The following is a 41624-nucleotide window of genomic DNA, read 5'->3' as shown; positions in this document are numbered from 1 at the left end:
ACGCCATTTGGGATGACGCCACCATAAATGAAAGAAGCTCCTCCACAATTGTGAAAGAGCTTCAATTAATTACAAAGGTTGTGCGCCATACGGGAACTTATCTGCCAGTCAAGCGCTCTCCCAACTGAGCTAAGGCCCCTCTAAACATTTCAAAATCCCTTTACCACTTCCACCAACCACCGGGCAAAGAGATCATCAATATAATCGGCTTATAAGGGCTGTCAAATCATTTTGATGAGGAAACTATGGCCAGATATTTTTTAAAAATTAAATGAATTTGAAATAAGCAAAAATCGACCTTTGACTCGGACAATTATTTTCTATTTTAACAGCGTGATAACGGCTCGAAATCCATTACCACCCCCTTCAATTTCCCAAAGAAAATCCGTGTCTCCAATATTTCGCAGGATAGGTCGAATTGCTTTTTCTGGGTAAGGAAATTCCGACCCCCCTCACCCTCGCATCTGGCATACTAGGTATCTCTTTCTCTTCGCTTCAACGGGTTCTCCGTGATGGCGCAGGCATGGTCACCACAAAATCTTTAAGTATTGAACCTCGTATTGGACATGAAGGTCCTGTTATCGCTGAATTTAATGGCGGTCTGATTAATTCAGTGGGACTAACCAATCCGGGGATTGTCGAGGGACTAGAAGAAGTAGAAAAATTTCATCGGAGCATTGAAGGGGTTGTTATTGTCAGTGTTTTTGGGGCGAATGCTGGCGAGTTCGTGACGCTTTCGAAAGCAGTGAACGATTCAAGTGCAGATATTCTGGAGCTCAATCTCTCCTGTCCCAATGTAGAAGATGAATTCAAACGTCCCTTTGCTCTCATGCCTGAAAAAATTACAGAGATTGTTACCGCAGTGAAAGCCGTAAGCAACATTCCGGTTCTGGCAAAACTATCTCCAAACGCCAATGATATTTCCGCCATTGCCAAATTGACTGAGGATGCTGGTGCCGATGGACTAACGATGATCAACACTCTGGGTCATGGCATGGTCATCGATGCAGTGGCCAGGCGTCCTGTTCTGAGAAACAATTTCGGGGGGATATCTGGTCCATGCATCAAACCCCTGGCTATTAAACTAATTCATGATGCCTATAAGGTTGTTGATATACCAATTCTTGGAACTGGCGGTGTGAGTACAGGTCTGGATGCCATTGAGATGATGATGGCCGGGGCATCTGCCATTGGCGTTGGCTCAGCTGTGTATGACCATGGTCTGGATGTCTTTAAATCTATTCGCGAAGAAATGGAAGCTTTCATGGAGGTCCACGGATATGCCGACTTTTCTGACCTCATAGGAATTCTAGAGGAAAATTGACTTGAAGTGTGATCGTCAAACCTTACCCATAGCCGCGATCCGCGAAGAAAACCCCTCCCTGCGCACCTTCACTTTTAAAGGCTCGCTCAATGCTGAGCCTGGCCAGTTTATCATGCTTACCATTTTTAGTCAGGGCGAAAAACCGTTTTCCATTTTGGATGTGGATGAAAATTCATTTTCCATGACCATTAAGAATATAGGTCCATTTACAGAGCGACTCTTTAAGATGGATGTAGGTGACCTGGTTTCTGTCCGTGGTCCATACGGACAATCTTTCAAGCGCCAATCTGGAAACATCCTCATGGTTGGGGGAGGATTTGCCACACCACCCCTCCGGTTCCTGGCAAAAAAGCTTAGAGAGGATGGCGTCAAGCGGCTGGTCAATATTAATGGTGCCCGCTCAGCTGACGATTTACTCTATGTTGAGGACTTTGAGATTCTCTGCCATCAATCTCATTTAGCTACTGATGATGGTTCCAAGGGACACGAGGGGACGAGTGTTGATGTGATGGAAAAAGTCCTACAGAACGAAACCTTCGATCAGATTTACATCTCTGGACCCGAAAAGATGATGAGTGCAGCAGCGGCGGTTGCAAAAAAGCATCACTTGCCATACGAAGTGAATCTTGAACGTTATATGAAATGTGGTGTAGGCATTTGTGGTTCCTGCGTCATGGATCCTACTGGATTAATCCTGTGTATGGAAGGCCCCATTGTTGACCATGAGACATTGGATGGCTTGGATGACTTTGGTGTGTCCCATCGTGGAAAAACCGGGAGGATACAACCCTTATGATGAATCTGAATTTTAACCGCAAAGGTCGCGAAGCGCGCAGAGATAATCTATTGGAAACCCAATTAACACTCTTTGCGTTTTCTGCTATCTCCGCGGTTATTCATAAAGAACTAATCGATCGAATGGAGAGCATATAGTGGAAACTGGCAAGAAACAATTAATCCTGGATCTGCACAAGATAGGCGCTTTAAAGTTTGGTGAATTCAAGTTAAAATCAGGTGCCACCTCACCCTTTTACATAGATTTAAGAAGCATCATCTCTTATCCCGCTATTATTAAAAATATTGTGTCTTTGCTAAAAGCAGAATTGGCAGATAAAAAATTTGATGTCATCACCGGAATTCCATATACAGCCCTGCCCTTGGCTGCACAGGTATCAGTTGAAATGGATACCCCCCTGGTCTATCAACGTAAAGAAGTAAAGACTTACGGTACTGGGAAGTTGATTGAAGGTCATTTTGAAGCGGGGCAAACCTGCCTCATCATCGATGATCTCATCACAACAGGTGAAAGTAAATTTGAGGCTGCCGAAGGTATGGAGCATGCCGGCCTTAAGGTGAAGGATTTCGTTTGTCTCATTGATCGTAGTTTTAATGGTGAAGAGATTCTGGCCACTAAAGGATACAAACTCAGCTCCATTATTACTGTGGAAGATATGATCTCAGTGTTAGGTGCTGAAGGAAAGCTCAATACGGCGCTGGCTCAAAAAGTTCGAGAATTTGTTTCCACTCCTGTTGATAAGCCGCTTCTGAAATTTGCCGATCGAGTGAATGCAACTACTGCACCCTTGACCAGAAAACTCATGGATGCCATGTTGAGAAAAAAATCAAACCTGATTCTATCACTGGATGTTGAGGACGTAGCAACTTTCTTTGATATTCTGGAAGCTGCAGGACCTGAAATCTTCATGGTCAAAACCCACGTTGATATCATGAAGGATTTCAACGGTAGCTTTGTCCCACGATTAAAGGCTCTTGCTGAAAGACATGACTTTCTAATTTTTGAAGACCGGAAATTTGCCGATATCGGCAGCACAGTTCGCAAGCAATTTCGTTCTGGAGTTTACAAAATTGCAGAATGGGCTGAATATGTGACCGTTCACATGATCGCTGGTGAAGCCATCCTGGATGGACTGTTTGGTGATCTGGATATCCCCAGATCTGGGTTTTTACTCGCTCGCATGAGCGCCAAAGGAAATCTCATCTCCGAAACATATACGAGGCAAGTCCTTGAAATCGGCAAACGTCGCAAGGAGTGTGTGAGTGGATATATCGGTCATGGGGCCAATGTTGAAGATATCAAGCGCTTTAGAAATAAAATTCCTCAGGATCAATTACTCCTCATGCCTGGTGTTAATCTGGATACCAAAGGAGATGGATTAGGACAACAATATCTCACCGTAGAAAATGCAATTGAGGGTGGCGCAGATGCCATTATTGTTGGCAGAGGGATTGTTGCCAGTGCCGATCCCGGTGCAGAAGCAAAACGTTATCGAGAGGCTGCCTGGACTGCCTTTCAATCCAAGAATAAATAAAGGGGACTAAATGAAACACCTAATCTCCATGCGTGATCTCAGCGCAGACAAAACCCTACAACTGTTAAAGCTGGCCACAAGTCTTGAAAAAGACCCCAGTCAGATTGATTTATCTCGACGTGTCATGGCAGCGGTGTTTTACGAGGCTTCAACCAGAACCAGAATGTCCTTTGAATCAGCCATGAAACGGTTGGGTGGGGAAGTCATCGGAATGGTCGGTACCAGTGGTACATCAGTTGAAAAAGGTGAGACCCTGGCAGATACGGCAAAAATCATAGCTCGCTATTCAGATATCATTGTCATGCGCCATCCTCTGGAAGGGGCAGCTCGCTATGTCTCTGAGCAAGTCAACATTCCTGTAGTCAATGCCGGGGATGGAGCCAATCAGCATCCAACTCAGTCACTTCTGGATCTTTATACCATTCTCAAATCACAGGGATCTCTGGAAGGTTTAAAACTTGCTTTGGTTGGGGATCTAAAATACGGTAGAACCGTTCACTCCCTGGCTTATGCCCTGGCGCCATTCAAACCTGAATTTCATTTTGTGTCACCAAAATCTCTGGGGATGCCATCTCATATCCTGAATGACCTCAGGAAGAGGGAAATCCAATTCAAGGAAACCACCAAACTTGACAAGATTGTCAATGATATTGATATCATGTATGTCACCCGCATCCAGAGAGAACGTTTCCCAGATCGTGAAGAATATGAAAAGGTGAAAAATGCATATATCATTACTGCAGATTTACTCAAAAATGCAAAAGACAATATGAAAGTCATGCATCCATTGCCCAGGGTGAATGAAATCACTACAGATGTGGATACGACGAAATATGCCTACTATTTTGACCAGGCAGAAAATGGAGTCTACATGCGACAGGCCATTCTAGCCACTCTTTTAGGGGAGGCTAAATAATGAAGGAATTAAAAGTAGATCCCATCAAAAATGGTACGGTTATCGATCATATCCCTGCAGGACGGGTCCAACGTGTGTTGGCTATTCTAAAACCCAGGGCAACAGATGTTGTCATGATGGGTATGAATTTTTCCAGCAAGGTCATGAAAAAGAAGGATATCATCAAAATTGAAGGGCGTGAACTGACTCAGAATGAAGTCAACAGTATTGCCCTTGTCGCTCCTGCTGCTAAAGTTAGTATTATCAGAGACTTTAAGGTGGCACAGAAATCAAGAGTTGAGATTCCGGAGCGCATAGAGGGATTGGTGTCCTGTCCAAATCCCAAATGCATAACCAATGCTGAACCCATGACGACTATCTTTAATCTGAAGGACAGCGCAAGTCGAGATCTTGCTTGTCAGTATTGTGAACGTGTTTTCACCGCCGACGAGATGATTCATATATAATAAAGTAGGAGAACAATAAATTGGCTAAAAAAATCGCAATTATTCTGGGAAGTGATAGTGATCTCCCAGTACTGGATAAAGGATTCAAAATTATTGAGAAACTGGGTTTGGAATTTGAGCTAAGGATTTTATCCGCTCACAGAACCCACGAAGCCGTGGAAGCCTATATCAAGAGTTTCGACAAGCTGGGTATAGAGCTGGTCATAGCAGGAGCCGGGAAGGCAGCCCATCTTCCAGGTGTAATAGCTGCTCAGACCATAAAACCTGTCATCGGCTTGCCTATCAGGGCCAGTCTGGACGGTGTAGACGCTTTGTACTCAATTGTTCAGATGCCTGGTGGCATTCCAGTGGCTACGGTGGGTATCAATGCCAGTGACAATGCAGTATTATTAGCTGCCCAGATTCTAGCCGTCAAGTATCCAGAAATTGGTCGCAAGCTGGAAGCACACAGAATCGAAATGCGAGATGCTGTGTTGGAAAAAGACCTTAAGATTCAGGAAAAGTATAATAAGTAATCGTTTTCACATGGCGAATCGTGAAATACTGATAAAGGGAATGAGATATGTCTGATAATAATCGCAACATAAAGTTCGATCGTGCTAATCCATATTACAATGGTTCAGTCCAGAAACTGTATTCAGTAATTGATGACCCGGGGTCATTGGTCAGTGAAACAAGTATGGGTGGTTCAGTATTTGATGTGGGGACGATTTTTGAGATAAAAGGCAGCGATACAGTGAGAGCGGGCTTTCGCCATTTGGTATACAAGTCGCTAATGGACGTGAATGAGTGGGACGATATTGAGTCCTACATCAAAGCCCATTGGGGTGAGGATTATTTCAAGAACGAGGCAATCATTCAGAAAACACTTGAGAAAGTTAAGGCTACAGGTCTCAGAACCCACCATCAGGGGATGATTGGTCCCCATGACGAAAAACTGTATGCAAGTTCCTTTCCTCAGGAGCTCAGTAATCTGACATTGATCAAGAAGTACAACATTTATAAGCCAGAACCCGTTACCTTCATGAAATCCCATCTTTATGATTATGAAAAGTATTACGGAAATGATCAATTCGTCATTCCCCTTGAACAAATCGTTCGATTCGGTGTGACAAGCGGATCCTCCATCTTGAGAAAGTATAATGCCCAAAGTGATTCCGGTAAAAAAGCCTATTTACGAGAATTAGGTGTGGATAATGAGCTTGTCCCGTGGCAGACATTTGAATCCCCGCTGATTGACTTAACTACAAAGTATGAACCAGAGGACAGGAATATCTCCAGACAGGAAGCCCTATTGGTCTCAGGTATTGGTGGTGATTTGTTCTCAGAATCGCTGGTCCGCGCCATTTTAGCATCATTCATGGTGCATAGAATATTTGACCGGATGGGTTTAAATCTCTGGGATTTGAAATGGGAAATTGCCAGGGATGGGCAGGATCTTGTTTTTGTTGATACGCTGGATACAGACTCAGTCCGGGCAACCTTGACCTGCAAGGTTGAGGGGCATAACTATATCGTGAATTTCAATAAGCAGGCCATGAGGGACTACTATATCATTGTGCATGACGCCTGGTATGAAGCAGTCAACAAGACCAAGAAAGAAGCTGCTCAAACTGGGGAAAATTTTACAGATATACTCAAACGGGGCCAGGAACAGGGTTTATACCCGGAGACCCCTGTTGTTGATGAAGCCTTCATGAAAATTCAGGAAGAAAAATATCTCGTAATCAAAAAATTTATCACTTCAAAGGGAAGTGGAGCGGGATACAAACAAGAAGTTGCAGATATCGCCAGACGTGAGGTTGACTACTTCCTGAATACAAAAAACAAAGCCTTGTACAAAAAACTAAATGCAATTGACTAATAGCTGGTTTAGATGCCACACGAATTTCAGAGTTATGAACCTAGTTCAATCTGGATGTTAACCATGAAGGGTGAAAAATAGATATGTTAAAAGCAATCGTAACTGTCATGTTGAAAAAAGGAATCTTTGATCCACAGGGAAGAGCCGTTCAGAACGGGCTGGGTTCCATAGGTTTTGATCAGGTCAAAAAAGTTCGTGTTGGCAAACAACTTGAAATTGATCTGGAGATGACTGACATGGCATCTGCTGAAGCTTCTGTCCACGATATGTGTGATAAGATGTTGGCCAATCCTGTGGTAGAATCTTACAGCTTTGAGATCAAGGAGGTCTGATGAATTGGGGAGTTCTTTTATTTCCTGGTTCTAATTGCGCTGAAGATTGCTTTCATGCCGTAGATAAGATTCTGGAAAAACCCGTCAAGTACTTGTGGCACAAGGATACAGATTTGGGTGATGTGGACGCCATTATTATCCCTGGTGGCTTCTCATATGGAGATCACTTACGCCCTGGAGCCATCGCACATCTTTCTCCGGCTATGACAGCCGTGAAGGAGTTTGCCGCCTCCGGTGGTCTGGTTATCGGTATCTGTAATGGCTTTCAGATATTGACTGAATCCAGAATGTTACCAGGCAGCTTACTCCAAAATCGTGAACTCAAATTCCTGTGTCAAGATCAGAGCTTAAAGGTGGATAACGCTGATACCCCTTTCACAAGTGAATATGCCTCAGGGAATGTGGTCGTTTTTCCCATCGCACATAATGAAGGCAATTATTATGCGGCTCCTGATACCATTGCTGAGATGGAAGCCAATGGACAAATTCTCTTTCGCTATTGCAGTCCAGAGGGCGAAGTCAGTGATAAAACCAATCCAAATGGTTCCATAAACAGCATCGCAGGAATTATTAATCGGACAGGCAATGTGGTGGGGATGATGCCCCATCCGGAGCGCAGTGCTGATAGTGTACTGGGTTTAAGCGATGGTAAAGGGGTTTTTGTCTCAATGTTAAAACACCTCGAAGCAAAACACGGTTAGAACGGATCTTATGAGCGAAAAGAAGGCTGGCATGGAAGAAAAGATTTGGATCAAAGCAGGTCTAACTGACTCTGAATATGAATTATTAACCAAACATATGGGACGTGAACCCAATACTGTGGAATTAGCATTGTATGCTCAGATGTGGTCTGAACATTGTGGCTATACACATACACGGCCCCTGTTTAAACATTTTCTAACGACAGGTCCACGTATTGTCCAGGGACCTGGTGAAAATGCAGGTATTGTGGATATCGATGACGATGAAGTCATTACTTTTAAACTTGAAAGTCATAACCACCCCTCAGCTATTGCACCCTTTCAAGGGGCTGCTACTGGAGTAGGTGGCATTATTCGGGATATTCTCGCCATGGGCGCTTATCCCATTGCTTCTTTGAATTCCCTCCATTTTGGACATCCAGGAGAAAAGGGCCACACCCGTTGGCTCATTTCCGAAGTCATTCATGGAATTGGGGAATATGGAAATTGTGTGGGCGTGCCCACAGTTGGTGGTGAGGTCAGATTTTCCAATGCATACAAGGGCAACCCTCTGGTAAATGCCATGTGTGTTGGTTTTATGAAAAAATCTGAAATCAAAAAAGCCATCGCAACAGGTATTGGCAACAGTTTGATGATTGTGGGTAACCTCACCGGTCGGGATGGGATGGGTGGCGCCAGTTTCGCATCCAAGGACCTGGAAGAGGAAAATGATGAAGATCGCGGTGCCATCCAGGTCGGCGATCCTTTTATGGAAAAACTTCTCATCGAAGCCTGTCTTGAGGTATTTGATAAAGATTACGTTGTTGGTGTCCAGGATATGGGCGCAGCAGGTATCCTTTCGTCATCTGTTGAAACAGCAAGTAAGGCTGGCAATGGCGTCGAAATAGATGTTGCCCTGGTTCCCAAGCGCGAAGAAGCCATGCGTCCTGAAGAAGTCATGATTTCTGAATCTCAAGAACGCATGCTCCTGATTGTCAAAAAGGGAACTGAAGATAAGGTCAATAAAATTTTTCATAAATGGGATTTACATGCAGTTGTGATTGGACAGGTCACTGATGATGGCATGTACCGGGTTCTTGAAAATGGCATTACTGTTGGTGAAGTACCTGTGTGGTCGCTCATGGATGCCCCGACATATATTCTTGATGCCGTAGAGCCACCTCATCTAAAAGAAACCAGGGCATTCAAGAACGAGCAGGTCGCTCAACCTTCTGATTTGAATCAGGTCTTGGTGAGGTTGCTGAGTGCTCCAGATATTTGTTCTAAAGAATGGGTTTATAGACAATACGATCATAGAGTTCAGATGAATACGGTGGTGAAGCCTGGTTCTGATGCAGCTATTCTGCGTATCAAAGGTCGTGATAAGGGGATTGGTCTCACCATGGATTCCAATGGACGCTATTGCTATCTGAATCCCAGACGGGGAGCCCAGAGTATTGTGGCTGAATCAGCCAGAAATCAGGTGGTTTCGGGTGCCGAGCCGATTGCCATAACCGATGGTCTCAACTTTGGAAATCCTGAAAAACCTGAAGTCTACTACCAACTGGAACAATCTATCATTGGGATCAGCGAGGCCTGTAGAGCCCTTGACACCCCAGTTATTGGTGGTAATGCCAGTCTATACAATCAAACACCTGAGTTTGGTTCCATCTATCCGACTCCAATTATCGGTATGACTGGATTGGTTAAATCGTTGGCCCATGTGACAACCATGGAATTTAAAAATGCTGGTGATTTTGTCATTCTCATTGGAGAAACCAAGGAAGAACTCGGTGCTTCTGAATACCTGGATGTCATCCACAATCTGGTTACAGGTGATGTACCCGAACTGGACCTTGAGCTTGAACGCAAAGCGCAAGATTATATTCTGGATATCATTCGTAAGGGTCTGGTGAAAAGTGCCCATGATCTGGGTGATGGGGGTTTGGCGGTTGCTCTGGCTGAATCCTGTATCGCCGGCGAACTGGGTGCCAGCGTCTCACTGGATCTTGATATGAGAGCGGACGCCCTATTATTTGGTGAAAGTCAGACACGCTTTATGCTTTCGGCTGATGAAACATCAACTGACAAGATTGTAGAATTGGCAGCAAATCAAGGTCTTGAAGCAGCTGTCATTGGACGTGTAACTAAAGCAAAGGACATCATCATTCACAATATGGATGAGAAAATCATAGATATTTCTGTTGATGAATCTGGAACAGCTTTTTCAACAGGATTTGATAAATTAATGAAAACCGATAGTTGATCTATGCACGATAAACTGAATGAAGAATGTGGTGTCTTTGGTATTTATAATACCAGACCTGAAGATACGTCAAAGCTGGTCTATTATGGCCTTTTTGCCCTGCAGCATAGAGGGCAGGAGAGTGCTGGTATTGCTGTCAGTGATGGAGAGCAGATCAACTACTATAAAGATGAAGGTCTGGTTCAGGAAGTATTCGATCCCAAACTACTTAATTTTCTCAGCGGTGCCCATGGAATAGGTCATGTCCGCTATAGCACAACAGGCGGAACAACTTACGAAAATGCACAACCCGTAGTCATTGTTAGCTCTCAAGGCCAAATGGCCTTGGCTCATAACGGTAACCTTGTGAATACCAAGGAGTTAATGAGTGACCTGGAAGCTCAGGGAGCTACTTTTCAATCCAGTACAGATTCAGAAACTATCCTGAAACTGGTGGCGAAAAATGCCATTGAAACTGGGGATATGACTGAGGCAATCAAGAAAACCATGTCAATGATCAGGGGTGGTTATTCCATACTATTGCTGACCCGAGATAAATTGTATGCCTTTCGCGATCCCATGGGGCTTAGACCCCTCATAATGGGACGCATGAATGGTTCTTTCGTATTTGCTTCAGAGAGCTGTGCAATCGATTCTGTTAAAGGTGATATTATTCGGGACGTTAAACCGGGTGAGATCATATGTGTGGATGCCCATGGGATACACTCAGAGCAAACTGAGGTGACTACAACCCATATCTGCTCTTTCGAGTATGTCTACTTCGCCAGAACCGATTCTGTAATTGATGGTCTTAATGTGTATGAGGCCAGAATCAATATGGGCAAGCGACTTTTTAAGGAAACGGGTCGCAAGGCAGATATTGTCATCGATATTCCAGATTCTGGAACCTCAGCCGCCCTGGGATACTCGCAAGCCTCTGGTGTTCCATTTGATAAAGGCTTTTATCGCAATGCCTATATTGGACGAACTTTTATCAGTCCGAAGCAGGATATGCGTGAGATCGGCGTGAATTTCAAACTTTCACCAATTCGGAGGAATGTTGAAGGCAAGAGCGTCATCATGATTGATGATTCCATTGTCCGGGGCACCACTATCACCAGGATTGTCAAATCTCTAAGAAGGGCTGGAGCCACTGAAGTTCATGTGATGATCACAAGTCCACCGGTTAAGTATAGTTGTTTTTATGGGATTGATACGCCAGACAGATCCAAACTCATCGCTGCCAAAAAACCGATTGAGGATATCGGCATTGAGATTGGTGCAGATAGTTTATCCTATCTATCCCACGAAGGGCTTGCTGATTGCCTGAAGAAATCTGGTCTTGGGACCTGCATGGCTTGTTTTGATGGCAATTATCCCGTGCCGGTTGGGGAAGCCCAATGAGTATCGATTACAAAGATGCCGGTGTAAATATCGAGAAAGGCTATGAGGCGGTTCAACGCATCAAAAAAGATGTTGAATCCACCCACGGACCCGAGGTTATTGGTGGCATTGGCGGATTTGGAGGGATGTTCGCGCCTGATGTCTCAGGGATGACGCAACCTATTCTCGTGTCTGGTACAGATGGAGTGGGTACAAAACTCAAGCTCGCATTCGCTTTAGATAAACACGACAGCATCGGTATTGATTGTGTTGCCATGTGCGTGAATGATATCATCTGTGTTGGTGCAAAACCGCTGTTCTTCCTGGACTATATCGCCACTGGAAAGCTTGAACCTCAACAGATTGAAGGCATTGTTGCTGGAATCACTGAGGGTTGTCGGCAGAGTGGTGCCGCCCTGGTTGGGGGTGAAACCGCTGAGATGCCTGGTTTTTACGCCAGAGGTGAATACGATGTTGCCGGATTCACAGTAGGAATGGTTGATCGGCCCAAAATGATCGATGGGAAGTCAGTTGAAGCAGGGGATGTTATTATCGGGTTATCATCTTCCGGGGTTCACTCAAATGGTTTTTCCCTGGTAAGAAAACTCTTTCCCGAGAATCGTTGGAATGACAATTTTGATAATTCGACATTAGGTGCAACCCTGCTTACACCCACAAAAATTTATGTCAAATCAGTTCTCTCTATCATTGAAAATCATTCTATTCACGCGATTGCACATATAACGGGTGGTGGGTTTATCGAAAATATTCCCCGTGCCTATCCTGATCAATATCAGGCAGTTATTAAGAAGGGGACATGGCCCCTCCACAACATATTCAAGCTGATTCAAGAGACCTCCCAACTTGATGATGATGCCATGTACAACACCTTTAATATGGGTATTGGTATGGTATTGATAGTCGGTTCTGAGGATGCTGATCCAATTCTAACTCAATTGAAAGAAATGGGTGAACAGGCCTTACTGATCGGCTATATAAAGAAGAGAGACAACGGAGACTCACCTATATGCTTCGAATAGGAGTCCTGGTTTCCGGGGGCGGTACAAATTTACAAGCCATTATGGATGGTATTGAATCTGGTTACATCCCTGATGCCCGTGTAGAGTTGGTCATCTCCAACAGGAAAAACGCCTATGCACTCACCCGTGCAGCTGAGGCAAATATTGAGACCTCCATCATTGGGAGAAAGCAGTTTGAAACTCCAGAGGCCTTCGATGGGGCTTTGGCTCTTCGACTAAAAGCCGCTAAGATTGATCTGGTCCTGCTTGCAGGATTTATGGCTATACTCGGTCCGGGATTCTTTACAGATTTTAAAAATAAGGTGATGAATGTGCATCCTGCACTCATTCCAGCCTTTTCAGGACCAGGTTTTTACGGCTTAAAAGTCCATGAATCGGTTCTGGCTACTGGCTGCAAGGTTACCGGTGCCAGTGTTCATTTTGTGACACCGGAGGTGGACGCAGGTCCACTCATCCTACAGCAGGCGGTGGAAGTTCAACAGGGAGATGACCCTCAAAAGCTTCAGCGTCGGGTTATGGAAGAAGCTGAATGGAAAATTTATCCAGAAGCAGTTCGATTATTTGCCCTGGGACTCCTTGAAGTCCGTGGGCAGCATGTATACATAAACAATTGAAACTAAGAATAAGATTTAGGGAGTAGGGAATGAAACGTGCGTTGATCAGTGTCTCTGATAAAAGCGGGGTGTTGGAGTTAGCTCAGATACTCAACGGAAGTGGTGTTGAAATTATCTCCACCGGTGGTACGGCAAAGCTGCTGACAGACAATGATATACCAGTAATTGGTATCAGCGATATTACTGGATTCCCTGAGTGTCTTGGGGGGCGAGTTAAAACCCTTCAGCCAAAAATTCATGGTGGCATTCTGGCCAATCGCAACATTGAAGCTCATCTAACGGAAGCTGATGAATTGGGTATTCCCATGATTGATCTTGTGGTTGTGAATCTGTATCCATTTAAGGCAACCATTCTCAAATCAGGTGTCACCATGGCTGATGCCATTGAAAATATTGACATCGGTGGTGTGACCCTCATCAGGGCGGCAGGAAAGAATTCTGATTCAGTTACCCTGCTCACTGATCCTGAAGACTATCCTGGTTTTATTGAAGGATTCAAGGCCAATACACTCGATGATGCATTCAGGAAAAAAATGGCGCTCAAGGGCTTTAGACATACCGCTTCTTATGATACCATAATTAGTCAATATCTGGCTAAGGAGCTGGGTGATAACGAGTTACCTGATCAACTGTCCATGACTTACGAAAAGCAGCAGAGTCTCCGTTATGGAGAAAATCCGCATCAATCTGCAGCATTTTATCGCGAAGTCTCTCTGCTTGACGGCCGTTTAAGTGGTGCTGTCCAACTTCATGGAAAAGAGCTTTCCTATAACAATATTGGTGATGCTTCTGCAGCCATCGAAATGATTCGGGAATTTACCGATCCAACGGTGGTTGCTTTAAAACATGCCAATCCCTGTGGCGTAGGTACATCAGATACCCTGTTTGGAGCCTATGAGCGAGCCTATAAAGCCGATCCTGTTTCCATCTTTGGCGGAATTGTTGTCCTCAATGGGGAAGTGGATGAAGCTACTGCTGTGGAGATGAACAAGATATTCCTTGAGATTATTATTGCCCCAGCCTATTCCGAAAACGCTTTATCCATCCTCAGGAAAAAGAAAAATCTACGACTTCTTCAATTGGCTGACATCATGAACCCCGTGACACCTGAGCCGTACTTCTACAAAAAGGTCGATGGGGGATTGTTAATTCAGGAAGCAGATCATCATGTGTTGGATGATGAGAATTATAAAGTTGTCACTGAGAAGCAACCCACCGAGCAAGAATGGGCAGATCTTAAACTGGCCTGGAAGGTTGTCAAACATGCCAAATCCAATGCTATTGTTGTCGTGAAAGATGGCGCTACCCAGGGTGTTGGTGCAGGTCAGACCAGTCGCATCTGGGCTGTAGATAATGCTTTGGACCGCAGTAAAAGTTCCACTGAGGGCTCCTCACTGGCCTCAGATGCATTTTTCCCATTCTCTGATTCTGTTGAAAAAGCGCATACGGCTGGTGTCACTGCAATCATTCAACCAGGTGGCTCGGTGAGGGACGAAGATTCCATTGCTGCCTGTGATAAGTATGGGATAGCAATGGTTCTGACTGGAATGAGGCATTTCAAGCATTGATTTCTGCAGTAGTGTAAGATGGCTGACACTTACGGTTTGAATTGTATTTGACACAGAGCAAAGAATACTAATATTGTAATGAATAGTAAATAGAGCGATTAACGCTCACTATCTAATGAGGGAGTTTTCTATGAAAAAAATAGCTCTACTAATGATAATTGTAAGTGTGCTTGTATGGAGTTGCGGCTCTAAGCACGAACACCCCGGTGGCATGGCCGAATCTTGTAACATTGCTACCTGTGATAATCCCGACCACAAACATACTGCCAAAGTAAGCGGTCAAGAGCATGGTGGAAAAGAACATGGTGGTCAGGAACATGGTGGCAAAGAGCATGGCGGAGAAGCTGCTCAGACGTTTAGTGCTGCTGAAATCAAAGGTGCTATGAATGCATACATCTCCATGCGCGAAGATCAAGGCATTTTCAAAATAACAGACGAGAAAACTGGTGAAGAATTACAACTTAAGTTTGTAAAAATTCACGATCCTGTTAGAAAGATTGAGGGCAAGGGATTTTTTGCCTGTACAGATTTCGAAGTCGTTGGACAATCTGGAGAATTGTATGATCTGGACTTCTGGCTCAACCCGGAAGGTGGCAAGTTGAAGGTCACTGAAGAAAAGATACACAAGCATCCTATTAAGACAGATGCTGGCTGGGAAAAGAAAGCCCGTTATACCTTCATAAACGATAACCCCGTAGAGATTGACTAGGAAAACTTCCATAAAATGAAACACTTCTTGACCAAATTACTGCTATTGAGCTTGGTACTGATGATGGGCCTGATGGTCTCCTGTGCCTGTCCCCTGGGGGACAAGCCTGTAAATGAAATCGAGGTCGCTCTGAAGCATGAAGGCGATCGACAATTCTCCTTTACCTATTCTGTGCAAATTCATCCCACATCTGAGGCACTGGATATATTTTTACCTGTTGCACAGAGTAATACCCAGCAAACTATCTTGGATATTGAGATTGAATCAGAAGTTGCTGGTAATTTTGGTCAAGAAGCGGTTTATGGAAATAAGTTCTGGTACGCACACCTTCCCGAAGGGACAGCAGATACTCTGGATATCCGTTTGATTTATGAGGTTTCGCGACCAACAAATTCAACGAAATATCGAGAAAGTCTGAATATTCCGGTGTTAACGGATGAGGAGAAAGAGCTCTTCCTCAATGCCAATTCACGCGTACCTGTTTCCGGGGAACTGGTTGATAGTATCAGGGTTGCCCTGCCGCCGGCAGCGCCAATGTCCCTTGAAAAAGCGCGGGCCATATACGACTATGTTGTCGGCAATATGGAATACAAAAAAGTTGGGACTGGCTGGGGCAATGGTGACACTTACTGGGCTTGCAGTGAGAAATATGGAAATTGTACCGACTTCCATGCTCTCTTCATTTCACTGGCTCGGGTCGAGCAGATTCCATCCCGCTTTGAGATTGGTTTCCCTATTCCTCTTGATCGGGAATCTGGTGTGGTTGGCGGATACCATTGTTGGGTGAACTTTTATTTGCCTGAATCAGGCTGGTTCCCAGTAGATGCATCAGAAGCGAAAAAGAATTTAAGCGAAAAGGATTTCCTCTTCGGAAATCAACCACCCGATCGCATCCAGTTCACCATTGGAAGAGATTTGGAGCTGGGTGAGGGACACAATAGTGGACCTTTAAACTATTTTATCTATCCCCATATTGAGCAACAGGGTAAAATCTATTCGGGTTTTACCCGCTCTTTTGAGTATAGGAAAGTTTAACCGCAACCAAAATCCCAGGACTTGGTGCATCTCAGCACCAAGACATCTCGCACAGTTTTTAAATAGACGCTGAAAGATACTGAGAACTTTGACTGGTTTATTTGTGATTAGCATTGTTTTTGCGTACTGAGAATTGATATTGTCAAGGATGCACGAAGCATCTAGATGACACTCTAAGAATTTAAGGGAGATAATTTGTGAAAAAGTTACTCGTAGTTCTCGTTGTTTCAATGTTCGTGCTCATGAGTTGCGCACACAAAGAAGCATGTAAATCAGAAAAAGAAGCAGGCTGTGAATCAAAAGCAGACCATGTCTGTACAGCGGCTTGTGACCATTCAGATCACAAAGCCTTGGCCAAAGATCATGTTTGCACAGAAGCTTGCGACCATTCAGATCATAAAGCAATGGCCAAAGACCATGTCTGCACAGAAGCTTGTGATCATTCAGCTGACGCAATGGCAAAAAAACACGAATGCTCAGCAGAATGTCAAGCTAAGTGGATGGCTGGCCATATGGAAAAGATGGGGGCAGATCACGTTTGCACAGATGAATGCAAAGTTGCTCACATGGCAAAGTATAAAGCTGATCACGAATGCTCTGTAGAACAAAAAGCTAAGTGCAAAGCTGCTCATATGGAAAAGATGGGTGCAGATCATGTTTGCACAGATGCATGTAAAGCTGAATGCAAAATGAAGGCTGAACATACTAAAGGCGAACACGCAGGCGAAGCTATTGAAGGTGAACATGCAGGTGAACCTGTTGGAGAAGATAAAAAATAGTTATCTAAAGCTTTAATCCACTTCACGTGAATTTTAAAGAATGGGGAGGCAACATGTCCTCCCCATTCTTTTTTTATTGCTTACCCTAAAAAGATTATATTGAAGACTGAAATTTGTCTGAAATCGCACATAGATGGGGAATCTGGAAATGAAGGTATTGGTCGTTGGAGGGGGTGGTCGGGAACATACCCTGGTATGGAAATTGGCACAGAGTTCCCGAGTCTCAAAAGTGTATTGTGCTCCTGGAAATGCAGGTACTGCAGGCATTGGCACAAACCTTCCCATTCCAGATAATGACATTCCGGCCCTGCTTAGTTTTGCCCGGGACAACAATATTGGTCTGACTGTTGTTGGTCCTGAAGTACCCCTGGTAAATGGAATAGTGGATCAATTTGAAGCAGCCGGATTACGAATATTTGGTCCCAATGCCCGGGCTGCCATTCTTGAGGGCAGCAAAGTTTTTACCAAAGAACTCCTGTATAAATATGGAATACCTACTGCAGAATATCATCGATTTACTCATGCTTCGAAAGCACTTGAATTTTTAGCCAGCAATACAATCTACCCCATCGTTGTAAAGGCTGATGGATTGGCAGCAGGGAAGGGAGTGCTCATCTCTCTTACCCGTGAAGAAGCACAACAGGGTGTGAAAGATATGATGGAAGACAAGGTCTTCGGAAATGCAGGGGATGCGATCATCATTGAAGAATTCATGAGCGGTCCTGAATTATCAATGCTCTGTTTTGTGGATTCCTACACAGCAAAACCCATGGTTTCAGCAAAAGATTATAAACGCATTGGTGAAGGGGATACCGGCCTCAATACAGGTGGTATGGGTGCCATTTCACCTAACCCACTATATGATGGAGAACTGGAGAAATTTTGTCTGAAAAATATTATTGAGCCAACTCTGGAGGGGATGCGCCAGGAAGGCCGACCATTCAAAGGGATTCTGTACTGCGGAATAATGCTCACTGAAGCGGGTCCCAAGGTGCTTGAATACAATGTTCGGTTCGGTGATCCAGAGACCCAGGTGATTCTACCACGTCTGAAAACAGATCTCCTTGACATATTTGAAGCTGTTGTCGACGACAGACTAGCTGAAATTGATATACGCTGGGACAAAGCAGTAGCAGCAACCGTCGTATTAGCCTCAAAGGGCTATCCTGAGGCTTATCCAAAGGGTTTACCCATATCAGGGTTGGATCAAGTGAGAAACTCTGTTGTATTCCATGCTGGGACATCAGATAAAGATGGAGAGATTGTTACATCAGGTGGCAGAGTTTTGAATGTCACGACCAGAGCAGCTTCAGTAGTTGTTGCCCTTTCACAATCTTATCAAAATGCTGATCTGATTCAATTTGATGGTAAGACAATTAGACGGGATATAGGCAGCTAGATATGATAAAACATGTCGTTTCATGGGAATTTGCTGAAGAGAATAAAACTGGCAATATGCACAGGATGAAGGAATTATTGGAAGAATTGCCTGCTCTCATATCAGATATTGACGATTATGAAGTTGGTTTAAATATCAAGGTGTCTGAATTGGCCATGGATATGGTTCTTATTTCATCTTTTGCCGATGAAACAGCACTCAAGGCTTACGCAAACCATCCTGAACACAAGCGAGTGGTCGAAGCGCTCCATCGTGTTACGACTAGAGCTGTGATAGTAGATTATAAGATATAGAGTTGTATTGAAAAGCTGTTAACCAATTTCCGGAGGTTCGAAGAACCGACTAAATTGGTTAATTCCTGAGGATAAGCCCTCACGTACCTGTTTGACACCCTCCGTACGTTCAAAAAGGGGTTACGAAGTTATCGATCATGACAAAATAGGTGAGTTGAATAAACTGGGAAACTCATGACGCTAAATTCCTAAACCTGTTTGACTCACTCCGTTCGTTGAAAACAGGTTTGGATATCATTTATCCCTGGGAAAGTAGTTTTTTTACCTCAGCCAGAGCCTGATCACAGATTTCACCTGTCAAGCCCTTGACATAAGTCTCAATTGTCTCAGCCTCTATGCCGGCTTCAGTCATCATTTCAACCATTTCAGCATAACTCATTCGCTTGCCACGAGTCTGCTTTTTGAGATGATCATAGCCATCTGACGCACCTCTATCCCGTTCAACAAGCTGGACCAGCTCAGAAAAGAATTGACCATTGTTGGCCAGCTCTTCATCCATCTTGGCGTGATTGATGAGGATGTCGCTGGTTCCACGGGTTGCATATTTCACAGCCAAAACCATATGTCCGAAAGCAGTGCCGATATTTCGTTTCACTGTGGAATCTGTCAAATCTCGTTGGAGTCTGGTTTTCATAAACTTCTGACTGAAAAAGGTGAGCAGGCTCTCTGCGAGTTGTGCATTACCCTCAGAATTTTCAAACTTAATTGGATTGATTTTATGGGGCATGGTCGAAGAACCGATGGACGATGCATCTGCCTTCTGATATAGATATGCCAGCATAAAATAGGTCCAGATATTTTGATCATAGTCAATGAGGAGACCGCTCAGTCTTTTGACTGAATCGAGGAGCGTTGCATAGGTATCGCCTGGCATGATCTGAAGACTGAACAAGGTATGTTCCAAACCAAGCTCTTCTACAACCTCCCGGGTCAACTCAAACCAGTCCACATCAGGATAAGTACCTACAAATGCGTTGAGGTTGCCAGTCGCCCCTAGAATTTTGCCCTGAATATTCATACCCTTTAATTCAGAATACATTCTAGCGAATCTCAAGCTGTAAAGTGCCAACTCTTTACCCATTGTTGTTGGGGTTGCCACTTCACCATGGGTGCGACCGATCATGCGTCTGTCACGATTGTCTCTGGCGATTCCTGAAAGTTCACCAATAAGGTCCTTGAGATGCTTGAGCAGAATATCTCGGGCAGCTACAATCATAAGACCATGGGAGAGATTGTTCACATCTTCAGAAGTGAGACCGAAATGAACATATGGCTTCACTTTCTCAGGAAGCTGGTCCTTGATAAACTCTATAACTGCAGCCACATCATGTTTTGTACGGCCTTCGATTTCTTTCACAGCTTCGAAATCCTTGGTGTCAATGTCCGTGTAAATGGACATATAGCTATCCTGCCACCAATCCCCACGGCCAGTGGCTTTGAGAAAAGCCTTCAAATAGACCATTTCAACATGGATGCGCTCACGAATCAAACGACTCTCAGAGAATGCAGCCTGGACTTCCTGGAGGTCACTGGCATAGCGACCATCAAGGGGTGATAGATTATAAAGGGGTTCAGAAGACAATGGTTTCATTCCTTTCTGGTCCATGGGAGAGGATGGAAATAGGTATTTCTACAAAATCCTCAATGAATTTGATGTAGTTTTGAATGCTCTCTGGAAGGTCTTTTTTGGATTTTCCCTGCAGGGTTGCCCATTCCTCTTTGCTGAGGTTTGCGATTTGTGGAATATCTGTATAGATGGGTTCAACCAGTTCAAGAGTGGGTGCATCTGCTGGAAAGTAATCAATTTCTTTTCCGTTAATTTTGTATCCAGTACAGGCTTTGGCACCATTTACCAATGCGAGCGTGTCAATCTTGGTCATTGCCAGTTCTTGAATACCCGATATACGAATGGCATATCTCAGAGCATAGAGATCAAGATGTCCAACCCGTCGCGGACGTCCAGTCGTTGCACCATATTCATGACCGGCTTCTCTGAGGTTGGTGGCGGCATCTCCATCCAGCTCAGTGGGGAAGGGACCCTCACCAACGCGTGTGGTGTAAGCTTTTGTGATACCCAGAATTCTGATAGGCACGCCTGGAATGGCGCCACCACCCACAAAGGCCGCTGCTGCAAGTGTTGAACTTGAAGTCACAAAGGGATAAGTTCCATAATTCAAATCAAGAAGCGTTCCCTGGGCTCCCTCAAACAGGACCTGCATGTCAGAATTGCTGGCAATACGCACCAGATCTTCAGTATCAGTTACAAACGCTTTAAACTCGGAACCATAGGATGCGTATTCCTGTGATACCGTTTCACAATAATCCTTAAATTCAGACTCTGAGAATATCCCATCATTGATAAGAATATCTTTAACATCCCTGAGCGAATTTTTAATTCGAACAATGGCATCATCAGCGATTATATCCAATATTCTTAAATTGATTCGCGAGGCCTTCTGTGAATAAGTCGGACCGATACCACGACCTGTGGTTCCAATTTTTCCACCCTCTTTGGCATCAATGAGCTGATGATGGGGAAAAATCACATGAGCTCGGGCACTGATTTTTAGTTTGGGAGCATGACCGCTATCAGTAAATGATTTGATTTCTTCCAGGAGGTCTTTGGGGTTGATAACCACACCGGTTCCCAGAATACATTGTTTATTGTGAAGCATCCCTGAAGGCATATAGTGAAATTTATAGGTTTCACCGGCGTGCATAACCGTATGACCTGCATTCCCGCCACCATTAAAGCGTACAACAAGATCACTTTGTTCCGCCAGTACATCGACCAGCTTACCCTTACCTTCATCACCCCACTGCGCACCAACAACGATGGTGTTTTTCATACATTCTCCTCTTGAAAAAACATCGGTTTTTTCATGGTTTCTCCTGTTGAAAAAACCGGTTTAGAAAAATCTTCAATTATTTAGAAATCAGCACCATAATTAGGAGCCTCTTTAGTAACCTGAACATCATGGGGATGACTCTCTTTTAATCCAGCCCCACTAATCTTCACGAATTGAGCATTTTTGCGTAATTCATCGATATTCGCTGTACCACAATATCCCATTCCAGCACGCAAGCCACCAATGAGCTGATAAACCACATCTTTGAGGGCACCTCGATACGGAACCCGACCCTCAATACCCTCGGGAACGAGCTTTTGGGATGATTCCTGGAAATAGCGATCAGCAGAGCCTGCATTCATGGCTGAAATAGAGCCCATGCCACGATACACTTTATATGCCCGACCCTGGAAAAATTCTTTGTGTCCCGGACTTTCGTCTGTCCCTGCTAAAAGTCCTCCAATCATGATGGTTGAAGCACCTGCAGCAATGGCTTTGGGAAGATCACCTGAAAATTTGACACCACCATCACCAATTATTGGGACCCCATGTTTATCAGCCTCCTCGGCACAATTCGCTATAGCACTGATTTGAGGCATGCCCACACCTGCCACAATACGCGTGGTACATATGGAACCAGGTCCAATTCCAACCTTGACAGCATCCGCTCCTGCCCCGATAAGAGCTTTGGTCGCTTCAGCTGTGGCAACATTTCCTGCAATTATCTGCATATTGGGATATTGGGTTTTAATTTTTTCAACGATGGTGGTCACATTTCTTGAGTGACCATGGGCAGTATCTACCACAATGACATCAACGCCGGTATGCATGAGTTGCTCAACCCGCTCCAGAGACTCAATCCTGGCTCCCACAGCCGCACCAACCAATAAGCGACCATTCCCATCCGTGGCGGAATGGGGATATTCCACAGCTTTCTCAATATCTTTGATCGTGATCAAGCCTTTGAGCTTATTGTTTTTTCCCACCAGGGGCAATTTTTCAATTTTGTACTGCTTCATGAGTGCACCAGCTTGCTTAAGCGTAGTGGATTCATCCCCCGTGATCAAATTATCCTTCGTCATGGCATCAGCAATCAGGCGTGTAAAATCTTCTTCAAAACGAATATCCCTGTTGGTTATGATGCCCAGTAATATGCCATCAACTACAACGGGTACACCCGAAATATGATAGCGTTTCATGAGATCTGCAGCATCTCCAACCGTATGCTTGGGCGTGAGGGAGAAGGGGTCTGTGATAACCCCATGTTGGGAACGTTTGACCTTGTCCACTTCCAAAGCTTGCTGCTCTGGGGTCATATTTTTATGAATGATACCAATCCCACCAACTCGGGCCATGGCAATGGCCATACGAGATTCAGTGACTGTATCCATGGAAGCCGACATCAGCGGAATATTGAGTCGAATAGTTCTGGTGAGTTGTGTGGAAACATCTACTTCATTTGGCAATACATCGGATTGCGCTGGAACCAGAAGTACATCGTCAAAAGTTATTGCTTCGAAGGTTTTGTATTTTCGCATGGTGAACCTCTTAAAATATTTTTTGTACAGTGTGTTGATCAACTGGAGCGTTTCCATCAATCCGCAGGTTCAGAAGGGTAGGCAGTAAGCTTTTGGGGAAGAATCGGCAGATTGGATGGTGAGCATTCATCTTGCAACGCAAAGTAAACGAGAGCATCCCTCATGCAAAAGGAAACGATGCGTCAACTAAGATTAATATGAGCCTGAAATTGGAATCACCATTTTTCACCCTAGATTCTCACATGACCCACATTCTAAAGCCATTATCCTTATATATCCATGTACCTTTCTGTAAGGCAAAATGCACCTATTGTGATTTCTACTCAATCGTAGGACGTGAAACTTCTATCCCGGCCTATTTAAAGAGCATCCTTAAAGAGATTGAGCAGAGGACAAGTAAGTTGGACTTATCCGGCCATTACCTGGACACCATCTTTTTTGGAGGTGGAACACCGAATCTGCTAGATTCACTTCACCTCGGCCAATTACTCGCAAAGCTTCTCTCCCTGGCTTCTCCTGGCGAGGGTATAGAAATTGGGATGGAGATCAATCCCGGTGAAGCGAGTCTGGACAAGCTTCGAGCGTATAAGGACTTGGGTATCAATAGAATCAGTATTGGTATGCAGAGCTTTCAACCCCATCTGCTAACCTTTATGAGCCGCATTCATAGCGCTGAAAAGAGTTTTTCAACCTATGAGGATGTTCGAAAAGCTGGATTCCAAAATGTGAGTGGAGATTTGATATTTGCCGTACCAGGTCAGACCCGGAAAGAATGGGTTGGCGATCTTGAGCGCCTCGTCAGTATGCAACCCGAACATATATCCACATATTCGCTGACGGTGGAAGAAGGAACTGCCCTCCACAGGTGGGTGGAAGCCGGACATGTCGAGATGCTGGAAGAGACCGTAGATACCGGGATGTATGATTGGGGTCGAGATTTCCTGGAAAAATCAGGCTACCCCAACTACGAAGTCTCCAATCACGCAAAACCAGGTTTTGAATGTCGACACAATTTGAATTATTGGACCGGTGTGGAGTATCTGGGTTTTGGACCAGCTGCCCATTCCTATTTCGGGGGACGCAGGTCCTGGAACATTCCAAACCTTGATGCTTACATTTCTGATGTGATGAAATTTGGTACAGGGGAAGCTGATTCAGAAATGATATCCCAATCCATGTCCCGCAATGAGATGATTCTTACTCGATTAAGACTCACTCAGGGTCTGAATTTGTCGGAATTCTCCAAAACCTACCATGAGGATTTGCTAGGGTCAAAATCCCATATGCTGGAAAAGTGGAGGGGCAAAATTCTTATATCAAATGGTAATTTGCAGATTACTCGTGAGGGCTGGGCTCTAACTGATGAAATCAGCTCAGATTTAATGTCACTACCCCACTAGAAAATTGACTTAATCCAGATTAACCGTAATGGATTGCTCCTGGTGGACAAGAACTGCTCCAGGATGCCCACCCTTGGGTTTACTGAGGTGTTTGCGCTGACAATACTGCACCACGACCACACCAGAATGCTTGGCCTTGGAATTGCGAGCGGCATACTCGGCTGCAGCAGCAATGTCATTGTGTTGCGGTGACTGGTTGCCAGTACGCAGGATGACATGGGACCCTCTGACCTGTCTTGCATGAAACCACCAGTCATTCTTATTGGCAACCCTAAAGGTAAGCGTGTCATTATCCTGTGAACTGCGACCCACCAGAATATCAAACCCGCCAGGGGATGAATACTTTTTATAGGGTTTACGATCTACCTGTTGTTTACCAGAGCGATCAAGTGATTCACCGTGCTCCTGGAGGAAATTCAGTAATTGTTTATCCTCAGGATTGTCTAAAAGTTGTTCAAGAGCCTGAATATCCTCTTGAACAGTAGCAAGTATACCTTCCAATTGTTCCAGTTTCCCCTGGTATTTGCGGATTTTTTTCGCCGTTGATTCTATGATTTGATTAAAAGGTACATCCTTCTCAACCTTGATGGTTAGATGGCGTTCTGTGGGTGAGAGCTCGGCTGGGATGGTGATCAGGCCATCAGCGCTACTCATCCCCATAGCCATTCCAATTTGAAGTGCCTGGAGTTTCTGCTGTAACTCTGGCCATGTCCTGGCTTCAACCAACTCTGATTCGATTTTCCCTGCCTTGCCCTTCCAGCGTTTCAATACGGTTCGTGCTGTTTTCTGGAGAGAGGCAGCGGTGGTCTCTTTTGGTTTGCCGGCATGTTTCAAAACATCAATGGTAAATGCACTGATATTCATTCCTGAAATGCTATCAGCAGGACCAAAATTGATTGAATTATTTCCCCAATCCGCTGAGAGACCATCCCTTGCAGCAGTAAGTTGAGCATGGGTTACATTTCCCCCTGGAATTGATTGGGGGAGAGGGTCACTGAGAGATAGCCATTTCTCATCCACATCTGGGAACTCGTCCTTTTTTAGAAAACTATCCTGTAGCACTCCCCCTGACAGGTAGTAAACATTACTGGCACCTGGATAAGCTCCTAAAATAAGCTGATTGCTATTATTCAAGTCGATCCGTAATAGCTTATCTTGAGTGTGAACGTAGATATTGCGAACGATTGATCCAGAAGGGATCATGCGTAGCACCTCAACTCTTTTTCGGGGGAGGGAAGCGAAATGGGAAGATGTGAGAGTCACTTGATTACCCTTTTTTTCCCATGAGAGTAAGACTACCTCATCCCCATCAAGGAACTGAAATTCCAGACGACCTTTTCTGTAGGTATAGGTAAGGCCCAACTCACGACCACTGAGCTGTAAATTCAGATGTTGCATCCAAAGCCACAAGGCAGGCCATGATCTTATGAATTTTTGTGGTTCCACGCTGCTAACCTAAGTGATTTCTGAGAGATGTGAACGATTTTCCCTTCCAGCAGTTAGAATATCCTTTGACGCTCTCTACATACGAGGTTAACACTTCAATCTCGCATGAACGCTTATCTTGAATATCTTATGCAAGGATCGTTAATTGTCCTTTTTCAGGATTTGCAAAAAGTGAGAGCCTTATGAAGCCAAATCATACCTTTGCTGATGGAAATACAACATCCATACTGGATAATCTGAATACTGCCGTTTTCCGTGCCAATCTGGAGGGATCCGCCTCAATTATTGATGTGAATCCTGCCTTCATCAAGATGTTTGGCTACAAAGACAAAACAGAGATAAGAAATGTATCCATCATTGATTTCTATTCTAATCCAGCTCATAGAATTGAGATGCAGAATGAACTCACCTCGCGGGGGAATATCAGAAATAGAGAAATCATTTTAAAAAGAAAAGATGGTTCGCTATTCCCTGGGCGGGTCTCGTCTGTGTTGGTGAAAGATTCTGAGGGAAAAAGTCTGTTTATAGATGGCGTCGTGGATGATATCTCCGAGCTCAAAACGAAGGAGGAGGAATTATTAGCAGAGAGGCAAGTGTTTTTTAGTGGACCTGTTGTTCTCATCCAATGGCCCGTGCATGAAAATGAAACATTGATCAATATTTCGGAAAATGTTGTGGACCTGTTAGGCTATGAAGCATCAGACTTTTTAAATGGTGAGATTCTTTATCCCGATCTCGTCCATGAGGAGGATAGACCTGAATTGCAGGAGCATATTAGATCAGTACTGGCTGGTGGTTCTGACAACATGCTGGTACATCCCTACCGCTTGAGACGAAAGACAGGAGAATATATCTGGGTCCAGGACTATGCTTACATTCAGCGAGATTCATCTGGAGTGGCTGTTGGGATTCTGGGTTACATATATGATGTAACGGCGTTGCAGGTTTCACAGAAAGAGTCCCTGGAAAAAGAGCGGCGTCTTAGAGATCTGGTGGAAAATTCTCCAACGGGAATATTGAGAATCGATGACAAGGGAAATATCCTGGAAGTAAATCAAAGAATGGTGGATATGTTAGGTTCTCCCTCCAGGGAAGCTACCCAAAGATTTAATATGTTCAGCTTTCAACCCATCATTGATGCTGGTATTGCTGGGAAATTTCAGGAAGCTATTTCAGAGAATAAAATCATTTCATTTGCAGGTGAGTATGATTCCAATTGGGGTAAAAATCTGCACTTCAAGCTCATCATCTCACCCGTTGTAGATGCAGAGGGCCAAATAATCGGCGCACAGGCTAATATGGAAGATGTCACAAGTACTCATCTTGCTGAAGCAGACAGGCGGAAGCTCCAAAATGATCAATTGGAAGAGCGTAAGATTTTCATGGCCGGTCCCATCATGATCATCAAATGGGCTTACTCTGCTGATGATCCCGTATTGTCAGTGAGTGAGAATGTTGAAAAAATTCTCGGTTATACTGTGGATGAATTCATGGGTGGAAACATGGTGCCAGCTAAAATTATTCACCCCGACGATATCGATGCGGTTCGAAAAACTTCTCAAGAGGCAGTTGAAAGTGGGAAGACCGCATTTGAGTGCGCCCCCTACCGACTGCAGAAGAAGGATGGAAGCTATGTATGGGTAAGCGATTACAGCACCATCAATAGAGATGCTCATGGCAGCCCGGTGGACTTCTCAGGGATTATCTGGGATATCTCACATGTCATCGAAGCAGAAATAGAGCTGAAGCTACTGCTCCGTGAAGTCCACCATCGGGTAAAAAATAATATGCAGGTTATCATCAGTCTGCTCAATATTCAGGCTCACTATGTAAACAATGATCAGTTATCAGAAATTTTTGGTGAAACCCAGAATCGAATAAGAAGCATGGCCTTGATTCATGATAAACTTTTCAGGTCGAAACGAATGTCAGAAGTGGATTTTGGGAACTATATCAATTCATTGATTTTTGAACTCAATAACTTTTATAAGATCGATCCCCAGCGCATTCGTATCCATCAAAAGATTGAAGATATCAGACTGGATATTAGCAAAGCCATCCCCTGTGGGTTAATCGTCAACGAGTTGGTCACAAATTCCCTGAAATTTGCTTTCCCGGAAAACCGGGAAGGAGATATTTGGGTTTCTGCGCGCTCCTTTGGCGATAATAAGGCAAAGATTCAAATAAGGGACAATGGCGTTGGTGTGGGAGAAGATTTGGTATTGGAAGAGACCCATTCCATGGGCTTGCGCATCGTAAGGATACTAACTGAGCAGCTAGGCGGGACCATTGAAATTAGCCAGAAGAAAGGTACTTCCTTTACCCTCATGTTTAATCTCACTGACGATGTTTAGCCCCAATAGCCTATGCTAAAAGTTCTCTTTTTCGCTGACTCCCATCTTGGTTTCGATTTCCCCATTCGTCCACGAATTAATAGAAGGCGGAGGGGCTGGGATTTCTTCAATAATTATCAATACATATTAGATACGGCCATAGATGAGGGAGTGGACGCCCTGGTTCATGGTGGGGATGTTTTTTTTCGTTCAAAAATCCCTGCACAAGTTATCCAAAAAGTGTATGAACCTTTGCTTCCTGTCTTGGAGCAGGGAGTCCATATGTTCTTTGTACCTGGCAACCATGAAAGATCCAGATTGCCAACCTCGCCCATTTTTCATCATCAAAATTTCCATCTTTTTGATCGCCCCCGGTCCTTTTCAATTGAAATGGACGGGCTGGAAGTGACTTGGGGTGGTTTTCCGAATATCCGCCATGCGGTTCAAAAAGGATTCCCCTCTCAATTGGCTGAGGTTGGGTATGACAGGGAATCTGCTGCTCTCAAGATCTTATGCATGCATCAGTCCATAGAGGACGCAGTGGTGGGTGTCCAGAATTATACCTTCCGCAGAGGACCCGATGTGGTAGGTCGGGAACAATTCCCAGAATATCTCGATCTGGTGCTGAGCGGGCATATTCATCGGCAGCAAATATTGAGAAGTAGGGGAGGAATCCCGCTTATTTATTCAGGCTCAATCGAGCGAACTTCCTTTGCCGAGCGACTTGAGACGAAAGGTTTCTTCATCTTGAACCTGTCCAAAGATGATATTAGTTGGGAATTTCGTCCATTACCTGCTCGCTCCATGCATGAATGGACCCTTCCTTCAAATGTATTGGATAAACAAAATCTCATACGGGAAATTCACAATTACGCAGAAAAGATACCCTCAGATGCCATTTTTCGAGTTAGAAGCGGGGTTGAAAAGCAGCTCGAAATTCTAAAAATTGCGGATCTGCGAAATGAGTTACCAGACAGCATGAATGTGGAGCTCCTGCCCCCAGCAAGAAGAATCCGTTACACCTGGTCAGCATATTCGGATTAGTATGGAAATTACCCCTCGATTATATCAGGATCAGAAGAATCTGCCAAAAGCCTCAGGGGTATACTTGTTTTTGGACGAACGGGAATATCCCTTATATATTGGAAAATCAGTAAATCTCAGAACCAGGGTGGCTTCTTATTTGCGTAACGACAGCGCCCAGGAAGAGCGCATCCAGAGGATGGTTCATGAAGCCCAAAGCCTGAAGTATGTTGAGACCGAAACTGAACTCCTCGCGCTTTTACTGGAAGACTCTCTCATTAAAAAATACCTCCCCGTTTACAATATCCGCCAGAAGCAATTTCGGGATTACCGATATCTTCAACTCAGCGATGACAGGTACCCTCGACTAATTACTCTGGATGACCCAGGCAAAATCCAGAAGCATATCTATGGTCCCTTTCGAGACCGATTTTTTATCCAGCGTCTTCAAGAAATATTTTCCAGATACCTGTGTTTCAGATCATGTGCCGAGGCAAATCCGACTAAAAGTTGTATTGAGCTGGATCTGGGACAGTGTCTGGGACCCTGCGTTGTGCAGGAAGTTCATGGGGCATATTTGATTGCAAGCGAACAGGTCTCCCAATTTCTGGAAGGGGAGGATCCAGGTGTTATTTCGAAGATTGAAGCGGAAATTCGTATCTGTATCCAGGAAACTCGATTTGAACATGCCCAGCGACTCCGAGATGATCTGATCTTCTGTGATGCGTTTTTTAACCGTCAACGCTTCAACCACCGTTTCAGAATAGAACATCTCAAAATTGAAACCCGAGGGGTGGGCATGCCTGGATATCTTTTTGAAAATGGCGCCTTGAAAGAGGTGGTGCTAAAAGACGGTAGACTATGCAAAGTAGGGGAGCAGCTTGATCTTTTTGACCTGTCTGTTGTGAAGGAAGATGAACCTCGTTTTTTGTTGGATAGGGCAAATCTGGTGTACAATTGGTTAAAAAAGAATCAGGGAATAGTCAAATACGAATTTCAGGACTTGGGATCATCCTTTAGGTAAGGCCAAAACAAATCTTCCATTCCGCCAAATGACCCCTCAATGCTCATGGGAACTAATTTTGCAAATGAATCCAAAATAACGACTGCATTCAGACTGGCATCTTCCTCAGTTGCGGCTCGTAGTCTTTTGGTCATACTGATATTGATGGCATCTATTTCATTATAAATATGAGTTAACCCTTTCAGCGTCCAATCTGGTTCCAGTCCATTTTTTGCCCGAGTGAATTGGGCAAGTAGGTACATGGACATCGCTCGATAGATAGATTCATCAATTGATGCAAAAGGTAAATGTGTAGCGACCATGGGTCTCAAGTAGTCCAGTGATGGACATCCACTGGTAACCATAACTACCCCGAGTATTGAACTTAAGCCGCTTTGCATTGAGATCTGCTCCTTGGAATAGGTTCTCTCTGCTGTTTCAATACTGAGGTCAATAAGATCATAGGAAACATCGGATTTGAACGCCATTACGATATCTTGGAGGTTCACAGCAACAGGGCAGTGCTTAACTCCAGTGTCAGCCAGCTTGCACCCTTCACACATACGGAACCCAAGATCTGTCCAGGCAGGTTTCTCTGTATTGGAGAAGGTCTGATAGGTATGTTTGTCACTACTGAGCAAAATTTCAAACTCAATCGACCGGGCGTCAGCCATCTTGAATTTGTACTTAAGTGATACCTGGGAGGAGGAATCTTCAAACATACATCAAGATAAAAAGAGAAAGTTGCAATCCAATGCAATTTGAGGAGGGGACGTTTCGTTTGTGATAAATGATTAATTCACGCGCTCCCTGAAATTTTTCGAGTGTAATGGGAGAGTCATTGATTTAGTTTTGAAGGCTTATTATTAAATGAGGAAAACAAATATATGAATGCCCCTGAGAGAAGCCATCGACACCGCAGGACAAAGCGACATGAAAAATCAATCATTCGTGAATTTACCATTGAAATAATTATTGGTGTCATCTTCCTGTTTGGTGTATTCCTGCTTTTCGAAGAAATGGAAATTAAAACATACGTATTTCATGCTGTTGTGAATTTCTTTCAGGCAATCACACATGGCTTTAGCCATTTATTGGGAACCATTCTGGGAACTGCAGAGGAATTTGAAACCTCAGATATAGTTGGTACGTTGCTGATAATTATCGCCTTTTTCCTCTTGACCTACAGGATAAGACAAAAGGCTATTATCAGACTTCATGATTTGGATCAATGTCCGGATTGTGGTGGGGATTTGCAGCATGTTCACAGGAATCTTATTCAAAGAATTGCCAGCAAGTTATTCCTCCTGAAAATCCGACGATATCACTGTAAAACTTGTGATTTTGATGGTCTCCGAATGCGAGCAAAACAATCAAAATAGCTCTGTCTGCTACCAAAGTGAGCATAATCTAATCAATGCCCACCAAACCTTTGACTCAGATGAATTTCATAAATAGATATCGCAAGATACCCCGCTCTATCCTGCTGATGATCGCTGCAGCATTTTTTATTCATATGATCAATGCCAGTTTTATCCTCATCCTAAATATCTACCTGAGAAAACAAGGTTACGCTGACGAAAACATTGCTCAGTTCAATTCTTTTCGCTTCCTCGGTATTCTCTTCTTTGCTTTCCCGTTGGGTATATTTATTAAGGGGAAGGCGCTCAAACCCTTCTTTTTGGCATCCAGTCTGCTGGTTCCCCTTTTCAGCCTGTTTCTACTGCTTTCCATTCAAGGAGGAAATGAGACCAGAATTACACTGGGCTTCATTCTTTGGGGTGTCTCCTTCATGATTTTGAATGTCTGTGGCTTACCCTACATCATGCGTTCTGCTCCTGAGGAGGTTATCTCCGAAGCCATATCTTTAAATTTCTCAGTCTGGTCTTTAGCCACTATTGTCTCTGGTTCATTGATCAGTATGCTTTCACACCTTAAAGAGATCGTCATCGGGGGAGTGATCATACCTCTTGATGAATTTCATATAATGCTGGTGATTTTATCAATCAGCTCTCTGTCATTTATTCTGGTGCTATTTATCAAGGAAGCCAAACCTCGCTCCAGTTCCAGTAGCTTTTTTCAGAATTTGAGTGCATTGAGATCAGATTATGATTGGACCTTAATTGCCAGGGTACTGGTCCCCAATATGATCATTGCCACTGGGGCGGGACTCACCATTCCCTTTGTGAATTTGTTCTTCAATAGTGTTTTTAAAGTAGATTCAGACACGTTTAGCCTCATCGGTGCTGGAACTGCCATGATTGTATTTCTATCGACCCTGTTTATCCCTTTCATTCGTCGCAAGTTTGGATTTGGGGTTGCTATCCTGATTCCTCAATCGCTTGCCGTATTATTTCTGGTAATTCTTGCCACAACCCAGTTAGCTCAAGCTTACTCATGGGCTTTTTATGTGGCCATTGCCGCTTTTATGATACGTCAACCGCTCATGAATATGGCGGGACCCATGACCAGTGAGTTAGGTATGAAGTATGTTGGACCGAGAAATCAGGAATTGATCTCTGCCATCAGCTCAAGTATCTGGAGTGCCTCATGGTTTATAAGTGCTAAGATTTTCCAGGTACTGAGGCAAATGGATATGGAATACTATCAAATATTTCTCATTACAGCGGCCATGTATGCTGTGGGAGTAAGTTTTTATCGCCTATTAATTAATGATTATTTACGGAGACCACCGGAAAAGAATCAAGGACCTGTTCTGCCCGATATACAATTTTGAGGTTGACAGGGGAAAAGGAAACGTATGGAAGCGCTTAGCTCAAAACAAAAAAAATACTTAAAATCCCAAGCCCACCCACTAAAAGCAGTGGTACAGATTGGGAAGGCTGGTGTAACGCCTCAGTGCCTTCAGAGCATTAATTCAGCCTTAAAATCGCATGAGATGGTGAAGGTGAAGTTCATTGCCTTTAAAGAGGAAAAAGAAAAATTCCTCGATGAAATTCTGACAGGTTCCAATTCACAATTTGTTAGCCTCATCGGCCATGTTCTCACGCTTTATCGTGAACACGAGGAAGCTGAAAAGCGAAAGTACAATTTACCCAAATAAACTGAACCAATGATCAATCTGCACAATATCACAAAAACCTATCCTGACAAGACCCTATTCAGGGATCTGGATCTGGTGATAAAAAAGGGATCCAGAGTTGGTCTGGTAGGTGCCAATGGGTCTGGGAAAACAACCTTGCTCCGGATGATTGTAGGTGAAGAGGATACAGATAGGGGGCAGATCCAAATTGATAGAAAAATCTCCATTGGATATTTACCCCAGGAAATCACATCTACTTCAGAGGAAACAATTTTACACGAAGTTCTGAACGAAATCCCAGAAGTGGGTGAGTTAGAGATTCAGATTGAAAAATTGTCTATGCACATTGCAGCGGATCCAGACAATCAACAGCTTTTGAACAAGCTGGGGCAGATCCAGGCCGAATTTGAACGCCTGAATGGCTGGAGTCTGGAATCTGAGGCAAAGAAAGTTCTGGGAGGTCTTGGCTTTACACCGAAACAGATGAAAATACCCCTTGATCAATTCAGTGGGGGGTGGAGGATGCGTGTCGCTCTGGCAAAACTACTCTTTAAGCATCCCGACATCCTACTTTTGGATGAGCCGACAAACCACCTTGATCTGGCCTCCTTAATCTGGCTGGAGACCTTTCTTAAAGAATGGTCAGGAGCGCTGGTTTTGATAAGCCATGATCGAACCTTTCTGGATAAAACCATAACCCAGATTTTTGAAATCGATCATATGTCGATACAAATATATGCAGGCAATTACAGCAAATACATGGACGAGAAAAAGCTCAGGAGTGATCAACAGCTTGCAGCATATCGGAACCAGCAAAAAATGATTGCTGAAACTGAGCAATTCATTGAACGGTTCAGATACAAGGATAGCAAGGCAAGTCAGGTTCAAAGTCGTGTCAAGAAGCTCGAAAAGCTGGAACGTGTCTTACCACCTGAAGGGGAGCAGAGTCGAATATCAGTCCGCATCCCCCAACCGGGTAGATCAGCTAGAATTGTTGCTGAGTTGAAGGGAGTAGCAAAATCGTATGGCTCTCTTGAGGTCTTTAAACACTTGGATCTCACACTGCAGCGGGGACAAAAAATAGGTCTCGTTGGTCCCAATGGTGCTGGAAAATCAACCCTCCTGAAAATGCTGGCACAGGTAGAACCACTTAGCAGTGGAAAATTGGTTTGGGGAGAGGGTGTCAGAAGTGCGTATTTTGCACAGCATCAGTTTGAATCTCTGCCTCTGGAAGACACCATTTACAATTTAATATCCCATGAAAACCCCAAGTGGATCGTGACCGAGGTCAGGACTTATCTGGGTAGTTTTTTATTCTCTGGTGATACTGTGGACAAGAAAATTAAGGTTCTGAGCGGTGGAGAAATCTCCAGACTTGCTCTGGCCAAGATGCTCGCTACCCCTTCGGATCTTGTTCTCCTGGATGAACCAACCAACCACCTTGATATGCGATCCAGGGATGTGGTTCAGCAAGCCATCGCCAGCTTCACGGGCACCATGGTGTGTATCTCCCATGATAGACATTTTCTAAATGCGGTGACCAATACAATTATTGAGGTAGATGATGGGCGAATCCGAATATTCCCAGGAAACTATGAGTATTATCTCTGGCGCAAGAACCAAGATCAGGTTGAAGTCCAAGATGGAGTTGCTCCGATGACGAATGGGTCGACAAAAAAGGAGAGTAATTCTGACTTTCAGAATCGTAGAAAACTTACAAATCGATTGAAAAAATTACCTGAATTGATTGAGGAATGTGAAATCGCTCTGGCCCAACAGGAAGAAATCCTTAATGACCCTGACTTGGCGAGTCAATATGAGAAAATCCAGTCAGCCATGGATGAGAAGGATAATCTCGAAGAGAGTTATTTGGAATTGCTGGAAGAACTTGAGTCCCTTCAAAAGGGACTTGCATAAAAAAAGGGCAGGGAAATTCCCCGCCCTCTCTCAATTTCTGTGCAGTAAGTTTAGATAACTTTGTGAACCAAGATGCCGATCATAATAATCATGGATACAAAAATCATCGCAACAGACCAGTTTCCTTTTTTGATCTCTTCCCATTCATCAATATCTGATGAGAACCAATCGAAAACCTTCAGCGCAATAGCAACACCTACTGAAAATCCAATTGAGGCAACAACTGCCCAACCCAGACCTTCTGCATAGCGCGACCAGATGCTTACTTCGAAGGGGTTGGCTGCAAAGACTGAAGAAGCCATCAGCAGCAGAGAGCCCATAAATAGCATTGATTTCTTGAACATTCTATTCTCCTTTTTCATATTCCACTCAGTTGATTAATTTTATTCCATCCGTAGACAGTCTTCGGTGAAAACCTCCACGGTCATTCTATTGTTGTACAGCTTCTCGCAACAGGCACCTTCAGCTCTAAGTACCATGGCCTTGCGATTGCTAAACTCCACATCTGCCACAACCACAATATGATCTATTGGGGATCGGGCATGTTGTGAAACCGCTCCTCCAATGAGAAAGGCTTGAAGGAGATCATCGGACAGGGTTGTGGTGCGGCTGATGACGTGAATAACAAATATCCTGCCCCATGATTCTTTCTCCTGCAATTCAAAGGAAGATCTTGCCATATCGATTCCATTTTTTCGATACAAATCCTGCGCATAAGAAGCAAGTTCGGAACTCTCGCTAACGGCCGGTTGTCCAGCCTGGATAACCCCTGACAGGAAAAGTATAAAAAGCAATCGAGCTAATATTGATATCAGTTTTGGTGGTTTCATCTGCTTAACTCAATTTCGATCAATTTTAAGTCAGAAGAGAATGATATCAATAATTATTTCAAAAAGCCAGATAAGTTCACTAGGCGTCATAGCCTGTTATATGATCATAATCAGGATGTGTAAATTCTTGTTCAAACGCATTAATGGCTTCCTTCATGTTGCCGACTAAATCGTCTCTTGCACATTTTACAGCCAGCTTAATAGCATTATCAATTGCCCGGGGGGTTGACTTGCCGTGACATTTCAAGACTAGTTTTTCAAGTCCTAATATAGGTGCGCCACCATACTCCTGATAGTCAGTAATCTTTTTAACTTTGCGAATTCCACCAGCGAGCAACATCATACCAATTTTCCAGATGAGTTTTTTCCTGAATGCCATTCGGCCTAATCCCATGGCTGCTTCCGCCATACCTTCCATGGTTTTAACGGCTATATTTCCGTTGAATCCTTCAGTTACCACCACATCAACAACGCCCTTCATGAGGTCGCTGCCCTCAATGTTGCCATAAAAATTTATCTGGGGCAGGGATTCGAGGATTCTATTCACCTCGATGTATTTAGGACCACCCTTATTATTTTCGGAACCCATATTTAAAAGTCCAACCACTGGTCTCTCGATTCCTGTTACTTTTTGGGAATAGGCATTTCCCATGAGGGCAAAATGTATCATGTGATCACGATCCACCGTAATATTGGCGCCAACATCAAGAATGAGAGAAAAAATATCGCTGCGATTGAGCTGATTACTGGTGGGATACACAGCAGCCAGGGCTGTTCTGTGAACGGTTTTAATCCGGGGAATTTTCTGAGCGCTGGCCAGAATGAGGGCACCAGTATTTCCCGCCGAAATGAGGGCATCTGCCTGACCGGTTGATACTATTTCAGCAGCTTTGATCATGGAAGAGTCGGGATATTTGTCAAAAATTTCTTTCGGTTTGGCATCCATGGGAATGGATTGGGGAGCATGAATGATCTCTATGAAATCCCTGACTTTTGGAAAATGAACCAATTCGGCTTCAAGAATTTCCTGGTCCCCAGCAAGCAGAATATTAAGATTCCCGGCTTCACAAGCTCTGCAGACGCCTTCGACAACAGCCTTGGGACCATTGTCGCCACCCATTCCGTCAACTGCTATGCGATACGTTCTCAAGGATTTATTTTTCCCAGCTTCTAATTAATTCCATAATCATTCGGACACCAGCACCAGTAGGTCCATCGGGAAGATAGGGGCGACCTTTCTTTAACCAACCTGAACCAGCAATGTCAACATGACACCATGAGGTTCCCTCTTTTACAAACTCTCGCAAAAATGCACCAGCTGCAATGGTGCCAGCTGTTCGACCGGCACCGGTGTTCTTCACATCAGCAATGGTTGATTTGATGTCTTCTGCATACTCGTCATCCATGGGCATTTGCCATACGCGATCCTGAGTTTTCTCACCTACAGCTAGGAGCTGGTCAGCGAAATCCTGATCATTGGTCATGATACCACTATAACGGTGACCCAGGGCAACGACAACTGCACCAGTCAGGGTAGCGAAGTCAACCACGCCATCCAGTTCATACTTATCTGTAATGTATGCGAGTCCATCAGCAAGGATGAGGCGACCCTCCGCATCGGTATTTAATATTTCAATAGTTTTGCCATTATATGCTGTGAGAATATCACCAGGCTTATAGGCTTCTCCACCATTCATGTTTTCAGTGGATGGAACTACTGCAATGATATTCAAATTTGGTTTGGTCTCAGCCACAACTGACATGATCCCTAGCACGGCTGCTCCACCGAGCATATCAAATTTCATCTCATCCATGCCAGCGGAGGGTTTGATAGAAATACCGCCGGAATCAAAAGTGAGCCCTTTCCCAACCAATCCAAGCGTCTTGGAATCTTTATCGCCACCCATGTACTCCATGATGATAAATTTAGGGGGAACATCTGATCCCTGGGCAACGCCTCCAATACCACCAAAACCCAGTTTTTCAAAATCTTCGCGCTCAAAAATAGTGATTTTCATGCCACCCTTTTTGGCAATGGCTGCAGCTGTATCAGCCAGATAGGTTGGCGTAGCAATATTGGAGGGGTGGTTGCCAAGATCTCTGGCCAGAACAACGCCTCCCGAAATTTTCATTCCGTAATCCAGGGCTCCTGAGATGTTGGCATCTGCCGTTGCGATTACAGATTGAATGCCAGCATAGGCATCATCATCTTGCTTCTTGTAATTCAGGAAGCGGTAACTCCCCATGACCAATCCTTCAGCTAGCGCCTGAGCATCCTCAACATTCAGAATGTCTTCACCCATAAATTCTATGGCGAAGCTGCTTAGTTTGAGTCCAATACATTTTTTCGCAGCAGTTGCACTGGCTTGACGTAAGTAATCCGCAGTATATTTTTTTGATTCTCCAAGACCGATGGCGATGTAACGTTTCGCAGTGTCGCAATCTGGTGAGTACATAACCATAACTTGATTCAGTTTAGCTTCGAATTCACCATTCTCCATGGCAAGATTCAACTTTTTTGACAGATTTGGATGAGCATCCTTAAATATATCGGTGATCCCAGTATCAGAAAAAATACCGAATATGAAGGCCTCTTGACCTCCAGGGAGTTTATTTAAGTTTTTGTGGCTCAGGTTGAAAAGTGGCATCCGTGTTTGTTCCTCTCGCTCATTCAATAATTTATATTTTGCTTCATTTTTTGTCTGATTTGTTCAGGCCTACAATCTAGAGGCTAAGCCCGCAGTTCAAAACTGGAAAAGTGACTACTTCTTTGCCAAAATAGATTCCAAATATATTGAAATTTCTATGGGTTTTCTGATTTCTCAATCAAGAACTCCTCAAGACCCTTGTAGGCTGCCATAGCCAGTGCATCCAGTCCCTCTTCAGACAGCAGGAACATTTCCTCCTCAGGATTGGTCATAAATGCCCCTTCTATGAGAACCACCAAATATTCTGTTTGCCGCGTCAGATAATAATAGTATCGGGATACCTTGCCTGAGGTTTCGATCCCCATGTTGTGCATGTGAGGGTAAAGTTTATCACTCAATCCCTTGGCGCTGGGCCAGGTATAGAATGTAGAAGCTCCCTTAGCTTCCAAGATGTTACGACTTGCACCGGGTGCATTATTATGAGCCATAACAAAAATATGGACGCTATCCTCCCTGGCAATTTTCGCTCGATGGGCCAGACTAATCTGATGGTCATCCCGACGGGTTAGAAAAACGGTTGCTCCGGCTTCCAGGAGTAGCTTTTCGAGTTTAAGACTATAGCGTAAGTTTGCATCGGCTTCGGCATAGCCAGTTACTCCCCGGGCACCACGCTGCCAGCCACCATGGCCAGGGTCAATTTCAATTTTTACATTTGCGAATAGTGTGTCTCTGGAGATTTCTGGTGCCTTGCGAATCCCGATGACAAGATATTCTCCTTCATAGCGACCATACCATCCCCAAAAACTGTTTTTAGGGTAGAAGTCCATTTGCCAAACCAGATCCTCTGGTTGCTTCCTTTCCACAAAGCCAATAATTGAATCACCCTCAGGGTAGGTTGTCCATTCCCAGCCTTGTTTTGCTCCATATACCTTTAGCTCCAATCGTGCCAGGACGGCTTTCTCTTTTAATTCAAAGGGAAGGCGAGTGGTTCCTGTTCGAATTCGAAAAACAGCCCAATCATCTTGGTTATCTCCGTGCATGGAGCCGAGATAATGTGGGCTAGTGAGTCTGCTTGCTGGATTTAGCTCAACAGCGTTTGCCCATACGTAGGCGGTTCTGTACTGACCCAGGCGAATTCGGTACATCCAATCTTCCAGACCAATGATCTGGAGGGATACTGAGTCAGCCAGGGGGAAGAGGAGCTGATCCGTATCGGGTGTGTCATATACTCTGGTATCTTCATCAAGAGTCAAGCCACCCAGGGCATCTGTCAAGATGCGTAAAGGCGCACTGCTGACCCTTTTTGAAAATGGTCCGAGACGGTAAATAACTTTGGTGTTTAGCTCCTCATCAATATCCAGGAGATGGTAGGAATAGGTGTAATAGCCAGGTTTATCTTCATTCATCTTTTTCCAACCGGTTAGACCAGGAATCTTGAAGTAGACGGACTCTGATTGAGGACCCTGGATGCTGAGCTGAAGATGATCCCCTGCTATTGCCCATCGGTCCAGGTTTGGTCTTGCACTTTTTTCATCCAGAGCAGTCAGGGCTCCACGCTCTAGGGGTCGGGAAAGACTGACCAGTTCCCTTACTTCAATATCATTCAAACGGGCAACAAATTCGAATTCATTGTCTCCAGGGTTAACTTCCACATGGCTTGCGAAAGCACCTGATTTAAAAACTTTCACCGTGTCCCCATTCATGAGCAGCAATGCGTCTGGATGTGTCCGTCCACGCAAGCTGACTTCGGAACGGAAAAAATTACCGCTGCGGGGATACCCCATATCCAACGCTAACTGATCTGGAATGTTGTTGTTGATAAACACGCTATCCGTGGACATATGGTCAAGATTTCGATGGAATACTCTTATGGTATCAAGGAATGTTTGATTGCCCCTGGTTTCTCTGATTGGAATGTAAACTTCGGTCTGCTCCAGATTCATGAGGTGTCTAAATAGCCCATCTTCATCAGGGATAACTTTTGATCCTGCAATTTCAACTTGAGAACCTGGTGGGATAGTCCCAGCGACTTCGATGCGATCGACCCAGAATTGCATATCAGGTTTTGGGTGGAGGATTTCGAGTCTGGGAGGGTTTTCCTGTGCGAGTGTCAGGGTTGAAAGTACAATTGAGTAGGTGAGTAATTTGAAGTGGATATTCATTAAATCGATCCTTCTCTACTTGGTTCATGTTGCATCTAAAATAGACTAACGGAGCACTCACCAACGAATGTTTTCCAGACTTTACGAATTAGGAAGTCTATAATCAGGTTAATGGATTCGTTTTAGCGAAAAAAGATTCGAGAATTAAAAGTAGAAACCCAATATGATGTAGGAACGGGGAAGAATATTCGCCTTCGCTCATATGAGCGAAGGCGAGTGGAACCGAGGAGGATCGAACTCCTGACCTCTGCATTGCGAACGCAGCGCTCTCCCAACTGAGCTACGGCCCCTGAATTATTAACAATTATAAATTAGAACCATTCCCACCCAACACCAGACTTAAGAGGCTGTGTGAGAATACAATTGCAAGAGTCTCTTTTTCGTCATTTTGAGACATCTTTCACTCATTTCTCTGATAAATTGACATTTTCATTGTCTAGATCAAAAGAAACAGCCATTTCAAGCCATTTCCCAG

General features: G+C 44.2%; 37 protein-coding genes and 1 tRNA gene. 27 read left to right on the top strand and 11 right to left on the bottom strand.

The annotated features are described in order from the left end of the window. The first annotated feature begins 418 nt into the window (after positions 1 to 418). From ISR87_08860 to ISR87_08770, 19 genes are all read left to right on the top strand, one after another. Positions 419 to 1324, top strand: coding sequence for a dihydroorotate dehydrogenase (locus ISR87_08860; protein MBL7025553.1), 906 nt, complete (start codon positions 419 to 421; stop codon positions 1322 to 1324). A gap of 1 nt (position 1325) precedes the next feature. Further along, positions 1326 to 2120 (top strand): dihydroorotate dehydrogenase electron transfer subunit, encoded by a 795-nt coding sequence (locus ISR87_08855; GenBank protein ID MBL7025552.1) that lies wholly within the window; start codon positions 1326 to 1328, stop codon positions 2118 to 2120. Positions 2121 to 2256: 136 nt separating this feature from the next. After that, positions 2257 to 3654, top strand: a complete 1398-nt coding sequence (gene pyrF, locus ISR87_08850) for an orotidine-5'-phosphate decarboxylase (protein MBL7025551.1) — start codon at positions 2257 to 2259, stop codon at positions 3652 to 3654. Between the two features lie 10 nt (positions 3655 to 3664). Next, on the top strand, positions 3665 to 4570 hold the full coding sequence (gene pyrB, locus ISR87_08845) for an aspartate carbamoyltransferase (protein ID MBL7025550.1): 906 nt from the start codon (positions 3665 to 3667) through the stop codon (positions 4568 to 4570). Beyond that, entirely contained in the window at positions 4570 to 5016 is a 447-nt protein-coding gene (locus ISR87_08840; protein ID MBL7025549.1) for an aspartate carbamoyltransferase regulatory subunit, read from the top strand. The genes pyrB and ISR87_08840 overlap by 1 nt, the downstream gene beginning before the upstream one ends. A gap of 20 nt (positions 5017 to 5036) precedes the next feature. Beyond that, a complete protein-coding gene (gene purE / locus ISR87_08835; GenBank protein MBL7025548.1) occupies positions 5037 to 5531 on the top strand; it encodes a 5-(carboxyamino)imidazole ribonucleotide mutase in 495 nt (164 codons plus the stop codon). Positions 5532 to 5578: 47 nt separating this feature from the next. Beyond that, complete coding sequence (locus ISR87_08830) at positions 5579 to 6880, top strand: hypothetical protein (GenBank protein ID MBL7025547.1); 1302 nt, start codon at positions 5579 to 5581, stop codon at positions 6878 to 6880. Between the two features lie 83 nt (positions 6881 to 6963). Then, positions 6964 to 7212 carry a phosphoribosylformylglycinamidine synthase subunit PurS gene (gene purS / locus ISR87_08825; protein ID MBL7025546.1) on the top strand — a complete coding sequence of 83 codons (249 nt, stop codon included), beginning with the start codon at positions 6964 to 6966 and terminating at the stop codon, positions 7210 to 7212. Next, a complete protein-coding gene (gene purQ, locus ISR87_08820; protein MBL7025545.1) occupies positions 7212 to 7913 on the top strand; it encodes a phosphoribosylformylglycinamidine synthase subunit PurQ in 702 nt (233 codons plus the stop codon). The genes purS and purQ overlap by 1 nt, the downstream gene beginning before the upstream one ends. A gap of 31 nt (positions 7914 to 7944) precedes the next feature. Next, positions 7945 to 10158, top strand: coding sequence for a phosphoribosylformylglycinamidine synthase subunit PurL (gene purL, locus ISR87_08815; protein MBL7025544.1), 2214 nt, complete (start codon positions 7945 to 7947; stop codon positions 10156 to 10158). 3 nt (positions 10159 to 10161) lie between these two features. Then, positions 10162 to 11541 carry an amidophosphoribosyltransferase gene (locus tag ISR87_08810; protein MBL7025543.1) on the top strand — a complete coding sequence of 460 codons (1380 nt, stop codon included), beginning with the start codon at positions 10162 to 10164 and terminating at the stop codon, positions 11539 to 11541. After that, positions 11538 to 12560 carry a phosphoribosylformylglycinamidine cyclo-ligase gene (locus tag ISR87_08805; protein MBL7025542.1) on the top strand — a complete coding sequence of 341 codons (1023 nt, stop codon included), beginning with the start codon at positions 11538 to 11540 and terminating at the stop codon, positions 12558 to 12560. Before ISR87_08810 ends, ISR87_08805 begins: the two co-directional genes overlap by 4 nt. Continuing rightward, entirely contained in the window at positions 12548 to 13174 is a 627-nt protein-coding gene (locus tag ISR87_08800; protein ID MBL7025541.1) for a phosphoribosylglycinamide formyltransferase, read from the top strand. The genes ISR87_08805 and ISR87_08800 overlap by 13 nt, the downstream gene beginning before the upstream one ends. Positions 13175 to 13203: 29 nt before the next feature. Further along, positions 13204 to 14742, top strand: a complete 1539-nt coding sequence (gene purH, locus ISR87_08795) for a bifunctional phosphoribosylaminoimidazolecarboxamide formyltransferase/IMP cyclohydrolase (protein MBL7025540.1) — start codon at positions 13204 to 13206, stop codon at positions 14740 to 14742. A 130-nt stretch (positions 14743 to 14872) separates the two neighbouring features. Continuing rightward, complete coding sequence (locus tag ISR87_08790) at positions 14873 to 15451, top strand: hypothetical protein (GenBank protein MBL7025539.1); 579 nt, start codon at positions 14873 to 14875, stop codon at positions 15449 to 15451. Between the two features lie 15 nt (positions 15452 to 15466). Beyond that, on the top strand, positions 15467 to 16486 hold the full coding sequence (locus tag ISR87_08785; GenBank protein ID MBL7025538.1) for a transglutaminase domain-containing protein: 1020 nt from the start codon (positions 15467 to 15469) through the stop codon (positions 16484 to 16486). Positions 16487 to 16683: 197 nt separating this feature from the next. Then, the gene (locus ISR87_08780) at positions 16684 to 17265 is read left to right on the top strand and encodes a hypothetical protein (protein MBL7025537.1); all 582 of its coding nucleotides are present in this window, start codon (positions 16684 to 16686) and stop codon (positions 17263 to 17265) included. A 148-nt stretch (positions 17266 to 17413) separates the two neighbouring features. Next, a complete protein-coding gene (gene purD / locus ISR87_08775; GenBank protein MBL7025536.1) occupies positions 17414 to 18664 on the top strand; it encodes a phosphoribosylamine--glycine ligase in 1251 nt (416 codons plus the stop codon). A gap of 2 nt (positions 18665 to 18666) precedes the next feature. Beyond that, positions 18667 to 18957 (top strand): Dabb family protein, encoded by a 291-nt coding sequence (locus ISR87_08770; protein MBL7025535.1) that lies wholly within the window; start codon positions 18667 to 18669, stop codon positions 18955 to 18957. A gap of 238 nt (positions 18958 to 19195) precedes the next feature. On the opposite strand, the gene purB is transcribed toward ISR87_08770, so the two are convergent. The 3 genes from purB to guaB all read right to left on the bottom strand — a co-directional run bounded on the left by purB (position 19196) and on the right by guaB (position 23344). Next, positions 19196 to 20548 carry an adenylosuccinate lyase gene (gene purB, locus ISR87_08765; protein ID MBL7025534.1) on the bottom strand — a complete coding sequence of 451 codons (1353 nt, stop codon included), beginning with the start codon at positions 20546 to 20548 and terminating at the stop codon, positions 19196 to 19198. Then, positions 20529 to 21806 carry an adenylosuccinate synthase gene (locus tag ISR87_08760; GenBank protein MBL7025533.1) on the bottom strand — a complete coding sequence of 426 codons (1278 nt, stop codon included), beginning with the start codon at positions 21804 to 21806 and terminating at the stop codon, positions 20529 to 20531. The genes purB and ISR87_08760 overlap by 20 nt, the downstream gene beginning before the upstream one ends. An 80-nt stretch (positions 21807 to 21886) precedes the next feature. Beyond that, positions 21887 to 23344, bottom strand: coding sequence for an IMP dehydrogenase (gene guaB / locus ISR87_08755; protein MBL7025532.1), 1458 nt, complete (start codon positions 23342 to 23344; stop codon positions 21887 to 21889). Between the two features lie 242 nt (positions 23345 to 23586). Here guaB and hemW point away from each other — a divergent pair, with 242 nt between their 5' ends. After that, positions 23587 to 24744 (top strand): radical SAM family heme chaperone HemW, encoded by a 1158-nt coding sequence (hemW, locus tag ISR87_08750; protein MBL7025531.1) that lies wholly within the window; start codon positions 23587 to 23589, stop codon positions 24742 to 24744. Positions 24745 to 24753: 9 nt separating this feature from the next. Here the strand turns inward: hemW and ISR87_08745 are convergent, their stop codons facing one another. Further along, a complete protein-coding gene (locus ISR87_08745) occupies positions 24754 to 26190 on the bottom strand; it encodes a DUF814 domain-containing protein (protein MBL7025530.1) in 1437 nt (478 codons plus the stop codon). A gap of 182 nt (positions 26191 to 26372) precedes the next feature. On the opposite strand from ISR87_08745, the gene ISR87_08740 reads away from it, so the two are divergent. Genes ISR87_08740 through ISR87_08730 form a run of 3 tightly spaced genes read left to right on the top strand, consistent with a single transcriptional unit; the run spans position 26373 to position 30570 of the window. After that, positions 26373 to 28544 (top strand): PAS domain S-box protein, encoded by a 2172-nt coding sequence (locus ISR87_08740; GenBank protein ID MBL7025529.1) that lies wholly within the window; start codon positions 26373 to 26375, stop codon positions 28542 to 28544. Between the two features lie 12 nt (positions 28545 to 28556). Further along, a complete protein-coding gene (locus ISR87_08735) occupies positions 28557 to 29567 on the top strand; it encodes a metallophosphoesterase (protein ID MBL7025528.1) in 1011 nt (336 codons plus the stop codon). A gap of 1 nt (position 29568) precedes the next feature. Continuing rightward, complete coding sequence (locus tag ISR87_08730; protein MBL7025527.1) at positions 29569 to 30570, top strand: GIY-YIG nuclease family protein; 1002 nt, start codon at positions 29569 to 29571, stop codon at positions 30568 to 30570. On the opposite strand, the gene ISR87_08725 is transcribed toward ISR87_08730, so the two are convergent. Further along, positions 30543 to 31271, bottom strand: coding sequence for a hypothetical protein (locus ISR87_08725; protein ID MBL7025526.1), 729 nt, complete (start codon positions 31269 to 31271; stop codon positions 30543 to 30545). The two genes, ISR87_08730 and ISR87_08725, sit on opposite strands and share 28 nt — an antisense overlap. Before the next feature lie 165 nt (positions 31272 to 31436). On the opposite strand from ISR87_08725, the gene ISR87_08720 reads away from it, so the two are divergent. The 4 genes from ISR87_08720 to ISR87_08705 are packed head-to-tail and all read left to right on the top strand — an operon-like array spanning position 31437 to position 35509. After that, a complete protein-coding gene (locus ISR87_08720) occupies positions 31437 to 31931 on the top strand; it encodes a transposase family protein (GenBank protein ID MBL7025525.1) in 495 nt (164 codons plus the stop codon). A 35-nt stretch (positions 31932 to 31966) separates the two neighbouring features. Next, a complete protein-coding gene (locus tag ISR87_08715) occupies positions 31967 to 33286 on the top strand; it encodes a hypothetical protein (protein MBL7025524.1) in 1320 nt (439 codons plus the stop codon). A gap of 24 nt (positions 33287 to 33310) precedes the next feature. Then, positions 33311 to 33613 (top strand): ribosome assembly RNA-binding protein YhbY, encoded by a 303-nt coding sequence (gene yhbY, locus ISR87_08710; protein ID MBL7025523.1) that lies wholly within the window; start codon positions 33311 to 33313, stop codon positions 33611 to 33613. 9 nt (positions 33614 to 33622) lie between these two features. Beyond that, positions 33623 to 35509, top strand: a complete 1887-nt coding sequence (locus ISR87_08705) for an ABC-F family ATP-binding cassette domain-containing protein (protein MBL7025522.1) — start codon at positions 33623 to 33625, stop codon at positions 35507 to 35509. Positions 35510 to 35559: 50 nt separating this feature from the next. Here the strand turns inward: ISR87_08705 and ISR87_08700 are convergent, their stop codons facing one another. The 6 genes from ISR87_08700 to ISR87_08675 form a co-directional block, all read right to left on the bottom strand. Beyond that, entirely contained in the window at positions 35560 to 35853 is a 294-nt protein-coding gene (locus ISR87_08700; GenBank protein ID MBL7025521.1) for a DUF350 domain-containing protein, read from the bottom strand. Positions 35854 to 35892: 39 nt separating this feature from the next. After that, positions 35893 to 36339: a hypothetical protein gene (locus ISR87_08695; protein ID MBL7025520.1), complete on the bottom strand. Its 447-nt coding sequence runs from the start codon at positions 36337 to 36339 to the stop codon at positions 35893 to 35895. 79 nt (positions 36340 to 36418) lie between these two features. Next, the gene (gene plsX / locus ISR87_08690; GenBank protein MBL7025519.1) at positions 36419 to 37489 is read right to left on the bottom strand and encodes a phosphate acyltransferase PlsX; all 1071 of its coding nucleotides are present in this window, start codon (positions 37487 to 37489) and stop codon (positions 36419 to 36421) included. Between the two features lie 4 nt (positions 37490 to 37493). Next, positions 37494 to 38987 (bottom strand): leucyl aminopeptidase, encoded by a 1494-nt coding sequence (locus ISR87_08685; GenBank protein ID MBL7025518.1) that lies wholly within the window; start codon positions 38985 to 38987, stop codon positions 37494 to 37496. A 155-nt stretch (positions 38988 to 39142) separates the two neighbouring features. Beyond that, complete coding sequence (locus ISR87_08680; GenBank protein MBL7025517.1) at positions 39143 to 41149, bottom strand: N-acetylmuramoyl-L-alanine amidase; 2007 nt, start codon at positions 41147 to 41149, stop codon at positions 39143 to 39145. Between the two features lie 217 nt (positions 41150 to 41366). After that, positions 41367 to 41439 (bottom strand) — tRNA-Ala (locus ISR87_08675). Positions 41440 to 41624: the final 185 nt, after the last annotated feature.

It is taken from the genome of Candidatus Neomarinimicrobiota bacterium, assembly GCA_016784545.1.
Lineage (GTDB): Bacteria > Fidelibacterota > UBA8477 > UBA8477 > JABMPR01 > JABMPR01.
Note: the sequence above shows the minus strand (reverse complement) of the source record. Positions and strands in the feature narration are given on the sequence as shown.

What these genes read in the sequence shown, in the direction of transcription:
- pyrB (MBL7025550.1), top strand. Translation starts at nt 3,665, where the DNA reads ATGAAACACCTAATCTCCATGCGTGATCTCAGCGCAGACAAAACCCTA.
- ISR87_08840 (MBL7025549.1), top strand. Translation starts at nt 4,570, where the DNA reads ATGAAGGAATTAAAAGTAGATCCCATCAAAAATGGTACGGTTATCGAT.
- ISR87_08830 (MBL7025547.1), top strand. Translation starts at nt 5,579, where the DNA reads ATGTCTGATAATAATCGCAACATAAAGTTCGATCGTGCTAATCCATAT.
- purS (MBL7025546.1), top strand. Translation starts at nt 6,964, where the DNA reads ATGTTAAAAGCAATCGTAACTGTCATGTTGAAAAAAGGAATCTTTGAT.
- purQ (MBL7025545.1), top strand. Translation starts at nt 7,212, where the DNA reads ATGAATTGGGGAGTTCTTTTATTTCCTGGTTCTAATTGCGCTGAAGAT.
- purL (MBL7025544.1), top strand. Translation starts at nt 7,945, where the DNA reads ATGGAAGAAAAGATTTGGATCAAAGCAGGTCTAACTGACTCTGAATAT.
- ISR87_08810 (MBL7025543.1), top strand. Translation starts at nt 10,162, where the DNA reads ATGCACGATAAACTGAATGAAGAATGTGGTGTCTTTGGTATTTATAAT.
- ISR87_08805 (MBL7025542.1), top strand. Translation starts at nt 11,538, where the DNA reads ATGAGTATCGATTACAAAGATGCCGGTGTAAATATCGAGAAAGGCTAT.
- ISR87_08800 (MBL7025541.1), top strand. Translation starts at nt 12,548, where the DNA reads ATGCTTCGAATAGGAGTCCTGGTTTCCGGGGGCGGTACAAATTTACAA.
- purH (MBL7025540.1), top strand. Translation starts at nt 13,204, where the DNA reads ATGAAACGTGCGTTGATCAGTGTCTCTGATAAAAGCGGGGTGTTGGAG.
- ISR87_08790 (MBL7025539.1), top strand. Translation starts at nt 14,873, where the DNA reads ATGAAAAAAATAGCTCTACTAATGATAATTGTAAGTGTGCTTGTATGG.
- ISR87_08785 (MBL7025538.1), top strand. Translation starts at nt 15,467, where the DNA reads ATGAAACACTTCTTGACCAAATTACTGCTATTGAGCTTGGTACTGATG.
- purD (MBL7025536.1), top strand. Translation starts at nt 17,414, where the DNA reads ATGAAGGTATTGGTCGTTGGAGGGGGTGGTCGGGAACATACCCTGGTA.
- ISR87_08770 (MBL7025535.1), top strand. Translation starts at nt 18,667, where the DNA reads ATGATAAAACATGTCGTTTCATGGGAATTTGCTGAAGAGAATAAAACT.
- purB (MBL7025534.1), bottom strand. Translation starts at nt 20,548, where the DNA reads ATGAAACCATTGTCTTCTGAACCCCTTTATAATCTATCACCCCTTGAT.
- ISR87_08760 (MBL7025533.1), bottom strand. Translation starts at nt 21,806, where the DNA reads ATGAAAAACACCATCGTTGTTGGTGCGCAGTGGGGTGATGAAGGTAAG.
- guaB (MBL7025532.1), bottom strand. Translation starts at nt 23,344, where the DNA reads ATGCGAAAATACAAAACCTTCGAAGCAATAACTTTTGACGATGTACTT.
- hemW (MBL7025531.1), top strand. Translation starts at nt 23,587, where the DNA reads ATGACCCACATTCTAAAGCCATTATCCTTATATATCCATGTACCTTTC.
- ISR87_08740 (MBL7025529.1), top strand. Translation starts at nt 26,373, where the DNA reads ATGAAGCCAAATCATACCTTTGCTGATGGAAATACAACATCCATACTG.
- ISR87_08735 (MBL7025528.1), top strand. Translation starts at nt 28,557, where the DNA reads ATGCTAAAAGTTCTCTTTTTCGCTGACTCCCATCTTGGTTTCGATTTC.
- ISR87_08730 (MBL7025527.1), top strand. Translation starts at nt 29,569, where the DNA reads ATGGAAATTACCCCTCGATTATATCAGGATCAGAAGAATCTGCCAAAA.
- ISR87_08725 (MBL7025526.1), bottom strand. Translation starts at nt 31,271, where the DNA reads ATGTTTGAAGATTCCTCCTCCCAGGTATCACTTAAGTACAAATTCAAG.
- ISR87_08720 (MBL7025525.1), top strand. Translation starts at nt 31,437, where the DNA reads ATGAATGCCCCTGAGAGAAGCCATCGACACCGCAGGACAAAGCGACAT.
- ISR87_08715 (MBL7025524.1), top strand. Translation starts at nt 31,967, where the DNA reads ATGCCCACCAAACCTTTGACTCAGATGAATTTCATAAATAGATATCGC.
- yhbY (MBL7025523.1), top strand. Translation starts at nt 33,311, where the DNA reads ATGGAAGCGCTTAGCTCAAAACAAAAAAAATACTTAAAATCCCAAGCC.
- ISR87_08705 (MBL7025522.1), top strand. Translation starts at nt 33,623, where the DNA reads ATGATCAATCTGCACAATATCACAAAAACCTATCCTGACAAGACCCTA.
- ISR87_08700 (MBL7025521.1), bottom strand. Translation starts at nt 35,853, where the DNA reads ATGTTCAAGAAATCAATGCTATTTATGGGCTCTCTGCTGCTGATGGCT.
- ISR87_08695 (MBL7025520.1), bottom strand. Translation starts at nt 36,339, where the DNA reads ATGAAACCACCAAAACTGATATCAATATTAGCTCGATTGCTTTTTATA.
- ISR87_08685 (MBL7025518.1), bottom strand. Translation starts at nt 38,987, where the DNA reads ATGCCACTTTTCAACCTGAGCCACAAAAACTTAAATAAACTCCCTGGA.
- ISR87_08680 (MBL7025517.1), bottom strand. Translation starts at nt 41,149, where the DNA reads ATGAATATCCACTTCAAATTACTCACCTACTCAATTGTACTTTCAACC.